At 63.5% G+C, this 57,671-nt stretch carries 45 protein-coding genes (2 of these 45 cut by a window edge); 34 read left to right on the top strand and 11 right to left on the bottom strand.

All coding sequences use genetic code 11. The features are described 5' to 3' along the window. Window positions 1–830 carry the 3' portion of a TRAP transporter substrate-binding protein gene (locus AC0969_RS09400; protein WP_479623874.1) on the top strand. Its footprint begins 145 nt before the window's first position, so 830 of the gene's 975 nt are visible here — the last part of the coding sequence; its start codon lies off the left edge, out of view; the stop codon is at window positions 828–830. 51 nt (window positions 831–881) lie between these two features. On the opposite strand, the gene AC0969_RS09395 is transcribed toward AC0969_RS09400, so the two are convergent. Further along, entirely contained in the window at window positions 882–1,073 is a 192-nt protein-coding gene (locus AC0969_RS09395; RefSeq protein ID WP_479623873.1) for a hypothetical protein, read from the bottom strand. 194 nt (window positions 1,074–1,267) lie between these two features. Between AC0969_RS09395 and AC0969_RS09390 the strand changes: the two genes are divergently transcribed. The 4 genes from AC0969_RS09390 (at window position 1,268) to AC0969_RS09375 (ending at window position 4,284) form a co-directional block, all read left to right on the top strand. Beyond that, on the top strand, window positions 1,268–3,073 hold the full coding sequence (locus tag AC0969_RS09390; protein WP_479623872.1) for a methyl-accepting chemotaxis protein: 1,806 nt from the start codon (window positions 1,268–1,270) through the stop codon (window positions 3,071–3,073). Window positions 3,074–3,192: 119 nt separating this feature from the next. Further along, the gene (locus AC0969_RS09385) at window positions 3,193–3,513 is read left to right on the top strand and encodes an ElaB/YgaM/YqjD family protein (protein WP_479623871.1); all 321 of its coding nucleotides are present in this window, start codon (window positions 3,193–3,195) and stop codon (window positions 3,511–3,513) included. 32 nt (window positions 3,514–3,545) lie between these two features. Beyond that, complete coding sequence (locus AC0969_RS09380) at window positions 3,546–3,947, top strand: phage holin family protein (RefSeq protein ID WP_479623870.1); 402 nt, start codon at window positions 3,546–3,548, stop codon at window positions 3,945–3,947. Further along, window positions 3,928–4,284 carry a YqjK family protein gene (locus AC0969_RS09375; RefSeq protein WP_479623869.1) on the top strand — a complete coding sequence of 119 codons (357 nt, stop codon included), beginning with the start codon at window positions 3,928–3,930 and terminating at the stop codon, window positions 4,282–4,284. The genes AC0969_RS09380 and AC0969_RS09375 overlap by 20 nt, the downstream gene beginning before the upstream one ends. 356 nt (window positions 4,285–4,640) lie before the next feature. Here AC0969_RS09375 and uvrA read toward each other — a convergent pair whose 3' ends face one another. Next, on the bottom strand, window positions 4,641–7,523 hold the full coding sequence (uvrA, locus tag AC0969_RS09370; protein WP_479623957.1) for an excinuclease ABC subunit UvrA: 2,883 nt from the start codon (window positions 7,521–7,523) through the stop codon (window positions 4,641–4,643). Between the two features lie 162 nt (window positions 7,524–7,685). Here uvrA and AC0969_RS09365 point away from each other — a divergent pair, with 162 nt between their 5' ends. From AC0969_RS09365 to AC0969_RS09335, 7 genes are all read left to right on the top strand, one after another. After that, window positions 7,686–8,855, top strand: coding sequence for an MFS transporter (locus AC0969_RS09365; RefSeq protein ID WP_479623956.1), 1,170 nt, complete (start codon window positions 7,686–7,688; stop codon window positions 8,853–8,855). Window positions 8,856–8,880: 25 nt separating this feature from the next. Next, on the top strand, window positions 8,881–9,456 hold the full coding sequence (ssb, locus tag AC0969_RS09360) for a single-stranded DNA-binding protein (RefSeq protein WP_479623868.1): 576 nt from the start codon (window positions 8,881–8,883) through the stop codon (window positions 9,454–9,456). A 173-nt stretch (window positions 9,457–9,629) separates the two neighbouring features. Continuing rightward, complete coding sequence (locus AC0969_RS09355) at window positions 9,630–14,027, top strand: response regulator (protein ID WP_479623867.1); 4,398 nt, start codon at window positions 9,630–9,632, stop codon at window positions 14,025–14,027. 3 nt (window positions 14,028–14,030) lie between these two features. Further along, window positions 14,031–15,035, top strand: coding sequence for a response regulator (locus tag AC0969_RS09350; RefSeq protein ID WP_479623866.1), 1,005 nt, complete (start codon window positions 14,031–14,033; stop codon window positions 15,033–15,035). A gap of 81 nt (window positions 15,036–15,116) precedes the next feature. Then, window positions 15,117–15,914 (top strand): outer membrane protein OmpK, encoded by a 798-nt coding sequence (locus AC0969_RS09345; protein ID WP_479623865.1) that lies wholly within the window; start codon window positions 15,117–15,119, stop codon window positions 15,912–15,914. Window positions 15,915–16,020: 106 nt separating this feature from the next. Then, on the top strand, window positions 16,021–17,010 hold the full coding sequence (locus tag AC0969_RS09340) for an MYG1 family protein (protein ID WP_479623864.1): 990 nt from the start codon (window positions 16,021–16,023) through the stop codon (window positions 17,008–17,010). 136 nt (window positions 17,011–17,146) lie between these two features. Continuing rightward, complete coding sequence (locus tag AC0969_RS09335) at window positions 17,147–20,872, top strand: PAS domain-containing hybrid sensor histidine kinase/response regulator (RefSeq protein ID WP_479623863.1); 3,726 nt, start codon at window positions 17,147–17,149, stop codon at window positions 20,870–20,872. Window positions 20,873–20,962: 90 nt separating this feature from the next. Here the strand turns inward: AC0969_RS09335 and AC0969_RS09330 are convergent, their stop codons facing one another. After that, window positions 20,963–21,436: an Lrp/AsnC family transcriptional regulator gene (locus AC0969_RS09330; RefSeq protein WP_479623955.1), complete on the bottom strand. Its 474-nt coding sequence runs from the start codon at window positions 21,434–21,436 to the stop codon at window positions 20,963–20,965. A gap of 119 nt (window positions 21,437–21,555) precedes the next feature. Here AC0969_RS09330 and AC0969_RS09325 point away from each other — a divergent pair, with 119 nt between their 5' ends. After that, window positions 21,556–25,065 (top strand): indolepyruvate ferredoxin oxidoreductase family protein, encoded by a 3,510-nt coding sequence (locus AC0969_RS09325; protein WP_479623862.1) that lies wholly within the window; start codon window positions 21,556–21,558, stop codon window positions 25,063–25,065. 82 nt (window positions 25,066–25,147) lie between these two features. Next, a complete protein-coding gene (locus tag AC0969_RS09320) occupies window positions 25,148–26,695 on the top strand; it encodes a methyl-accepting chemotaxis protein (protein WP_479623861.1) in 1,548 nt (515 codons plus the stop codon). 271 nt (window positions 26,696–26,966) lie between these two features. Here AC0969_RS09320 and mnmA read toward each other — a convergent pair whose 3' ends face one another. Both mnmA and AC0969_RS09310 read right to left on the bottom strand, forming a co-directional pair. Further along, window positions 26,967–28,094 (bottom strand): tRNA 2-thiouridine(34) synthase MnmA, encoded by a 1,128-nt coding sequence (mnmA, locus tag AC0969_RS09315; RefSeq protein WP_479623860.1) that lies wholly within the window; start codon window positions 28,092–28,094, stop codon window positions 26,967–26,969. A gap of 136 nt (window positions 28,095–28,230) precedes the next feature. Next, on the bottom strand, window positions 28,231–28,677 hold the full coding sequence (locus AC0969_RS09310; protein ID WP_479623859.1) for an NUDIX hydrolase: 447 nt from the start codon (window positions 28,675–28,677) through the stop codon (window positions 28,231–28,233). 156 nt (window positions 28,678–28,833) lie between these two features. Between AC0969_RS09310 and AC0969_RS09305 the strand changes: the two genes are divergently transcribed. The 6 genes from AC0969_RS09305 (at window position 28,834) to AC0969_RS09280 (ending at window position 36,557) form a co-directional block, all read left to right on the top strand. Beyond that, the gene (locus AC0969_RS09305; protein ID WP_479623858.1) at window positions 28,834–29,961 is read left to right on the top strand and encodes a Re/Si-specific NAD(P)(+) transhydrogenase subunit alpha; all 1,128 of its coding nucleotides are present in this window, start codon (window positions 28,834–28,836) and stop codon (window positions 29,959–29,961) included. Window positions 29,962–29,973: 12 nt separating this feature from the next. Then, the gene (locus tag AC0969_RS09300; protein WP_315210697.1) at window positions 29,974–30,291 is read left to right on the top strand and encodes a proton-translocating transhydrogenase family protein; all 318 of its coding nucleotides are present in this window, start codon (window positions 29,974–29,976) and stop codon (window positions 30,289–30,291) included. Then, a complete protein-coding gene (locus AC0969_RS09295; RefSeq protein ID WP_479623857.1) occupies window positions 30,288–31,724 on the top strand; it encodes an NAD(P)(+) transhydrogenase (Re/Si-specific) subunit beta in 1,437 nt (478 codons plus the stop codon). The genes AC0969_RS09300 and AC0969_RS09295 overlap by 4 nt, the downstream gene beginning before the upstream one ends. 169 nt (window positions 31,725–31,893) lie before the next feature. Further along, the gene (locus AC0969_RS09290; RefSeq protein WP_479623856.1) at window positions 31,894–33,561 is read left to right on the top strand and encodes a long-chain-fatty-acid--CoA ligase; all 1,668 of its coding nucleotides are present in this window, start codon (window positions 31,894–31,896) and stop codon (window positions 33,559–33,561) included. Beyond that, window positions 33,558–34,301: a 5'-methylthioadenosine/adenosylhomocysteine nucleosidase gene (locus tag AC0969_RS09285; RefSeq protein ID WP_479623855.1), complete on the top strand. Its 744-nt coding sequence runs from the start codon at window positions 33,558–33,560 to the stop codon at window positions 34,299–34,301. The genes AC0969_RS09290 and AC0969_RS09285 overlap by 4 nt, the downstream gene beginning before the upstream one ends. Window positions 34,302–34,394: 93 nt before the next feature. Then, the gene (locus AC0969_RS09280) at window positions 34,395–36,557 is read left to right on the top strand and encodes a PLL family lectin (RefSeq protein ID WP_479623854.1); all 2,163 of its coding nucleotides are present in this window, start codon (window positions 34,395–34,397) and stop codon (window positions 36,555–36,557) included. On the opposite strand, the gene AC0969_RS09275 is transcribed toward AC0969_RS09280, so the two are convergent. Together AC0969_RS09275 and corA are read right to left on the bottom strand one after the other, a co-directional pair. Beyond that, window positions 36,554–36,850 carry a hypothetical protein gene (locus tag AC0969_RS09275; protein ID WP_479623853.1) on the bottom strand — a complete coding sequence of 99 codons (297 nt, stop codon included), beginning with the start codon at window positions 36,848–36,850 and terminating at the stop codon, window positions 36,554–36,556. The genes AC0969_RS09280 and AC0969_RS09275 overlap by 4 nt on opposite strands. Window positions 36,851–36,858: 8 nt before the next feature. Further along, window positions 36,859–37,848, bottom strand: a complete 990-nt coding sequence (gene corA, locus AC0969_RS09270; RefSeq protein ID WP_479623852.1) for a magnesium/cobalt transporter CorA — start codon at window positions 37,846–37,848, stop codon at window positions 36,859–36,861. 287 nt (window positions 37,849–38,135) lie between these two features. Between corA and hpf the strand changes: the two genes are divergently transcribed. From hpf to hprK, 3 genes are all read left to right on the top strand, one after another. Further along, a complete protein-coding gene (gene hpf, locus AC0969_RS09265; RefSeq protein WP_315246780.1) occupies window positions 38,136–38,465 on the top strand; it encodes a ribosome hibernation-promoting factor, HPF/YfiA family in 330 nt (109 codons plus the stop codon). 99 nt (window positions 38,466–38,564) lie between these two features. Next, complete coding sequence (locus AC0969_RS09260) at window positions 38,565–39,032, top strand: PTS sugar transporter subunit IIA (RefSeq protein WP_479623851.1); 468 nt, start codon at window positions 38,565–38,567, stop codon at window positions 39,030–39,032. Window positions 39,033–39,045: 13 nt separating this feature from the next. After that, window positions 39,046–39,996: an HPr(Ser) kinase/phosphatase gene (gene hprK / locus AC0969_RS09255; RefSeq protein ID WP_479623850.1), complete on the top strand. Its 951-nt coding sequence runs from the start codon at window positions 39,046–39,048 to the stop codon at window positions 39,994–39,996. Window positions 39,997–40,195: 199 nt separating this feature from the next. Here the strand turns inward: hprK and fur are convergent, their stop codons facing one another. Continuing rightward, window positions 40,196–40,612, bottom strand: coding sequence for a ferric iron uptake transcriptional regulator (gene fur, locus AC0969_RS09250; RefSeq protein WP_479623849.1), 417 nt, complete (start codon window positions 40,610–40,612; stop codon window positions 40,196–40,198). An 82-nt stretch (window positions 40,613–40,694) separates the two neighbouring features. On the opposite strand from fur, the gene AC0969_RS09245 reads away from it, so the two are divergent. Genes AC0969_RS09245 through AC0969_RS09210 form a run of 8 tightly spaced genes read left to right on the top strand, consistent with a single transcriptional unit; the run spans window position 40,695 to window position 48,759 of the window. After that, window positions 40,695–41,246 (top strand): outer membrane protein assembly factor BamE, encoded by a 552-nt coding sequence (locus tag AC0969_RS09245; protein ID WP_479623848.1) that lies wholly within the window; start codon window positions 40,695–40,697, stop codon window positions 41,244–41,246. Window positions 41,247–41,255: 9 nt separating this feature from the next. After that, window positions 41,256–42,086 (top strand): 4-hydroxy-tetrahydrodipicolinate reductase, encoded by an 831-nt coding sequence (gene dapB / locus AC0969_RS09240; protein WP_479623847.1) that lies wholly within the window; start codon window positions 41,256–41,258, stop codon window positions 42,084–42,086. A gap of 4 nt (window positions 42,087–42,090) precedes the next feature. Then, entirely contained in the window at window positions 42,091–42,726 is a 636-nt protein-coding gene (locus AC0969_RS09235; RefSeq protein ID WP_479623846.1) for a MotA/TolQ/ExbB proton channel family protein, read from the top strand. A gap of 1 nt (window position 42,727) precedes the next feature. Continuing rightward, window positions 42,728–43,156: an ExbD/TolR family protein gene (locus AC0969_RS09230; protein WP_479623845.1), complete on the top strand. Its 429-nt coding sequence runs from the start codon at window positions 42,728–42,730 to the stop codon at window positions 43,154–43,156. Window positions 43,157–43,211: 55 nt separating this feature from the next. After that, complete coding sequence (leuS, locus tag AC0969_RS09225; protein WP_479623954.1) at window positions 43,212–45,887, top strand: leucine--tRNA ligase; 2,676 nt, start codon at window positions 43,212–43,214, stop codon at window positions 45,885–45,887. After that, entirely contained in the window at window positions 45,887–46,384 is a 498-nt protein-coding gene (locus tag AC0969_RS09220; RefSeq protein WP_479623844.1) for an LPS-assembly lipoprotein LptE, read from the top strand. Before leuS ends, AC0969_RS09220 begins: the two co-directional genes overlap by 1 nt. Beyond that, window positions 46,385–47,446 (top strand): DNA polymerase III subunit delta, encoded by a 1,062-nt coding sequence (gene holA / locus AC0969_RS09215; protein WP_479623843.1) that lies wholly within the window; start codon window positions 46,385–46,387, stop codon window positions 47,444–47,446. A 20-nt stretch (window positions 47,447–47,466) separates the two neighbouring features. Further along, window positions 47,467–48,759 carry a glutamate-5-semialdehyde dehydrogenase gene (locus AC0969_RS09210; RefSeq protein WP_479623842.1) on the top strand — a complete coding sequence of 431 codons (1,293 nt, stop codon included), beginning with the start codon at window positions 47,467–47,469 and terminating at the stop codon, window positions 48,757–48,759. An 8-nt stretch (window positions 48,760–48,767) separates the two neighbouring features. On the opposite strand, the gene AC0969_RS09205 is transcribed toward AC0969_RS09210, so the two are convergent. After that, window positions 48,768–49,646, bottom strand: coding sequence for an amino acid ABC transporter substrate-binding protein (locus AC0969_RS09205; RefSeq protein ID WP_479623841.1), 879 nt, complete (start codon window positions 49,644–49,646; stop codon window positions 48,768–48,770). Window positions 49,647–49,862: 216 nt separating this feature from the next. Between AC0969_RS09205 and gshA the strand changes: the two genes are divergently transcribed. The 3 genes from gshA (at window position 49,863) to nadB (ending at window position 54,935) form a co-directional block, all read left to right on the top strand. Continuing rightward, window positions 49,863–51,152, top strand: coding sequence for a glutamate--cysteine ligase (gshA, locus tag AC0969_RS09200; RefSeq protein ID WP_479623840.1), 1,290 nt, complete (start codon window positions 49,863–49,865; stop codon window positions 51,150–51,152). A gap of 168 nt (window positions 51,153–51,320) precedes the next feature. Further along, entirely contained in the window at window positions 51,321–53,189 is a 1,869-nt protein-coding gene (locus AC0969_RS09195; RefSeq protein ID WP_479623839.1) for a potassium transporter Kup, read from the top strand. 150 nt (window positions 53,190–53,339) lie between these two features. Further along, window positions 53,340–54,935, top strand: a complete 1,596-nt coding sequence (gene nadB / locus AC0969_RS09190) for an L-aspartate oxidase (protein WP_479623838.1) — start codon at window positions 53,340–53,342, stop codon at window positions 54,933–54,935. Between the two features lie 203 nt (window positions 54,936–55,138). Here the strand turns inward: nadB and pabB are convergent, their stop codons facing one another. Together pabB and nadA are read right to left on the bottom strand one after the other, a co-directional pair. Continuing rightward, window positions 55,139–56,857: an aminodeoxychorismate synthase component I gene (gene pabB, locus AC0969_RS09185; protein WP_479623837.1), complete on the bottom strand. Its 1,719-nt coding sequence runs from the start codon at window positions 56,855–56,857 to the stop codon at window positions 55,139–55,141. Next, a protein-coding gene (nadA, locus tag AC0969_RS09180) for a quinolinate synthase NadA (RefSeq protein ID WP_479623836.1) crosses the window boundary here: on the bottom strand, window positions 56,857–57,671 show its 3' portion. The gene runs 298 nt beyond the window's last position; the window shows 815 of its 1,113 coding nt (coding positions 299–1,113); its start codon lies off the right edge, out of view; it ends in the stop codon at window positions 56,857–56,859. The genes pabB and nadA overlap by 1 nt, the downstream gene beginning before the upstream one ends.

Genomic DNA, 57,671 nt, shown 5'->3' with positions numbered 1-57,671 from the left:
TAGACCGGGCCTCTGGCGGCAAATACAAAATCACCCTGCACTCCAACGGCAGCTTGGGAGACCAGCCCAAGGCCGTGCAGATGCTCAAGTCGGGTGAGCTAGACCTGGCCGAATTCAGCTCGGCACCGCTGTCTGACGTGGTGCCCGGACTCAAGGCCTTTACCCTGCCGTTTTTGTTCACTGACTCGGCGCACATGTTCCGCTACCTGGATGGCCCGCTGGGCACGCGCCTGGCCGCCAAGCTGGCCGATGCCGGTTTTGTGGTGCTGGGCTGGTACGACGGCGGTGCCCGCTCGTTCTACTGCACCAGTAAACCCGTCACCACCGGGGCCGACCTGGTGGGGCAAAAGATCCGGGTGCAACAGTCCGAGGTCTACTTCGACATGGTCAAGCTGCTGGGGGCCACGCCGGTGGCGCTGCCGTACAAAGACGTGTCCGCCGCCTTGCAGCAAAAAACCGTGGACTGCGCCGAAAACAACATGCCCTCGTACGAGTCCGCCGGGCATTACAAAGTGGCCAAGTACGTCTACCTGACCAACCACACCGTCTCGCCCGAGGCGCTGGTGGTGTCTGCCAAGCTCTGGGCCAAGCTCAGCAGTGCCGACCAGGCGGTGTTTCAAAAGGCTGGGCAGGCTTCGGCCCTGCTGATGCGCGATCTGTGGAGCAAGCGGGTGGCCCTGGCCCGTGCCAGCGTCACCAAAGAAGGTGCGCAGATTGCCACGGTGTCTGATTTCTCGCCATTTGTGCGCAAGATGGGCCCGCTGTATGCCAAGTACATGGCCGACCCCACCGTACGGGGCGAGCTGTTCACCATCATCGGCAACCAGTAGCCGCCATGAGCCGCTAGGTGCGAGGCGGGGCGCTAAGGGCTTGTTCTTAAGTCAGGGCACCGTCTCGAAGCTGATGTTGTTGACCAGCATCAGCCACATGATCAACGCCGGAATCAGCACCGGCAGTGCCAGGGCGCAAAACATCACTGCGGTTTTGACGAAGGTGGAAATATCGTTCCACCAGAGCACCAGCAGCGCGCCCAGGTCTACTTCCCAAAACCGTTCCGGCTGTTGTTTTTTCATGGTGTGCCTCGCATAGCTGTCAGTGTAGTGGCGGGGCGCTGGGTTTTCCAACCGGTCGGGGCCGCATGCCCTTGTGTGCACTAAATCACGCTGGCTATACCAACACTCTCCATTTACACTAATTTACACGTCCTGTCCCATTACAGGCCATTGCGTTTGTGCCCGGTCCATTTACCTATCTGTAGGAGTCACCCATGCGATTTTTAGAACACACCAAAGTCAGTTCCCGATTGTTGGCGATGGCCATCATCTCAGCTTGCATTGCCTTGGCCCTGGGCCTGCTGGGCATGGCGCGCACCGCCGAGGTCAACGGCATGCTCACCAGCCTGTACGAAGACAACCTGGTGCCGGTAGCCGACATCGGCAACGCCAACTTGCAGGCCATCAACCACAACCGTGGGCTCTACCACTACGTTATCGAGCCCGAAAAAGCCGGCATGGACAAAATCGGCGAAGAGATGAAGAAGCACGATGCGGAAATGAAGAAGCTGCTGGGGCAGTACCGCAAAAGCCATCTCACCCCCAAAGAAGTGGGGTTGCTGGATAAATTTGATGCCGCGTGGCCCACGTATCTGGCCAGCGCAGCCAAGGTGATGGCGTTCGGTTCCGAGAATAAAACCGACGAAGCCATGCGGGTGATGAAGGGCGAGGCGGTGGCCAGCTTCAAGGTGGCAGACGATTTGCTGTCTGAGCTGCTGAACGAAACGGTGGTCCAGGGCAAAGTCACCCATGACGCAAGCCACGCGCTGGTGGCGCACAGCCGCACAGTCACCATCGTGCTGGTGGTGCTGGCGGTACTGCTGATCTATGCCATTGGCGGCGTGCTGGCGCGCAGCATCATCCGGCCTTTGGGCGGTGAGCCCTTTGCCCTGGCCGCAGATGCCAGTGCCATTGCCGAGGGCGACCTGTCGCGCCACATCGTGGTTAAAGCGGGCGACCAGACCAGCGTGGTGGCGCGCATGGTGGTGATGCAGGCCAGCCTGGTCAAGCTGGTGTCGCATGTACGGCAAAGCTCAGAGAGCGTGGCCAGTGCCAGCCAGCAAATCGCCCTGGGCAACCACGACCTCAGCGCCCGCACCGAGAAGCAGGCCAGCGCACTGGAAGAAACCGCCGCCAGCATGGAGGAGCTGTCGGCCACCGTCAAACAAAACGCCGACAACTCCCGCCAGGCCAACCAACTGGCCATGAGCGCCAGCACCGTGGCCGTGCAAGGCGGTGACGTGGTGGCCGAGGTGGTCACCACCATGCAGGGCATCAACGAAAGCTCCAAAAAGATATCCGACATCATTGGCGTGATCGACGGCATCGCCTTCCAGACGAATATCCTGGCGCTGAATGCCGCCGTAGAAGCCGCCCGCGCGGGCGAGCAAGGCCGGGGCTTTGCCGTGGTGGCCAGTGAAGTGCGCAGTTTGGCCGGGCGTAGTGCCGAGGCCGCTAAAGAAATCAAGCTGCTGATCTCCGCCAGCGTGGCGCGGGTGGAGCAGGGCACCGTGCTGGTGGACAAGGCCGGCACCACGATGGCCGAGGTGGTGAGCTCCATCCGCCGGGTGACCGACATCGTGGGCGAGATCAGCGCCGCCAGCAGCGAGCAAAGTGCCGGTGTGTCGCAAATTGGTGACGCTATCACCCAGATCGACCAGGCCACCCAGCAAAACGCCGCCCTGGTCGAAGAAATGGCCGCCGCCGCCAGCAGCATGCAAAACCAGGCCGACGATCTGGTGGGGGCCGTGGCCGTGTTCAAGCTGGGCCAAAATCAAGCTACCAGCCAGGCCAACAGCCAAACCACCCGCCACGCCCCCGCCAAGCAGGCTGTGCCCGCGCGCCCGGTGGCCGCCCCTGCCCGCAAGATGGCGGTGCCGCCCAAGCAGGTTGCCGCGCCAGCCAGAGCCGCGCTCGGCAGCAAGACGGCCGCCCCCGTCGCCAAAAAACCCGCCGCCATCAGCGCCCCCAAGCGGGCCGCCCCCGGCCAGGGGGGTGACGACGATTGGTCTGCGTTTTAAACAGGATTTTCCCTTGGCGCCAAAGTGTTTCTAAATGTCAGTAAGTGAATGGGAAAGCAGAAAATGGCGAGGCCGATCTGCTAACCTTTATCCCATCCAAACCTAACCGAAAGACGCACATGTCCAAAGCCTTCCAAGCCGCCATTGACACCCAGGAACAACTGGTCAGCGACATCAAGTCAGTGATCTCCGAAGCCGAAGAAATGCTGAGCGACACCGCCGACCAGACCGGCGACAAAATCAGCCAGTTGCGCGCCCGCGTCAAGGCCCGCCTGAGCGATGCCCGCGAGCGTCTGGTCGATGCCGAAGCCGCGTTGCGCCACCACACCAAAAAGGCCGCCCGCGCCACCGACGACTACGTGCACGAATCCCCCTGGACGGCAGTCGGCGTGGCCGCAGCGGTGGGCCTGCTGGTCGGTCTGATCATTGGTCGCCGCTAAAACTGCCTTGCAGAACCCCCACCGGGTTCCGTATGCGTAGCGCATCTGGCGGCGGCCCTTTCGCCGCGTTAAAAAACATCCCCATCACCCTGCTGGCTATGGCGCACACGCGCCTACAGCTGCTGGGCAATGAGATCCTGACTGAGAAGCACCGCGCCCTGCGCGAGCTGACCCTGGTACTGGCGATGGTGGCCTGTGCGGGCTTGGGCGTGCTGCTGGTGGTGGGACTGGTGGTCATCTTGCTGTGGGACCAGCGGGTGCTGGTGCTGGCGGCGCTAATCGTACTGTTTTTGGGGGCTGCGGCCCTGTGCTTTGCCAAGCTGCGCCGCTCCACGCGGTCGTTCGATGGCATTTTTGCGGGCAGTCTGGCTGAGCTGCAAGAAGACCTGCGCCAACTCAAAGCCGCAAGCGAGCATGGCCAAGACCCGCGCTGAACTCGACCAGGAGCGCGCCCGCTTGACCGAGCGCATCCAGGCCCAGCGGGCCAACCTGGTCCGCGATCTAGCCCCGTTGCAGCGCGTGTCCAGGGCCGGTAGTACCCTGAGTGCACTGGTGGCCGAAGCCATCGCTTACGTGCGAGAGCGGCCCCTGGCCATGTCGGCGCTGGCGGCCGGCCTGCTGCTGCTCAAACCCAAAGGCGTATGGCGCTGGGCCAAGCGCGGCTTCTTCCTCTGGCGCGGCTGGCGTGCCGTACAGGTGTGGCAGCCGGGCACGGTGTTGGGCCTGCTGCGCCGGGTGCTGGCGGCGAAAAGCTTTTTTACTTCCAAATAGATAGCCCAGTGGGGTCAGATCACAATTGCGCGCTGGATGGTGGCTGAGACAGAGCCATCACCACCCGCATTTGTGCTCTGACCCCTCTGGGCGGTTCTCCGTGCCGCACCGCAAACCAACCGCCCGCGCCTCTATCCATCCCCTCTATGCCTGCTACGCCGAGCTCATCTTTGGAGTGTTCAACCGCCAATAGGGGTCAGAGCAAGCACGCGATTGAGCGGGTCTGCAAAACCAACTTTTCAGTGCGCGTGGATGATCTGACCCCCATTGGCTATCACCCGTACAACCCCTCCATCATTACTCCTAAATAGATAGCTGCCTGCGCAGGTTTTGTATGCGCTAGCAGCCTATTTGGTTTATAAAAGCCGGGCCAGGTATTTACCGGTATGGCTGGCCGGATTGGCCGCAATCTCTTCCGGCGTGCCCACGCCCACCACCATGCCGCCGCCTGCGCCGCCCTCGGGGCCCATGTCGATCAGCCAGTCGGCGGTTTTGATCACGTCCAGGTTGTGCTCGATCACCACGATGGTGTTGCCCGCGCTGCGCAGCTGGTGCAGCACCTTGAGCAGCAGGGCAATGTCGGCAAAGTGCAGGCCGGTGGTGGGTTCGTCCAGGATGTACAGCGTGCGGCCGGTGTCGCGCTTGCTAAGTTCCAGCGCCAGCTTGACCCGCTGCGCCTCGCCACCCGACAGCGTGGTGGCCGACTGGCCCAGCTTGATGTAGCTCAGGCCCACGTCCAGCAGGGTGTGCAGCTTGCGGGCGATGGTGGGCACGGCTTGCAAGAAGGTGTAGGCGGCCTCGACCGTCAGCTCCAAGATTTGCGCGATGTTTTTGCCCTTGTACAGCACCTCCAGCGTTTCGCGGTTGTAGCGCTGGCCCCGGCACACGTCGCAGGGTACGTACACATCGGGCAGAAAGTGCATTTCCACCTTGACCATGCCGTCGCCCTGGCAAGCCTCGCAGCGGCCCCCGGCCACGTTGAAGCTGAAGCGCCCCGGCCCGTAGCCGCGTTCGCGGGCCATCGGTACCTCGGCCATCAGCTCGCGGATGGGGGTGAACAGGCCCGTGTAGGTGGCCGGGTTGGAACGCGGCGTGCGGCCAATCGGCGACTGGTCTACGTTGATGACCTTGTCGAACTGCTCGATGCCGATGATCTCGCTGTGTTCGGCGGGCTCATCATGGGCGCGGTAGAGCTGGCGGGCCACGGCGGTGTACAGCGTGTCGTTGACCAGGGTGGACTTGCCGGAGCCCGACACGCCTGTCACGCAGGTGAACAGGCCCACCGGAAACTCGGCGTTGACACTTTTCAGGTTGTGGCCGGTGGCACCGACGATGGACAGCCAGCCGTGGCTGGGTTTTTGGCGCTCGGCGGGCACGTCGATCTTCAGGGTGCCCGCCAGATACTGGCCGGTAAGCGAGTTGGGATTCGCCTTGACCTCGTCAAACGTGCCCTGCGCCATGATGCGCCCGCCGTGCACGCCTGCGCCGGGGCCCAGGTCGATCACATGGTCGGCGGCGCGCATCATGTCTTCGTCGTGCTCCACCACCAGCACGCTGTTGCCAATGTCGCGCAGGTGTTGCAGGGTGGCGATCAGGCGGTCGTTGTCACGCTGGTGCAGGCCGATGCTGGGCTCGTCCAGCACATACATCACACCGGTCAGGCCGGAGCCGATTTGCGATGCCAGCCGGATGCGCTGGGATTCGCCGCCGCTCAGGGTTTCAGCGCTGCGGTCCAGGCTCAGGTAGTTCAGGCCCACGTCGTTCAAAAACTTCAGCCGCAGGCCGATTTCGCGCACGATTTTGTCGGCGATTTCGCCCTTGGCACCGCCCATTTTCAGGGTGCTGAAGTACGCAAAGCAGTCGCGCAGCGTGGTGTGGCTGATCTCGAAGATGGCGCGGGCCTGGCTGCCTTCGCCCACCTTCACATGCCGGGCTTCGCGTTTGAGCCGCGAGCCGCCGCAGGTGACGCAGGGCTGGGTGGTGCGGTAGCGGGCCAGGTCTTCGCGGACCAGGTTGGAATCGGTCTCGCGGTAGCGCCGCTGCATGTTGGGGATGATGCCCTCGAAGGGGTGCTTTTTGCGCAGCTTTTTGCCCGCCGTGGGGCCGGTGTCCATCAGGTAGTGGAAGGCAATGTCTTCCTCGCCCGAGCCGTGCAGCAGCGCTTGCTGCACCTCGGCGGGCAAGGTTTCAAAGGCTTGCTCAATGTCAAATTTGTAGTGCTTGGCCAGACTCTCCAGCAGGGCGAAGTAGTAGGCGTTGCGCCGGTCCCAGCCCTTGATGGCCCCGCTGGCCAGGCTGAGTGACGGAAAGGCCACCACCCGGGTCGGGTCGAACACTTCTTGCATGCCCAAGCCGTCGCAGGCCGGGCAGGCCCCCACGGGCGAGTTGAACGAGAACAGGCGCGGCTCCAGTTCGCTGATCGAATAGCTGCAAATCGGGCAGGCGAACTTGGCGTTGAATAAATGCTCTTGGCCCGAGGCCATCTCCACCACGATGGCCTTGCCCTCGGCCAGCCGCAGCGAGGCTTCAAAGCTTTCGGCCAGCCGCTGGCGCTGGGCGGCCATCGCTTGGGGTTCGGTGTCGCCATGCACTTTGACGCGGTCAATCACCACGTCGATGTTGTGCTTTTCGGTCTTTTTCAGCTTGGGCAGCGCGTCGAACTCGAAGGTTTCGCCGTCCACCCGAAAGCGCACGTAGCCCTGGGCCTGCATGTCGGCAAACACGTCGGCGTATTCGCCCTTGCGCTCGCGGGCAATGGGGGCCACCACCATCAGGCGGGAATCGACCGGCAGGGCCAGCACCGCGTCCACCATCTGGCTCACGGTTTGGGCTTGCAGGGGCAGGTCGTGGTCGGGGCAGTAGGGCGTGCCCGCGCGGGCGAACAGCAGGCGCAGGTAGTCGTGGATCTCGGTCACCGTGCCCACGGTGGAACGCGGGTTGTGGCTGGTGGCTTTTTGCTCGATGGAGATGGCCGGGCTCAGGCCTTCAATCAGGTCCACATCCGGCTTGTCCATCAGCTGCAAGAACTGCCGGGCGTAGGTGCTCAGGCTCTCCACATAACGGCGCTGGCCCTCGGCGTACAGGGTGTCAAACGCCAAGCTGGACTTGCCCGAGCCGCTCAGCCCGGTGATCACCACCAGCTGGTTGCGCGGGATGTCCAGGTCGATGTTCTTCAGGTTGTGGGTACGTGCGCCACGGATGCTGATGCGTTGTAACTGCAAGGCATTGCGGAGGTACATGCCGTCAGAAGCGGTGTCGGGGAGGGCAGAGTTCAAGGTGGAGCCACTTAGGGGGTAACCCGCGATGATAGACAATCGCAAACTGTCTGTCTGCCCACACTTATGGTGCTTTGCGTGTCCCACCCCTCTGCCACTTTTTCTCCCCCATCCGCACCGGCGGCCATGACTCGGCTGGAGTTGCGTTCCAGTCTGTCGTTGGCCAGTATTTTTGCGCTGCGCATGCTCGGCTTGTTCCTTGTTTTGCCCGTGTTTGCATTGGAGGCGGCCAAGTTCCCCGGTGGCGACGACCCGGCCCGCGTGGGCTTGGCGATGGGCATTTACGGACTGACGCAGGGTGTGTTGCAACTGCCGTTTGGCATGGCATCTGACCGCTTTGGCCGCAAACGGGTGATTATTTTGGGTCTTCTGCTGTTTGCGGCGGGCAGCTTTTTGGCCGCAATGGCGAGCAGTTTGAATGGGCTGATGCTGGGCCGCGCGGTGCAAGGCGCGGGGGCCATTTCCGCCGCAGTCACCGCGCTGCTGGCGGACCAAACCCGGGACGCGGTGCGCACCAAGGCGATGGCGCTGGTGGGCAGCAGCATCGCGCTGATGTTTGCTCTGTCGCTGGTGTTGGCCCCGGCGTTGACGGCGCTGGTGGGGTTGACGGGCTTGTTCGCACTCACGGGCTGCTTGGCGCTGATCGGCACCACCGTGGTGCTGTGGGTGGTGCCGCCCGAGCCGCTGGAACACAAAAACCAGCCGCGCGGCAAGTTGGTCGAGGTGCTTGCCCATGCCGGGCTGATGCGGCTGAACCTGGGCGTGTTTATTCTGCACGCCGTGCAACTGGCGATGTGGATAGCCATACCCGCGCTGCTGGTGCAGGCCGGGCTGGACAAAGCCCACCACTGGTGGGTGTACCTGCCCGCCGTGCTGGGCTCGTTTTTGGTGATGGGCGGCAGCCTGTTCCCGTTGGAGCGCCGTGGCCATTTGCGGGCGGTGTTTTTGGCGGCGATTGGGCTGATCGCGCTGGTGCAGGTCGGCTTGTGGTGGGTTGCGGATGTGCCGCAGGTCAGCACGCTTTCCACGCTGCTGTTTTTGTTCTTTTGCGGTTTCAACGTGCTGGAGGCCAGCCAGCCCAGCCTGGCTTCCCGCCTGGCCCCGGCCCCTGTGCGCGGCGCTGCGCTGGGGGTGTACAACACGCTGCAATCGCTAGGCTTTTTTATCGGCGGCTTGGGCGGTGGTGCGCTGCTGAAATGGGGCGGCACACACAGCCTGTTCACTGCATGCGGGCTGGCCATGCTGGTGTGGCTTGCTGTTGCATGGCCCATGCAAGCGCCGATTAAGAACGCATAATCCATCCCCTCTAGAGGAATTCAACATGGCATCCGTCAACAAAGTCATCATCGTCGGCAACCTGGGCCGCGACCCCGAGGTGCGCACCTTCCCCAGCGGCGACCGGGTGGCCAACGTCACCATCGCCACCACCGAGAATTGGAAAGACAAGCAAACCGGCGAACGCCGCGAGCTGACCGAATGGCACCGCGTGGTGTTTCGCGGCGGGCTGGCAGGCATCGTCGAGCAGTACCTGCGTAAGGGCTCTCAGGTGTATGTGGAAGGCTCGATCCGCAGCCGCAAGTACAACGACGCCACCGGCGCAGAGCGCTCGATCACCGAAATCATGGCCAGCGAAATGACCATGCTGGGTGCCCGCCAAGGTGCGGGTGGCCCGCAAGGCGGCAATGACGGGTATGACAACGGCGGTGGCGCTGGTTACGACAACGGCGGCGGCTACGACAACAGCCCGGCCCCCGCGCCCGCCCGCCGCCCGATGGCCGCTCCGGCCCCCGCCAGTCGTCCGCCGATGGCTGCGCCCGCACCCCGCCAAGCACCGCCTCCGCCAGCGGCCCGGGCCTCTAGCGGGTTTGACGATATGGACGACGATATTCCGTTCTAGGTCGGCGTTCACCGCATCCAACCGCCCCAAGGCCTTGTGCTTTCGGGCGGTTTTTTATGTGCTCGGGAGAGGGTCAAGATTTTATGCACATGGAGGATATGAATACCCGATGGGGGGCTTGAAAACATGCAAATTCAGCACCGTATCCGGTAAATTGGACTAGCATGGACCTGATGCCCAACCACTCCACGCGTTTTGTCGCACAGCGCAAATTACTTGAATGGCTGCTGCTGTTGGTGGTCCTTGCATTGGTTGGTGCCTTCATTGCCTACGTGTACTTCGGCGAGGTGGACCGCATCCTGGCGACCGAGGAAGACCGTTTGCAGGGGCAAGCGCATGTGATTGCCAATGACATCCAGGGCAATTTGGCCGTGACCAGTTTGGCGCTGGAAGATGTCATCCAGGACTATCTGCTGGATCCGGCGGGGGTGAATACCGTGGACGTGTCCCGCCGATTACGCGCTTTGACCAATGCCATGCCGGGAATCCGTGCCATGGTGGTGATGGACGTGCGGGGCGTGGTTCTTGCTGCGCACAGCCCCGATCTGGTCGGCGTAGATTTTAGCCAGCGCGACTATTTCAAGACGGTGCAGTTGCGGCCGAATCGGGCCACCCTGTATGTGTCCGCTCCCTATAAATCCTTGCGCAACGATTTGGTCGTCAGCGTTGGCCGGATGGTGCCCGGTGCCGCAGGGGAGTTTGCGGGCTTGGCGATCGCCGTCCTTGACCCCGAGTATTTCACCAGTATTTTTCGCCCGGTGATCTATGCCCCGGATGTGTGGGGTTTTATGCTCCATAGCGATGGCCTGCAGTTGTTGAATTTTCCGTCCCGTGCCAACATGGACGGCCTGAGCTTCAACCGACCCGGGACGTTTTTCAACCGGCATCTGGCGACTGGAAAAGCCAGTAATGTGTTGACGGGCAGGCTCCCCGGTACCGCAGAACTGCGGGTGATGGCCCTGCGCACCATCCAGCCGCCAGCCCTGCAAATGGACAAAGGGCTGGTGATAGGCATCGGCCGTGATCTAAAGGCTATCTACGCGCCTCTTCAAAGGCAGACGATCACCAATGGGGCGTTCTATGCCATGTTGGTTTTGTTGTGTGCGGGCGGTCTGTGGTGGGGGCAAAAGCGGCGATCGCACATGGAGGACCAGGCGTTTGAGCGTGACCGCGACCGGTTGGATGCCGCCGATCGGCTGAAACTGGCACTGCGGGGTGCCAGCCTGGGACTATGGAGCTACCACGCAGTCACCGGTACATGGTCCTTTGATGAAAACTCATTGGCCATGCTGGGCTTTGCCGGGGCGGACATACACAGTGACCCGGAATTTTGGTGCCGCCGCGTCCATCTTGAGGATGTATCCGCGTACCACGCGGCGCGAGAAGCTTGCATGGATGGCAGCGTGCCGTTCTACGATGTGACGTACCGGATTCAGCACCGCTTGGGCCATTGGGTGTGGATTCTGGGGCGGGCCCAGGCCATTGAGCGCGACAGCCAGGGCCGGGGCATCACCATCATGGGCACGCACATGGACATCACGGCCGCGAAAATCGCGGAGCAAGAAGTGGTGCGCGCGCGCAATGGCTTGCAAGCGGTTTTCGACAACATGACGGAAGGCGTTTTTGTCTTTGACCGCCAGCAGAAGATTGTTCGTGTCAACCGGGCTGCACGCAGTATCCACGGCCTTTTTGATGCCGCAACGCCGATGGACGAGGTGCGCTCGAAGATTGAAGTCACGCTACCGACCGGGGAGCTCGCGCCGCCCGAAAGCTGGGTGAGCTTGCGTGGCGGAGGGGCACAGTTTGTGCGCGACTTTGAGGTGCGGGTGCGCCGAAAAGACACCGGCCAGTCGGTGGTTCTGGAGTACAGCACGGCCCCCATTTTGGATGCCGATGGGCAGTTAGACCAGGTGGTTTTGACCTTCCGGGACGTGACCGAGCGCCGCCTGACCCACATCCTGCGCGAAAGCGAGGCCCGGTTTCGCACGCTGATTGAAGACGCGCCGCTGGCCATCGCCATTTTTCGGGCCGGGCACTTTGTGTACTCCAACCCCCGCTACCGTGCGCTGCACGGGTATTCGGCCACGGACGATCTGTCTGGTTTGCCGTGGAGCGCCATGATTTCGGAGGAATCCCGGGTGCTGCTGCAAACCCAGGTCCGCATGATGGGCGAGGACTCGCCGCTGGAGCAAATGTTTGAAGCCGTGGGTCTGGATAAAAACGGCGCCCAAATCCCCGTATTCAAAACCACCGCCCGTGTAGTACTGGCAGATGGGCCTGCCACCTTGCTGTTTGTGCAGGATATTTCGGCCCAGAAGCAGGCCGAGGCGGCCATGTTGCAGGCCCGCGATGTGGCCGAGGCCGCCAACCGCAGCAAGGCCGAGTTTCTGGCCAATATGAGCCACGAAATCCGTTCGCCTCTGAATGCCATTTTGGGCCTGGCCTATCTGCTGGAGCAAGCGCAGATGGACCCAACCGCCCACGACCTGGTGCGCAAGATAAGGGCCTCGGGCCGCTCGCTGCTGGGCATCATCAATGACGTATTGGATGTCTCCAAAATCGAAGCCGGCCACATGGTGATAGAGCGCACACCGTTTCGCATGGGCGATGTGATGGACAACCTGGCCAGCGCTATGGGCATCGCCGCCGGTAATAAAAATATTGAACTCATCATCCAGCCGCTGCCTGCGGGCATTAGCGCGTTGCAGGGCGATGCTTTGCGGCTGGAGCAGGTGCTAACCAACCTGACCAGCAACGCCATCAAATTTACCCATGCGGGCCGGGTGGAGCTGCGCACCGAGCTACTCACTGAGCACGAAGATGCCGTCCTCCTGCGCTTTAGTGTGGTGGATACCGGCATCGGGATTGCCCCGGCGCTGCAAAACGAGGTGTTCTCGGCCTTTACCCAGGCCGACAGTTCCACCACCCGCCGCTTTGGCGGAACCGGGCTGGGGCTGGCCATCAGCCGCCAGTTGGTGGACTTGATGGGGGGCGAGATTGGCTTGACCAGCACCCCGGGGGAGGGCAGCGAATTCTGGTTCACCGTGCCCTTGCAGCAAATCCCCAACAGTGATTTTTCTTCGCCCGACATGGTCCGCATTGATGCCTTGTTTGCCGACGACAGCCAGATTGCCCTGCGGGCCGTGGTGGAGATTGCCCAAGGCCTGGGCTGGCATGTCAGCTCTGTGGATTCCGGCGAGGCGGTGCTGGCCCAGGTGCGGGAGCGCAAGGGCGGCAAGCTGCCCAACGTGGTGGTACTGGATTGGAAAATGCTCGGCATGGATGGTCTTGCTACCGCGCAGGCCATCCGTGACAGCGTGCCGCAGGACGAGTGCCCCATCGTCATCATGGCTACTGCTTATTCGGTGGCCAGCTTGGCCAGCCAGCCGGGGGCCGATATGGTGGATGCGATTCTGAACAAACCCGTCACCACCTCCACGCTCTACAACGCGGTCATGCACGCACAGCGCAGGCGCGCCCATACCGTGGGCGTGCCCCGGACTGTGCCGCCGATGGTGGGCCAGGGCCTGGTGGGCGTGCGGGTGCTGGTGGTGGATGACAGTGAAATCAACCGCGAAGTGGCGCGCCGCATCCTGCAACAGCAAGGGGCCGATGTGACCCTGGCTGTGGACGGCCAAGCCGCGCTGGATTGGTTGCTGGCCCACCCTGGCGATGTGGACCTGGTTTTGATGGACGTGCAAATGCCGGTCCTGGACGGCATCGAGGCCACCCGCCAATTGCGGCGCATGCCGCAGTTCAACGACCTGCCGATCGTGGCGCTGACCGCCGGAGCCTTCAAATCGCAGCAGGAAGCCGCGCAGGCCGTGGGTATGACCGACTTCATCAGCAAGCCGTTTGATGTGCCCTCTACCGTGGCGCTGATCCAGCGGCTGCGGCGCAGGCCGGGGGTGGCTGTGCGCCCGGTGCCAGGCCTGCCCGAGGTGTCGTCCTCGGAGGCGTTGCCGCTCCTGGATACCTCGGTTGTCGATGTCGCGCAGGGCTTGCGGATCTGGTCGAATGTGCAGACGTACCGTGACTACTTGCGGCGTTTCGCCAGCAGCTACGGCCAGGCCGTGGCCGAGGTGCATGCCTGTCTGGCGGCCGACGACCACCCGGCTGCGGCCGCCTTGCTCCACAAGCTGGCGGGTGTGGCCGCCAATATGGCCTTGCCCGATACCTACCGCCAGGCTAGCGAGGCCGAACGGGTGCTGTCCATGGGCTACGACCCGATACCGGTGCTGGAGCGCCTGGACGATGCGATACAGCTGGCCGTGGGGGTGATTGCGCGCTTTGCCCCGGCGGCGGCCCCCGAGGGGCAAGGCCTTGCGACCGCCCCGCTGGATTCCCCGCAAAGCCAGGGCCTAGTGGAGGCGCACATGCAGGCATTGCTGGAGGCCTTGCATACCGACAACCCTGCACCGGTGGAGCCGCTGTTGGCCGCACTGGCGCAGCATCTTCCGGCGCACGACCTGGCCAGTCTGCGGGCCTGCGTGCTAGCGTATGACTTTCGGGGGGCTGAGGACTGTAGCCGCCAACTGGCCCGGCAATACCGCATTCCGCTCAAGGAGTAGGCCATGTACGTACCCACCATTCTGGTTGTTGACGATGAGCCCGCCAATCTGGCCATCATGCGCGAGATCTTGGAGAAGACCTATGTGCTGGCATTTGCCCGCAACGGCACCGAGGCGCTGGCGGCGGTGCTCAAGCACCGCCCGGCCCTGGTGTTGCTCGACATTGGACTGCCCGACATCCACGGCTACGAGCTGTGCCGCCAGATCAAGCAACTGGATGCCACCCAGAGCGTACAGGTGATCTTTGTTACCTGCTATGCCGACATGGCGCACGAGACGGCGGGCTTTGCGGCGGGCGCGGTGGACTACATCACCAAGCCGGTATCGCCGCCCATCGTGTTGGCGCGGGTCGCCGCCCATTTATCGCTGGTACTGCTGACGGTGTTGGAGCAAAGCTACCGCGATGCGATTTTGATGCTGGGCCATGCCGGGCATTACAACGACACCGACACCGGTGCCCACATCTGGCGCATGGCTGCCTACGCCCGCGTGCTGGCCCAGGCGTGTGGCTGGGATGTCGCGAGCAGCGCCCGGCTGGAGCTGGCCGCGCCCATGCACGACACCGGCAAGCTGGGCATCCCGCAGTCGATTCTGCGCAAACCGGGGGCGCTGGATGAATCGGAATGGGCGGTGATGCGCACCCATCCGCAAATTGGCCACGACATTCTGGGTAAGAGCGATGCCCCGGTGTTCCAGCTGGCCGCCGAAGTGGCGCTGCGACACCACGAGAAGTGGGACGGCAGCGGCTACCCGGGTGGCTTGCGCGGGCAAGAGATCCCCAAGTCGGCCCGCATCGTGGCCTTGGCCGATGTGTTCGATGCCCTCAGCATGCGGCGCCCCTACAAGGAGCCGTGGCCGACGGAGAAAATCCTGGATTACATCCATGCCGGTGTTGAAGTGCACTTTGACCCGATGGTGGTCCATGCCTTTTTGGGCATCCTGCCCGAGCTGCTCAACATCCGCCAGCAGTGGGCCAAAGTCGAAGAAGAGCAGATGCGAGACATCTAGGGTAAGGCACGCGTCCCGCCGCCCAGTATTTGGCACGGCCTTTGCGTAAGAGGTGGTCCCCTCTTTATCTGGACTTCCAAGATGCACGCTTTCAGAATTTTGGCCGCCGCAGCCACTGTCGCCGTCTTCGTTCCTGCTGCCCATGCTGACGACAATTGGTCGTTCAAGAACGTCAGCGTCAACCATCTGGCCTGGAGCGACCACACGCTGAACCAAACCGGCAAAGGCCCGTTCGGCGTGAAAAAAGACTTCAACTTCCTGGAGCTGGAAGGCGGCATGGGCGGCAAGTGGGGCGATGTGTACGGCTTTTTTGACCTGGAAAACCCCAGCAAGGATTCCCACAACGCCGCCGACTCCGCGATGGACCGGCGTTACGCGATGAAGGTCGTGGGCCACTACAACCTCACCGAAGCCGGTGGTCTGCCGGTGCAGCTGTACGGCCATATCTATAACTTCATGGACGACGGCTTTCGCGACCAAAACAACGTGTTCGGCCTGAGCACCGCCATCTTCAACGGCGGCTTCTGGATCAAACCTTTTCTGGGCGCGCACTATGAAACCAAGACCGACTTGGGCACCCAGTACAACGGCCTGATGGGCGGCTGGGTGCTGGGCTACAGCTTCAAGGCGATGGACCAATCCTTCATGGTCACCAATTGGCACGAAACCGAAATGGGCCGCAAGTCCGACTACCTGGTCATGGCCCGCGACGGTGGCGTGGTCACCGCCAACAAAACGGCCCAAAACGGTGCCGTGTCGTTCTGGTGGAACGCCACCCCCACTTTCACCACCGGCATCACCTACCGCTATGCCAAGAACAAACTGGGTTCGGCCACCTACCAAGACGGCTTCATCTACACCGCCAAGATCAACTTCTGATCGGCACGGGCTGCTATTTATTAAATAGCTGTCTGCGCAGGTGTTATATGCGCCAGGGGTGGTTTTGGCTACTTATTTGCCGTGGGATAACCCGTAAAATCCCCGCATGACCGATACCGCTTCTCTCCACACCCCCACCATCGCCACCCACAGTGGCACCTTCCACGCCGACGACGTTTTTGGCGTCGGCGTTTTGATGGGCGTTTTCCCATCGCACACCCTGCTGCGCACCCGCAACAAAGACCTCATCGCCAGCGCCGACTACGTGGTCGATGTGGGCGGCATCTGGGACGCGGCCAGCGGCCGTTTTGACCACCACCAGCGCGGCTTTGAAGGTGCGCGCCCAGAGCGCCTGGTGGATGGCCACACCGTGCCCGGCGTGGGTTACGCCAGCGCCGGATTGGTGTGGTCGGCCTTCGGTGCGGCCTACGTCAGCGCCTGGGCCGCCAGCCATAGCCAAACGCTGGACGCGGCGGCGGTAGCCAGCGTGGTGGGCACCATCGACCACTCCTTGGTGCAGTACCTCGACATCGTGGACACCGGCCAGGGCGACGTGGCCCCCGGCATCTTCGGCCTGTCGGCCCTGGTCGCCCAGCTCAACACCCACTGGCTGGAAGAGCAGGGCCTGGACCTGGCGGCCAAAGCCCAGTTGCTGGAAATCCGCTTCCGCGAGGCCATCGCCATCACCCGCAAGTTTCTGGACCACGCCATCGGTAAAAAAGTCGCCCAGATCCGCGCTATGGACACCGTGCGCCTGGCCCCGCGCCTGCTCGGCGGCCGCCTGCTGCATTTGAAAGAGGGCGGCATGCCCTGGACCCGCGTAGTGGTGGACGAAATGCCCGAGGTGCTGTTCGTCATCTACCCCGATTCCGACGGCAACCAGTACCAGATCAAGACCGTGCCGGTAGAACCCGGCTCCTTCGACACCCGCAAAGACCTGCCCGCCAGCTGGGCCGGGCTGCGCGACCAGGAGCTGGCGGCGGTGACCGGCGTGGAAGACAGCGTCTTCTGCCACCTGAACCTGTTCATTGGCGGAGCGCGGAGTTTTGCCGGGGCGGTGCAGCTGGCGGAGCTGGCGCTGGCCGAGCCGGTGTGATGGTTCGCTAGGTATAGGGGGGTAAAACCGCACTGCTTGCGTAAGCGCACGCCTCAGTTTGGGGAGTGGCATAGCCGATTTAAATGCGCCACAATGTTTAAATTTGTAAGCATGTCGATGCCATTAACGCCCTCCTATGACCCGCAGTAGCAAACTTCTGGCCTTGCTGGTGGTGGTGTTAGTGGCGGTGTATGCCGCGATTGCGGTGTTCCAGTTCAGCCAGCAAGAGGGGCTGAACCAGGTCAGTCGCCGCACCGACCGTGACGTGGTGTGGAACGTGTCGCAACTGGAGGTGGAGTACTTTCGCTTTGCCGGTGCGCTGGACCGCCGCTTGCTGGACCCCGCGCACCAGAGCGCCGAAGACCTGCAACTGCGCTACGACCTGTTCTACAGCCGCGCCGCGCCGCTCGACCTGGCGCAAACCGCCGACTTGCTCGGTAACCGTGACCTGCTCAAGGCGGCCCGCATGGCGCTGAAAGAGTTCCAGGTGGTGGCCGATCCGGTGTTCGACCCCGCCGCCGCCCACCCGCCCACGCAGGCCCAGTTGCAGATGCTGCACGCCCGGCTGGCCGATCTGCGTGATGTGGTGCGCGGCCTGTCGCTGGAGTCCAGCGAATCGTCGGCCGCCGTGGTGGCCCGGCGCACCGTGGAGGTGCAGTGGCAAATCACCACCACCCGCTTGTTGACCCTGTTCCAGGGGCTGTTGACCCTGGGCCTGGTGGTGGCCCTGTACCGGCAATACCGCCAGCGCGAAGCCGCCGGAGCCGAGGCCCAGGCCCAGCAACTGCGCTTGCTGGAGGCCGGGGCGCGGCTGGAAACCGAGGCCGTGCAGCGCGCCGCGCAAGCCGAGCTGTTTGAAATCACCGCTGCCTTGCCGCTGGTGGTGTACCGCCTGCAACGCTTTCCCGATGGCCGTAGCCGCTATACCTACCTGAGCGAGCGGGCACATGAAGTGCTGGGCATTGACACCGCTGCCGCTTTGCAAGACCCGCAGGTGCTGTACGGCACGGTGCACGAGGACGATATTGCCGAGATGCTGCGCACCTCCACCGAGGCCTTGCAGGCCATGCAGCCGTTTGCGTGTGACTTTCGGGTGCGCAGCGCCGACGGTCAACTGCACTGGGTGCATTGCGCGTCGATGCCGCGTGCGCTGGACGATGGGTCGGTGCTGTCCACCGGCTACATCCAGGCGATTGATGCCATCAAGGAGCGGGAGGCGCAGCTGCGCGAGGTGATGGCGCGGCAGCGGCTGATTTTTGACAATATTCCCTCCGGGCTGGCGTTTGCGGCTGACGGTTTGATCCGGGAGTGCAACCCGGGCTTTTCCCACATCATTGGCCAGCCCTGTGCCGATTTTGTGGGCAAAAACCTGCGCATTTTGTTTGCCACAGACCCGGCGCACGCTGCGTTCCAGGCCGAGGTGCAGCCCCAGCTGGAGCAGGGTGTGCGGGTGGAGCTGGAGCGCAGTTTTTGCCGTGCCGATGGCTCAGTTTTTGAGGGCCGCTTGATTGCCTTGCGCGTGGGGGTGCAGGTGGTGGGCTGCGCCCAGGCCACCATCTGGGGGCTGGAGGATATCAGCGAGCGTCGGCGGGTCGCGCTGGAAATGCAGCATGCCAAAGAGCAGGCCGAAGAAGCCAGCCGTTTCAAAACCGACTTTCTGGCCAACATGAGCCATGAGATCCGCACCCCGATGAACGCCATCATCGGCATGTCCTACCTGGCCCTGAAGACCGATCTGAACCCCCGCCAGCGCGACTATCTGGGCAAAATCCGCCAGTCGGGCCAGCACCTGCTGGGCGTGATCAACGACATCCTCGACTTCTCCAAGGTCGAAGCGGGCAAGCTGTCGATTGAAAACCTGCCCTTTGCACTAGACAAGCTGCTGGAAAACGTGGCCAACGTGATCGCCGAAAAGGCCGAGGCCAAGGGCCTGGAGCTGGTCTGCGACGTGGCCCCCGAAGTGCCGCAAAGCCTGTGCGGCGATGCGCTGCGGCTAGGCCAGGTGCTGATCAACTTTGCCAACAACGCCATCAAATTCACCGAGCGCGGCGAGATCAGCATGGCCGTGCGCCTACAGGCCGGGGCCGACGACTCCGCCCTGCTGCGCTTTGAAGTGCGCGACACCGGCATCGGCCTGACCGAAGAGCAAATCGGCCGCCTGTTCCAAAGCTTCAGCCAGGCCGACAGCTCCATCACCCGCAAATACGGCGGCACCGGCCTGGGTCTGGCCATCAGCAAGGCCCTGGCCGAGGCAATGGGCGGCAGCGTGGGTGTAGAGAGCACCTTTGGCCAGGGCTCCACCTTCTGGTTCACCGCGCTCTTGGGCCTGGGCGAAGAGGCCGCGCGCCCGGTGTTGGCCGACCTGGACCTGCGCGGCCGCCGCGTGCTGGTGGTAGACGACAACGCCCACGCCGCCCTGGTGCTGGTGGATATGCTGCGCAGCATGGGCTTTGAGGTGGCCTCGGTCGATTCCGGGGCCAAGGCCGTAGCCGCCGTGCGCGATGCCGCCGCCGGGGGCTACCCGTTCGACATCACTATGCTGGACTGGCAAATGCCTGGCATGGACGGCCTGCAAACCGCCCACGCCATTGCTGCGCTACAGCTCCAGCCCAGCCCCAAACCCATCATCGTCACCGCCTACGGCCGCGAAGAAGTGGTGCAGGGCGCGCAGGCGGCGGGCATCGAAGATTTGCTGGTCAAACCGGTCAATGCCTCGGTACTGTTCAACACCATGCTGCGGGCGATGGGCCGGGGCCACGCGACAGTCGGCGTGGCCGATGCGGGGGGCTCGGCCTTCGCGGCGCTGGCCCCGCTCAGCGGTGCCCGCATCCTGCTGGTGGAAGACAACGAACTGAACCAGCAAGTGGCCTGCGAGCTGCTGCATGACGCCGGGTTTGTGGTCGATATTGCCGACAACGGCCAGATCGCCGTGGACATGCTGGCCCAGGCCCATCTCGGCACGGCACCGCGCTACGACCTGGTGCTGATGGACATGCAAATGCCGGTGATGGACGGCGTGACCGCTACCCGGCACATCCGCCAGGATGGCCGCAACGAGGTGCTGCCCATCGTCGCCATGACCGCCAACGCGATGGCCGCCGACCGCCAGCGCTGCCTGGATGCAGGCATGAACGACTTCGTCACCAAACCCATCGAACCCGATGACCTGTGGCGCGCCCTGGCCCAGTGGATCCACCCGCGCAGCGGTCTGGGCCAGGTGCAGCGCGCCGATGCCGCGCCCATGCCGGTCGGCACTCCGCACACCGAAACCAGCATGGACGGCCTGCGCCGCATCCCCGGGCTGGACGTGGCCCAGGGCCTGCGCCGCATCATGGGCAAGCAGCCGCTGTACCAGGACATGCTGCGCAAGTTTGCCGCCGGGCAGGCCGGGGCCGTGGCCGAAGTGTTGCGCAGCCTGGAGGCGGGCGACTCCAGCACCGCCGAGCGCACCGCCCATACCCTGAAAGGCGTGGCGGGCAACATCGGCGCCAGCCTGCTGCAAGCCAGCGCGGCCCAGCTAGAGCGCGCTCTGCACCAGCAGGCCCCCGCCGCCGAGATCCATGCATTGGCGGCCCACACGGCCGAGTTGTTGGCCCCGCTGGTCGCCGCCATCACCCAGCAACTGCCCGCGCCCGTGGTGGCCGCCGAGTCCAGCAGCCCCTTCGACCCGGCCCAGGCCGATGCCGTCTGCACCCGGCTGGCCCAGCTGCTGGCCGAGGACGATGCCGAATCCATCGAGCTACTGCAAACCCACGCCGTGCTGCTCAAACAGCGGCTGCAAACCGACTACGCCCCGATCGAAGCGGCGGTGGCCGGGTTCGACTTCGAGGCCGCCTTGGCGTTGTTGACGCGGGGGCGGTAGGGGGCACACATCTGCATCCAAAAATGCAAGCCAAAATGGGCTCTGACGCAAGTGCTGCCTGCGCAAGTTGCTATCAAAAAGTGAGATTCCTCACCCCAAATGCCCCAGCGGCAGCACCCCATTCCCCTTCACCTCGCCCAGTGAAAAGCTGGTGTGCAAATCCTTCACGTTGGGCAGGTTCACCAGCACCTGCCGGGCAAATTGGCTGAAGGTATTCAAGTCGCGTGACACCACTTGCAGCTCAAACGTGCCGGTGCCGCTGATGTAGTGGCAGGACACCACTTCGGGGATCAGGCGGATCGCGTCCTCCAGGCCTTGCAGGGCGGGGCCGCTGTTTTGCACTGCGTCGATGCGCACAAACGCCAATACATCCAGCCCAATCTTGTGCCGGTCGATCTCGGCCCGGTAGCCCCGGATGTAGCCCGCCTCCTCCAGCGCCCGCACGCGCCGCCAGCAGGGAGCGGCGGACAGGCCAACGCGCTGGGCCAGTTCGGCGTTGGTCAGGCGGGCGTTGGCTTGCAGTGCATCCAGAATGGTGAGGTCAAATTTATCGAGCATGGTGATTTTTAAGCAAGGTTCTTGCGCATAGTAGGTGAATGCGGGCAAAGAACGCAAAGACTTTTCCGGGGTGCAGGCATACACTTTTCTCACAAATGCAGCCCACTGCATAGGAGACAGACACGATGAATGCACCTCTTCCCGACTCGGTCCGCCTGGCACTAAAAGCCGCCTCGCTGGACGACAAATACAGCCTGGACTTTGGCCCGGCCTTCATGAGCGGGGTGCAGGCCCTGGTCAAGCTGCCGATGCTGCAACGCCAGCGCGATGCGCGGCAGGGCCGCAATACGGCGGGCTTTATCAGCGGCTACCGGGGCTCGCCGCTGGGCACCTACGACCAGGCGCTGTGGAAGGCCGCCCCGTTCCTCAAGGCGCAGCACATCGTGTTCCAGCCGGGCGTGAACGAAGAGCTGGCCGCCACGGCGGTGTGGGGTACGCAGCAGCTGGGCTTTGCGCCACCGGGCAGCAATAAGTTCGACGGCGTGTTCGGCATCTGGTACGGCAAGGGGCCGGGGGTGGACCGCTGCTCCGACGTGTTCAAGCACGCCAACATGGCCGGGACGACGGAGTTTGGCGGCGTAATCGCGGTGGCGGGCGACGACCACATCAGCAAAAGCTCCACCGCCGCGCACCAGAGTGACCACATCTTCAAGGCTTGCGGGCTGCCAGTGTTCTTTCCGGCCAATGTCCAGGAGATTCTGGACCTGGGGCTGCACGCCTTTGCCATGAGCCGCTTTTCGGGCGTGTGGGCGGGCATGAAGACCATCCAGGAAATCGTGGAGTCCAGCGCCACGGTGGTGGTGGACCCGGAGCGGGTCGCGATCAAAATCCCCACCGACTTTGTGATGCCTGCGGGTGGCCTGCACATCCGCTGGCCCGACCACGCGCTGGAGCAAGAGGCGCGGCTGATGCACTACAAGTGGTATGCCGCGCTGGCCTACATCCGCGCGAACCGGCTGAACTACAACGCCATTGAGGGCCCGAACGATAGATTCGGCGTGATCGCCAGCGGCAAGGCCTACAACGACACCCGCCAGGCGCTGCTGGACCTGGGGCTGGAGGACGCCACCTGCCGCCGCATTGGCCTGCGCCTGCACAAGGTGGGCGTGGTCTGGCCGCTAGAGGCGCAGCTCACCCGCGCATTCGCCACCGGCCTGCAAGAGATTTTGGTGGTGGAAGAAAAGCGCCAGGTCATCGAATACCAGCTCAAAGAAGAGCTGTACAACTGGCGCGCCGACGTGCGGCCCAACGTGCTGGGCAAGTTCAACGAGCCCGAGGGCGACTTCAGCGGCGGCGAATGGTCGATGGCCAACCCCACGGCCAACACCTTGCTGCGTGCCAACGCCGACCTGTCGCCCGCGCTGATTGCCCGGGCCATCGCCCAGCGCCTGCACAAACTGGGCCTGCCCGAGGACGTGGCCGCCCGCATCGACGCGCACATCGCCCTGCTGGATGCCACCGACCGCGCCATGCAGGTGCTGGAAGCAGGCCCGGTGCGGGCACCCTGGTTTTGCAGCGGCTGCCCGCACAACACGTCTACCGTGGTGCCCGAGGGCTCGCGCGCGATGGGCGGCATTGGCTGCCACTTCATGGCCACCTGGATGGACCGCAGCACGGTGGGCTTTACCCAGATGGGCGGCGAGGGCGTGCCCTGGGTGGGCCAGCAGCCCTTCACCACCGACCAGCACATCTTTGCGAATCTGGGCGACGGCACCTACTTCCACAGCGGTCTGCTGGCCATCCGCCAGGCGATCGCGGCGGGGGTCAACATCACCTACAAAATTTTGTACAACGACGCGGTGGCCATGACCGGCGGCCAGCCGATCGGCGAACGCCCGGAAGGGCACTCGGTTATGCAGATAGCCCAATCGGTACGGGCGGAAGGTGCTATTAAAACTGTAGTGGTGACGGACGAGCCCGAGAAGTACCAGGGCGTGCTGCTGCCCGACGGCGTGGAGGTGAAGCACCGCGACCTGCTGGACGACATCCAGCGCGAATTTCGCGAAATAAAAGGCACCACCATCCTCATCTACGACCAGACCTGCGCCACCGAAAAGCGCCGCCGCCGCAAGCGCGGCACCGCAGTGGACCCGGCCGCCCGGGTGGTCATCAACCCGCTGGTCTGCGAAGGCTGTGGCGACTGCGGCGTGCAAAGCAACTGCCTGAGCGTGGAGCCGCTGGAGACGCCCTTCGGCCGCAAGCGCCAGATCAACCAGTCCAGCTGCAACAAGGACATGTCCTGCGTGAAAGGCTTTTGCCCCAGCTTTGTGACGGTGCAGGGCGGGCAACTGCGCAAGCAAAAGCCTGCGCAGACGCTGTCGCCCTTCACCGGCAGCCCGCTGCCCGAACCGGTGCTGCCCAGCACCGCTGGTGTCTGGGGCATTGTGGTGGCGGGCGTGGGTGGCACCGGCGTCATCACCCTGGGCCAGCTGCTGGGCGTGGCCGCGCACCTGGAAGGCCGGGGCATCGTCACGCAAGATGCGGCGGGCCTGGCACAAAAGGGCGGGGCTACCTGGAGCCACGTGCTGCTGGCCCCGGTGGACGCGGGGCAGGACGCGATCCGCACCACCCGGGTTGGCGCGGGCGCGGCAGATTTGATTTTGGGCTGCGACCCGGTCGTTACGGCCAGCAAAGAGACGCTGGTGCGCATGCGCCCCGGCCGCACGCACGTGGCGCTGAACACCCACACCGCACCCACGGCGGCCTTTGTGCACAACGCCGACTGGCAAAACCCTACAGCAGCCTGCACCGCCGAGATCGTGCGTGCAGCAGGCCTGGATGGCATTGCCAGCTTCGATGCCGATGCGGCAGCCAATCGCCTGATGGGCGACAGCCTGTACGCCAACCCCATGCTGCTGGGCTACGCCTGGCAAAAAGGCTGGGTGCCGCTGCGGCTGGACTCGCTGCTGCGCGCCATCGAACTCAACAACATGGCGGTCGAGGCCAACAAGACCGCCTTCGCCTGGGGCCGCCGCGCTGCGGTCGATCCAGTGAGCGTGGCCGCCCCGCCGCAAACCATCCAGTGGCACACCCGCGAACCGCTGGACGCGATGGTCCAGCGCCGCGTGGCGTTTTTGACCAACTACCAAAACGCCGCCTATGCCGCCACCTACAGCGCCTTTGTGGCCCAGGTGCGCCAGGCCGAGCAGCCGCTGGATGCCCACCTGCCACTGACCGAGGCCGTGGCCCGCTACCTGTTCAAGCTGATGGCCTACAAGGACGAATACGAGGTGGCGCGACTGCACACCGACCCGGTATTTCTGGCCGCCATTGCGGCGCAGTTTGAGGGCGACTACCGGCTGCACTACCACCTGGCCCCGCCCTGGCTGGCTAAAAAGAATGCCCAAGGGGAGGTGCAAAAGCAGCAGTTTGGCCCTGGCGTGCGCTTTGCCTTCCGCTTGCTGGCCCGGCTCAAAGGCCTGCGCGGCACGGCCTTCGATCCGTTTGGTTACCAGCACGAGCGGTGCACCGAACGGGCGCTGGTGGCCGCGTACCGCGCCAGCATCGTAGCCTTGCTGCCGGGGCTGACGGCGGCCAACCAGCCTGCGGCCCTGGCCATAGCCCGCAGGCCCGAGCAGATTCGCGGCTACGGCCATGTCAAGGCACGGTCGCTGGCTGCCATGAAAACTACATAGGGGCTGGGTGTATTCCTGCTTGTCTGCTAATGCCCAGAAGCGATACAACGTAGTCCGCACTACCCCCAGGAGCCTTTCACCCATGTCTGCCTACCAATCCAATTTGTCTATCACCCAGCGCCTTGGCATCGGCTTTGCGCTGATCTTGCTGCTGTGCTGCATCTCTATGCTGGTGGGCATCTCCAAGCTCAATGCTTCGGCCGAGGCCACCCAGTACATCCTGGGTGGCCCCATCCAGACCGAGCGGCTGGTCAGCGACTGGTACCGCGACATCCACACCAGCGTACGCCGCACCACCGCCATCGCCAAAAGCAGCGACCCCTCGCTGGCCAGCTACTTTGCGCAAGACACAGCAGCCGCCGGCGAGCGCTCCAGCAAAGCCCAGAAAACCCTGGAGCCGCTGATGCAAACCGCTGCCGAAAAAGCCTTGTTTGCCGCCATCGGCGTGGCCCGCAAAAACTATATAACGGCCCGCGATGCCGTGTCGGCTCTCAAAAAAGAGGGCAAGTCTGATGAGGCCAACCAACTGCTGGATGCACAGTTCACCCCCGCAGGCAAGGCCTATATGGACGCACTCGATGCCTTGATGCAAGCCCAGCGGCAAGACATTGACCAGCAAGCCAAAAGCATGGCCGATACCACCACCCAGGGCCGCAACCTGTTGATTGCCGTGGGCACCTTCAGCCTGCTGTTTGGCGCGGGCAGCGCCTGGCGGCTGGCGGGCTCCATCACCCTGCCGCTGGCCGAGGCCAATAAGGCGGCACGGCAGGTGGCCGCAGGCGACCTGAGCGCCCACTTTGCGCCACAGCGCCAGGACGAAGTAGGCCAACTCATCACCAGCCTGCAAGACATGCAGGCCAACCTGGTGCGGGTGGTGAGCAGCGTGCGCCAAGGCTCCGAGAGCGTATCCACTGCCAGCGCCGAAATCGCCGAGGGCAACCACGACCTGAGCGCGCGCACCGAAAACCAGGCCGCTGCCTTGCAGCAAACCGCCGCCTCGATGCAGGAATTGAGCAGCACCGTGCAGCAAAACGCCGACAACGCCCGCCAGGCCAACCAGCTGGCCCTGCGCGCGTCCACCGTGGCGGTACAGGGGGGCGAGGTGGTCAGCCAGGTGGTGCAGACCATGAAGGGCATCAACGACAGTTCGCAAAAAATCGCCGACATCATCGGCGTGATCGACGGCATTGCCTTCCAGACCAACATCCTGGCGCTGAACGCTGCCGTCGAAGCCGCCCGTGCCGGTGAGCAGGGCCGGGGCTTTGCGGTGGTGGCCAGCGAGGTACGCTCCCTGGCCGGGCGCAGCGCCGATGCCGCCAAAGAAATCAAAGTCCTCATCAGCGCCAGTGTGGAGCGGGTCGCCCAGGGCACCACGCTGGTGGACCGGGCTGGCACCACCATGGCCGAAGTGGTCAGCGCCATCCGCCAGGTGAGTGACATCGTGGGCGAGATCAGCGCCGCCAGCACCGAGCAAAGTGCCGGTGTCAGCCAGATCGGCGAAGCCGTGACCCAGATGGACCAGGCCACCCAGCAAAACGCCGCCCTGGTCGAAGAAATGGCCGCCGCCGCCAGCAGCCTGCAAAACCAGGCCAGCGACCTGGTGCAGGTGGTTGCGCAATTCAAAGTTTAGGCACCCCCCCAGGCTACACACTGCGTGTTTCCGCCACCCCCCTTGTCAGGGCAACAGCAGCAGTCTGGCGGAGCCAGCCCTGCGCTGTTCGCGAGGGGGCTTCGCTGCGCTTGCCTTGGGGCGGGCTGGGTCAGGGTCAGGGACCGGGGTGTTTATTTCGTCCCGGTTTTGCTCCCTCCCCTCCCGGGGGAGGGTTGGGGTGGGGGCTTTCTTTGCTACCTAATAAATAGCTTGTTGTGCAGGTAGCGTCTGCGCTGGAGGCCTATTTCTCTTAAACCTCTGGGGCATGGGCGGTAATCACCCCACCGCCCAAACACACATCCCCGTCGTACACCACGGCCGACTGCCCCGGGGTTACGGCCCATTGGGCATCTGGGAAGTCCAGCCTAAACCCAGCTCCCGCCTCGGCCAGCGTGCACGCCGCATCCGCCTGCCGATACCGGCTCTTGGCCGCATAGGTTCCGGGCGTGGGAGCAAAGCCAGCCACCCAGCTCGCGTCATTCGCCACCAGGCTGTACGACTGCAACCAGGGGTGGTCGTGGCCTTGCACCACCCACAGGGTGTTGCGTTCCATGTCTTTGCGGGCCACAAACCAGGGCGCGTGCTCGCCGCCGCCGCGCTGTGCGCCTTTGTCCTTGATGCCGCCGATGCCCAGGCCCTGGCGCTGGCCCAGGGTGTAGAAGCTCAAGCCCACGTGCTGGCCCAGCACCCGGCCTTTTTCGTCCTTGATGGGGCCGGGTTCTTTGGCGATGTAGCGGTTCAAAAAGTCGCGGAACGGCCGCTCGCCGATGAAGCAGATGCCGGTCGAATCTTTCTTGGTGGCGTTGGGTAGCGCCATCTCGGCGGCGATGCGGCGCACCTCGGTCTTGTGCAGCTCGCCCACCGGGAACAGGGTTTTGCTGAGCTGCGCTTGGTTCAGACGGTGCAGAAAGTAGCTTTGGTCTTTGGACGGGTCCAGCCCTTTGAGTAACTGGAACTGGCCGCCCACCTCACCCACTTCACGGACGCGGGCGTAGTGGCCGGTGGCGATTTTCTCGGCGCCCAGGCGCAGGGCGTGGTCTAGAAACGCCTTGAACTTGATTTCGGCGTTGCACAGAATGTCGGGATTCGGCGTGCGGCCCGCCTGGTATTCGCGCAGAAATTCGGCAAACACCCGGTCTTTGTATTCGGCGGCAAAGTTGACGTGCTCGATCTCGATGCCGATCACGTCGGCGACTGCCGCTGCATCCACGAAGTCGATGTTGGACGAGCAGAACTCGCTGTCGTCATCGTCCTCCCAGTTTTTCATGAAGATGCCGATGACCTCGTAGCCTTGTTGCTTGAGCAGATAGGCGCTGACGGCCGAATCCACCCCGCCGCTCAAACCGACCACGACCCGTTGTTTGCTGTGTGTTCCCATGCCCCGATTGTAAAAACCTGGCCGCCTGCGCGCAGTTGCTCCTATTTTTAACTATAAAAATAGGAGCTGTTAGCGCATGTTAAATATGCGCTAAAGGCCATTTTCATGCCTGAAAAATGGCCTTAAAACCCAAAGTTTATGGCTGGGTGTACACCACATCCAGCGGGAAGCGCCGTCCGGCCAGATAGTCCTCCACGCAGCGCAGCAGCAGGGGGCTGCGGTGGCGGGGGGCGCTGGCGCGGATCTCGTCGATGGTCATCCACAGGGTGCGCACAATGCCGTGGTCTAGCGTGCGGCCCGCTTGCAAAGCGCCCAGCGTGCCGCAGTAGGCAAAGCGCAGATAGGTGGTGTCGCCCAGCGCGGCTTGGTAGATGCCGACCAGCGCGGTGGGGGCAAAGGCGTAGGCTGTTTCCTCCAGCGTTTCGCGGGCGCAGGCCTCGGCCAGGGATTCGCCGGGCTCTAGGTGTCCCGCCGGGTTGTTCAGCCGCAGGCCCTCGGGCGTGTGTTCTTCGACCAGCAAGAACCGGCCCTCGTGTTCCACCACGGCGGCCACCGTGACGCTGGGTTTCCATCGGTTTTGCATGCCGCCATTATGGGCAGGGCCTGTCGCCCAAGCGTGCACAGGCGGCGGTTCGGTAGGCAAAGTCAGTTAAGCTTGGCTGCAAAGACAACCCCTTTTCCGCCCATAGCGTGAAAAGTTGTGCATTTCCAGAATACTTAAACTCCCTAGGAGACGTTCATGCTGATTGGTGTGCCGCTAGAGACCGCGACCGGTGAAACCCGCGTCGCCGTCACCCCCGAAACCGCCAAAAAGCTGGCCGCCCAGGGCCACACGGTCCGCATCCAGTCCGGCGCAGGCAGTGCCGCCAGCGTGACCGATGCGGCCTACACGGCGGCCGGGGCCGAGATCACCGATGCGGTGGGCGCATTCGGTTGCGACCTGGTGCTCAAGGTGCGCAGCCCGTCGGAGACAGAAGCCGCGCAGATGCGCCCCGGCACCACCCTGGTCGGCATGCTCAACCCCTTCGATGCCGAGGGCCTGCAACGCCTGGCCACGGCGGGCCTGACCAGCTTTGCGCTGGAAGCCGCCCCCCGCACCAGCCGCGCCCAAAGCATGGACGTGCTCTCCAGCCAGGCCAATATTGCGGGCTACAAGGCCGTGATGCTGGCCGCCGACACCTACCAGCGCTTCTTCCCCATGCTGATGACCGCTGCCGGCACCGTCAAGGCGGCGCGCGTGGTGATTTTGGGCGTGGGCGTGGCGGGCCTGCAGGCCATCGCCACTGCCAAGCGCCTGGGCGCGGTGATCGAAGCCTCGGACGTGCGCCCCAGCGTCAAGGAGCAGGTCGAATCGCTGGGCGGCAAGTTCATCGAGGTGTCGTACGACACGCCGGAAGAAAAGGAGGCCGCCGTGGGCGTGGGCGGCTACGCCAAGCCCATGCCACCGAGCTGGCTGGCCCGCCAGCAGATTGAAGTGGCCAAGCGCGTGGCCCAGGCCGATGTGGTGATCTCCACCGCCCTGATCCCCGGCCGCGCCGCGCCGACCTTGATTTCTGAGGAGATGGTGAAAAGCATGAAGCCCGGCTCGGTGATCGTGGACATCGCCGCAGGCAAGGGGCCGAACGGTGGCGGCAACTGCCCGCTGTCCGAGGCCGACAAGACTGTGGTCAAGTTTGGCGTAACGCTCATCGGCGAAACCAACCTGCCCGCCCGCGTGGCCGCCGATGCATCCGCCCTGTACGCCCGCAACATCCTCGACTTTTTGAAGCTGGTGCTGACCAAAGAAGGCACGCTGAATGTAGACATGGCCGACGACATCGTGGCCGCCTGCCTCGTCACCCAGGCCGGCGTGGTCACGCGTAAATAAGGAGCACACAGCATGGACATTCTTTCCCCCACGGTCACCAATCTGATCATCTTTGTGCTGGCCATCTACGTGGGCTACCACGTGGTCTGGACCGTCACGCCCGCACTGCACACGCCGCTGATGGCGGTGACCAACGCCATCTCGGCCATCGTCATCATCGGTGCCATGCTGGCCGCCGCGCTGACTGAAACCACCCTGGGTAAAACGATGGGCGTGCTGGCCGTGGCGCTGGCGGCGGTGAACGTATTTGGCGGCTTCATGGTCACCCGGCGCATGCTGGAGATGTTCAAGAAGAAAGACAAAAAGACGCCTGCGAAGGAAGCCAAATGAGCATGAACCTCGTCACCCTGCTGTACCTGTTCGCCAGCGTTTGCTTCATCCAGGCGCTCAAGGGCTTGTCGCACCCCACCACCTCGATCCGGGGCAACTTCTTCGGCATGCTGGGCATGGGCGTGGCGGTGGTCACCACCATCGCGCTGATCTTCAAATTAGCCGGGCAAATGGGGCAGAACGGCATGGAGGGCATGGCCTGGGTGCTGGGCGCGTTACTGGTGGGCGGCAGTGTCGGCACGCTGATGGCCAAGCGCGTCGAGATGACCAAGATGCCCGAGCTGGTGGCCTTCATGCACAGCATGATCGGCCTGGCGGCGGTGTTCATCGCCGTGGCCGCCGTGGCCGAGCCCTGGGCGTTTGCGATATCGGCCAAGGGCATGGAGATTCCCGGCGGCAACCGTATCGAGCTGGCACTGGGGGCCTTCATCGGCGCGGTCACGTTCAGCGGCTCGGTGATTGCGTTTGGCAAGCTCAGCGGCAAGTACAAATTCCGCCTGTTCCAGGGCACGCCGGTGAGCTTTCCGGGCCAGCACAAGTTGAACCTGGTGCTGGGCTTGGCGGCGGTGTTTTTCATCTTCGGCTTTTGGCATTCGCAAAGCTGGATCGACATAGGTTTGGTGATCGCCCTGGGCTTTGCCCTGGGTGTGCTGCTGATCATCCCGATCGGCGGGGCCGACATGCCGGTGGTGGTGTCCATGCTGAACAGCTATTCCGGCTGGGCGGCGGCGGGCATCGGCTTTAGCCTGAATAACAGCATGCTGATCATTGCGGGCTCACTCGTGGGTAGCTCGGGTGCCATCCTGAGCTACATCATGTGCAAGGCCATGAACCGCTCGTTCTTCAACGTGATCGGTGGCGGCTTTGGTGGCGATGCCACGGCCGCAGCGGCGGGCTCCGCAGTGCAGCGCGCGGTCAAAAGTGGCAGCGCCGACGACGCGGCCTTCGTGCTGGGCAATGCCGAAACCGTGGTCATCGTGCCCGGCTACGGCTTGGCCGTGGCCCGCGCCCAGCATGCGGTGAAAGAGCTGGCGCAAAAGCTCACCGACAAGGGCATCATCGTCAAATACGCCATCCATCCCGTGGCCGGGCGCATGCCGGGCCACATGAACGTGCTGCTGGCCGAGGCCGAAGTGCCCTACGACCAGGTGTTTGAAATGGAAGACATCAATGGCGAGTTCGGCCAGGTGGACGTGGCCATTATTTTAGGTGCCAACGACGTGGTGAACCCCGCCGCGCACGTCAAGGGCAGCCCCATCTACGGCATGCCGATTTTGGAGGCTTACAAGGCCAAAACCATCATCGTCAACAAGCGCAGCATGGCCGCAGGCTACGCCGGGTTGGACAACGAGTTGTTCTACATGGACAAGACCATGATGGTCTTCGGCGATGCAAAGAAGGTCGTTGAAGACATGGGTAAAGCCATCGAATAGCTTGAGCGGATGCAAGCGGTGTTGGTGACCGCCCGCCCCCACCCCAACCCTCCCCCGATGGGGGAGGGAGCAAAGCAGGGGCCCGTATTACTCCCTCCCCTCCCGGGGGAGGGTTGGGGTGGGGGCAGGATGTCCTGCCTTCCTTTTTAAGAATTTGGAGAATCTCGTTATGACCGAGCGCATTTGGCTCACCAGCTATCCCCCGGGCGTACCCGCCGACATTGATCCGTCGCGCTACGCTTCCTTGCTCGCTTTGCTGGAGGAAAGCTTCCAGAAGTACGCCGACCGCCCGGCCTACAGTTTTATGGGCAAAGACCTGAGCTATGGTGAAACCGACACCTTGAGCCGCCAGTTTGCCGCCTATTTGCAGGGCCTGGGCCTGGCCAAGGGCGACCGCGTGGCGGTGATGATGCCCAACGTGCCGCAGTACCCCATTGCCGTGGCCGCCTTGCTGCGTGCCGGGCTGGTGCTGGTCAACGTGAACCCGCTGTATACCCCGCGCGAGCTGGAGCACCAGCTGAAAGATTCCGGGGCCAAGGCCATCGTGATTCTGGAGAACTTCTGTGCCACTTTGCAGCACTGCCTGGGCAGCACGCCGATCAAAAATATCGTTCTGTGTACGATGGGCGACCAGCTCGGGCTGCTCAAGGGCGCGCTGGTCAACTACGTGGTGCGGAATGTCAAAAAGCTGGTGCCGCCGTTTGCGTTGCCCGGTGCGGTGCGCTTCAATGCGGCGCTGGCGCAGGGTCGGCGCAGCGTGTTCACGCCGGTGCCGGTGCAGCCGGACGACATTGCGGTGTTGCAGTACACCGGCGGCACCACCGGTGTCTCCAAAGGGGCCGTGCTGTTGCACCGCAACGTGATTGCCAACGTGTTGCAATCCGAAGCCTGGAACCAGCCGGTGATGGACAAAGTGCCCCAGGGCGAGCAGCCCACCAGCGTCTGTGCGCTGCCGCTGTACCACATCTTCGCGTTTACCGTGGGCATGATGCTGTCGATGCGCACCGGCGGCAAGCTGATCCTGATCCCCAATCCGCGTGACCTGAAGGCGGTGCTCAAAGAGCTCTCGAAGCACCGCATCCACAGCCTGCCAGCGGTCAACACCCTGTTCAACGGACTGGCCAACCACCCCGACTTCAATACCGTGGACTGGAGCCACTTGAAGGTGTCCATTGGCGGCGGCATGGCCGTGCAGGCGGAGGTGGCCAAGCTGTGGCTGGAGAAAACCGGCTGCCCCATCACCGAAGGCTATGGCCTGAGCGAAACCTCGCCCACCGCCAGCTGCAACCCGCCCACCAGCACGTCCTACACCGGCACCATCGGCGTGCCGCTGCCCAGCACCTATTTCAAATTGCTGGACGATGCCGGCCAGGGCGTACCGATGGGCCAGCCCGGCGAAATTGCCATCCTGGGCCCGCAGGTGATGGCTGGGTACTGGCAGCGCCCCGAGGAAACCGCCCAGTCCATGACCGCCGACGGCTACTTCAAAACCGGCGACATCGGAACGATGGACGCACGCGGCTATTTCAAAATTGTGGACCGCAAGAAAGACATGGTGCTGGTCAGCGGCTTCAACGTCTACCCGAATGAAATCGAAGACGTGGTGGCCGCCATGCCCGGCGTGCTGGAATGCGCCTGCGTGGGCGTGCCCGACGAGAAAACCGGCGAGGCCGTGAAGGTGGTGATCGTCAAAAAGAACCCGGCCCTGACCGAGGCCGACGTGCGCGCCTATTGCAAGGTCAACCTCACCGGCTACAAGCAGCCCCGCGTGGTGGAGTTCCGTACCGATCTGCCGAAGACGCCCGTCGGCAAAATTCTCCGCCGCGAACTGCGTTGACCCTCGCCATCCTCAGCGCCCTGGCGGAAGAACAGCAGGGCATTTTTGAGCAGTTGGCGCAGCCCCAACGCGTGCAGCACGCCGGGCGCAGCTTCGGTCTGGGGCAGTGGCATGGCCAACCGGTGGTGCTGGCGCTGTCGCGCATCGGCAAGGTGGCAGCGGCCACTACCGCCACGGCCCTGATCGAAAAGTTTGGGGCCACCCGCATCGTCTTTACCGGCGTGGCCGGTGGGGTGGGCGAGGGCGTGCAGGTCGGCGACGTGGTGGTGGCGGCCGACTTCATCCAGCACGACATGAACGCCGCGCCGCTGTTCCCACCCTTTGAAGTGCCCCTGTACGGCCAAGCCCGCTTCGCCTGTGATGCCTCGCTGACAACTATGCTTTTAATAGCTGCTCGTGCAAGTGGAATATGCGCTGGAGGCCCATTTGGCTTAAATTCTGCGCCGCCACGCATCCACCACGGCTTGGTGGCCAGCGGCGACCGTTTTGTGTCTGCCGCTGCCGAAGTGCATGCCTTGCAAGCCGCCCTGCGCGCCCACGGCCACGCACCCCTGGCGGTGGAGATGGAAGGCGCTGCCGTGGCCCAGGTGTGCCATGACTACGGCGTGCCCTTCGCCGCCATGCGCAGCATCTCCGACCGGGCCGACGACACCGCGCACACCGACTTCGCGGAGTTTGTGCGCACGGTGGCCAGCCGGTACGCGCAGGCTGTTCTTGCGGAATTTGTGCGGGGCCTGTAGCTTCTCCCCCTTTTCGATGATGCGGTCTGCGGGCCGGGCACCTATTGTGAAGTGCGCTCCGCAGGTGTGGAGTGCGCCACAGGAGCCCCTTCCATGACCGAAATCAACACCGCGTACGAACGTCTGGCCATGCCGGGAACGCGTAGCATCACCAAGTCCGGCAGCACATCCAAGGCCCGCAGCGCCGATCAGCCGCCCGACAACGACGGCGGTCTGCTGCACGACTACGGGCCGAATGTGCAAATCCGCCGCGCCCAGCCTGCCGAGATCGGGGGGCAACCGTTTGCCGCCACGCCCTTATCCAAAGCCAGCATCGCCAGCCTCAATGTGACCGAAAAGCTCGGTCTGTCGGCCTTCACCCTGCGCCGCAGCGCCAAGTACCGCGCCGCCAAAGCCAAACGCCCGCGCGACGGCGAAGACTGGGACATGCACGGCTGCGCACCCGAGGCCCCCGTCAACCGCGAGGCCCTGCGCGCCATAGGTGCCGCCGAGCCGGATGCCAAAGCCGCGCCGGGTGAGCGTGGCGCGGGCGACCCGTTTCTGGCGGGCTCGGTGGCGGTGGGCATCATCATCGTCAACGGCCCCACGGCGGCCACCCGGTTCAGCGCGGCAGAGCGGGTCAAGGTGGTGGCCGAGGTGCAGGCCGGGCTGACCTGGCTGGGCAACCAGGACCCATCCTCCGGGGTTAGCTGGCACTACGACATCAACAACGTCAGCATCACCACCGCCACCAATGCCCCTGCGGCAGATGACGAATCCCGTTGGCGCAACCCGGCGATGGGCGCACTCGGTCAGACGCAAAACTGGCAGGGCGTGCTGAACTACGTGAGCGCCCTGCGCACCCGGCTGGGCACGCGCTGGGCCTACTGCGTGTTTTTCGTTAAAGGCTATCCGCTGTGGCACTTTGGCTACGCCAGCGCGCCGCGCATCGTGATGGACTATGCCAACGACGGCTGGGGGCCGGACAACATCGACCGCGTGTTTGCCCACGAAACCGGCCACATTTTTTCGTGTCCCGACGAATACGCCGCCGCCAGCTGCAACTGCACCAGCACCCACGGCATTTACAACGAGCCCAACCGCAACTGCGCCACCTGCGCACCCGGTGGCGGCATTGCCTGCCTGATGAAGGCCAACGACTGGGCCATGTGCGCGTCCACCCGCCGCCACCTAGGCTGGGGGCTCACCAGCACCCGCGTGCCGCAGGGCGCACCGATCCACGCCGTATCGCGCGCCGCCAACAAGCTGGACATCTTTTTTACCGACCGAGATGGCCGGGTGATGTCCGCCGCCTGGGAGCCCAGCATGCCCAACTGGTGGCAGGGCTTCTGGCACATCCAGGGCGGCATGGCCGCAGCGGGCGCACCGGTCACGGCGGTCAGCCGGGGGCCGAACAAGCTGGACATTTTTTTGGTGGGCACCGACAACCACGTCTACACCGCCGCCTGGCGGCCCGACACCGGCTGGCAGGGCTGGTGGCGCATCGGCAACATCAGCGTGCCGCACCGCAGCCAGATCAGCGTGGTGTCGCGCAGTGCCGACCATCTGGACATTTTTGCCACCGATGTGTCGGGCCGGGTGATGTCCGCCGCCTGGCAGCCCAGTTTTGCCGATGGCTGGCACGGCTGGTGGCATATCCAGGGGGGCATGGCGGCCCCCGGCGCGCCTGTGGGGGCGGCGGTGCGTGGGCCGAACCAGCTGGATATTTTTGTGGTCGGTACCGATGGCCACGCCTACACAGCCGCCTGGCAACCCTCGTTTGCCGACGGTTGGCACGGCTGGTGGCGGGTGGGCGCGGTGCGCTTTCCGGCGGGCGGCCATATCAACGCGGTATCGCGTAGCGCCAACAAGCTGGATATTTTTGCCATCGCCAACGGCGGCGAGACGGTTACCGCCGCCTGGGAACCGGCGTTTACCGACGGCTGGCACGGCTGGTGGCACATCAACGGGGGCCGGGGCCGCCCCGGTGCGCCGCTCCACGCGGTGTCGCGCTCGGCCAACAAGCTGGATGTGTTTGTGACCGGCACCGACCGGGGTATCTTCACCGCCGCCTGGGAGCCTGCGTTTACCGGCTGGCATGGCTGGTGGCGGCTCAACGGCGGGTCGGCAGCCTTGGGCGCAGCGGTGACATCGGTGTCGCGCGCACCGAACAAGCTGGATACCTTTGTGGTGGGCGACGACAGCCGCATCTTCACCGCCGCCTGGGAGCCTGCGTTCACCGACTGGTGGCACGGCTGGTGGCCAATGGGCGTTTAGCCTGGAGGTGTGAAGCCTGGCGTGTCCCAGTCCGCCTTATCGCCAGGGCGGGGTGCGGATTTGTGCCCTTGCGCGGCCCAGGCGGCGGCAAAAAGCTGCTCGCTCTCGGTCAGCGGTGGATCGGCCTGTGCCAGCGGCGCCGTGCCCGGCGGATGGGTCGCATCGGGCAGCCGCAGCACCAGCAGGCGCGGGGGCAGGGCGGCCACCACTGGCCACTGGGTGCGCAGCTGCTGGGCGGCCCCGGTCAGCTGGCCGTCTGCCGTCGTTTCCAAAAGTACCAGCGTATCGGCCATGGACGTGCTCAGGACAGCCAGCCGCGTTTGTAGAAGTACCACATCGGTACCAGCGCGCTGGCGGCCATCATGGCCACTACATACGGGTACGACCAGCTGCCCAGAAATTCCAGCTCGGGGAATTTCATGTTCATGCCGTAAATGCTGGCCACCAGGGTGGGCGGCAGCAGGGCCACGCTAGCCACCGAGAATATCTTGATGATCTTGTTCTGGTTGATGTTGATGAAACCCACCGTGGCATCCATCAAAAAGTTGATCTTGTCGAACAAAAACGCGGTGTGCGAATCCAGCGAGTCGATGTCGCGGTGGATCTGCCGGGCCTCTTCGAACTGCTCGGCGTTGAGCATCTTGCTGCGCATCATGAAGCTCAGGGCGCGCCGGGTGTCCATCATGTTGCGGCGGATGCGGCCGTTCAAATCCTCGTGCCGGGCGATGGAGCCCAGCACCTCCCCGGCCAGCGCGTCGGTCATGTTGCCGGCCAGTACCCGGCGGCTGACCTTTTCTAGGTCCACGTAAATGTCTTCCAGCGTGTCAGCGGAGTATTCGGCATCGGCATCGAAAAGTTTGAGTAAAACTTCCTTGGCATCTTCGATCAACCCCGGAGCCCGGCGTGCGCGCATGCGCAGCAGGCGGAACACCGGCACGTCTTCGTCGTGGATGGAGAACAGCACGCCTTTGCTCTTGAGCTCGGCGTTGTGCTGGTTCAGGATGAACGCCACGCGCACGGTGCGCGGGTCAGATTCGTCGGCCACCAAAAAGTCACTGCGGATGTGCAGCTCACCGTTGTCTTCTTCGTAAAACCGGGCCGACTCTTCAATGTCTTCGTCCATCGCGTCTTCGGGGATGGACAGGCCGTAGTACTGCTTGATCCAGCGCTTCTCTTCCAGCGTGGGCGATTCCAGATCGACCCAGATCGGTTGGAATTTGGACAATTCCTCCAGCGACTCGATCTCTTCTTGGAACAATCGACCGTTGGCGAGCGAAAAAATATTGAGCATGGGGCTCTCCCTGGGGTAGATGGGCTTGAACGGGGGTATGGGGCTTGGCTTTCAGCCCCCGTGCGGCGCAGGGAGGTGAAAGCTAGCGACTAGGGGCGCTTTCCATGGGGGGGGGGCTCTAGGGTGTTACAGAGGTGCGAATTATGGCATCGCAGTGCCACGCTCTACAGGGCTTGCGGTGTGTCATCAAGACGTAACAAATATCGAATTCGGGTTGCATTTCGCCCTTAACGGGCGCATAGTGAAATCACTTTCAACAGTGAAAGTAATGCTCTAGGAGGCTATACATGAACTTGACGATCAGCGGACACCATCTGGATGTGACCCCCGCCCTGCGCACCTATGTGACCACCAAACTGGACCGAATAACCCGCCATTTCGACCAGTTGGTAGATGTCAAGGTGCTACTGACGATTGAAAAGCAAAAGGAAAAGCAAGGCCGACAACGCGCTGAGTGCAACATCCATGTCAAAGGCAATGACATGTTCGCCGAAAGCTCCCACGCAGATTTGTACGCCGCCGTAGACGAATTGGTCGATAAACTCGACCGCCAAGTGGTGCGCCACAAAGACCGTGTGCAAGACCACCACCACGAAGCGCCCAAGCGCCTGATGTAAGCCCTGAAAGCGCGTACCGCGCCCACTGCAAAAGCCGCCTACTGAACTTGGCGGCTTTTTTGTTGGGGCCGCATGCGCAAGTGCATAATTCGCCTCTCTATGAACCGCCTCGCCTCCATCCTGCCCTCCGCTCAAGTGCTCGTGAGCGTCGATGCGTCCAGTAAAAAACGTGCTTTTGAAGAAGCCGGTTTGCTGTTTGAAAATCTGCATGGCCTGAGCCGGGCCTTGATTACCGACAGCCTGTTCGCCCGCGAACGCCTGGGCTCCACCGGTTTGGGCCACGGGGTGGCGATTCCGCATGGCCGCATCAAGGGTCTGAAAGCGCCTATGGCTGCGGTGGTGCAACTGGCGCAGCCGATTGGCTTTGACGCGCCCGACGAGCTGCCCGTGGGGTTGCTGATATTTTTGCTGGTGCCCGAGGCGGCGACCCAAAAGCACCTGGAAATTCTGTCCGAAATCGCCGAGCTGCTCAGCGATGCGCCACTGCGCGAAAAAATCAAAACCGCCGCCGATGCCGAGGCTCTGCATGGCCTGATCTGCGGCTGGCAGTCGGCCCAGCTGGCCTGAATCGACGTAGCCCTTGAAACCCACCGTCGTCAGTGCCGACGTTCTGTTTGAAGCCTTTCGCGCCCTGCTGCGCTGGGAGTGGGTGGCGGGCTTGGGCGCATCCGAGCGGCGGTTTGATGAGGTGGCGGTGCGTGCCGCACGTTCTGGCGCCGATCTGGTCGGCTACCTGAACTACATCCATCCCTACCGGGTGCAAATCATGGGCGAGCGCGAAGTCGCCTACCTGACCAGTGCCTCGACAGAAGATTGCGCCCGCCGCATTGCCCGCATCGTCACGCTAGAGCCGCCGGTGCTGATCATGGCCGACGGCCAGACTGCCCCGGACGCGCTGCTGTCGATGTGTGAACGGGCGCAGATTCCGATGTTCGCCACCCAAGACTCGTCGGCCTTTGTGATCGACGTGCTGCGCGCCTACCTGTCCAAGCACTTTGCCGATCGCACCTCGATGCACGGCGTGTTCATGGATATTTTGGGCCTGGGCGTGATGATTACCGGTGAATCCGGCCTGGGCAAAAGCGAGCTGGGCCTGGAGCTGATTTCACGCGGCAACGGCCTGGTGGCCGACGACGCGGTGGATTTGTTCCGCATCAACCAGACCACCATCGAAGGCCGTTGTCCCGAGCTGCTGCAAAACCTGCTGGAAGTGCGTGGCATTGGCCTGCTGGACATTCGCGGCATCTTTGGCGAAACCGCCGTGCGCCGCAAGATGCGCCTCAAGCTGATCGTCCACCTGGTGCGCAAGGAAACGATGGAGCGCGAATACGAGCGCCTGCCTTACGAGCCCCTGACCCAAGACGTGTTGGGCGTAGCAGTGCGCAAAGTCATCATCCAGGTGGTGGCCGGCCGCAACATCGCCGTGCTGGTGGAGGCCGCCGTGCGCAACACCATCCTGCAACTGCGCGGGATTGACACCTACCAAGAATTCGTAGAACGCCACCGCAAAGCGATGGAAGCCGCTGAATAGGCTCACCCCCAGGCTACAGTGCTTCGCATCTTGCGCCTACCCCCCCCCCTTGCAGGGGGCGATACCTGTGGCCCGGCAAAGCCGGTTCCACGGTATCTCTGGAAGGGGCGTTTATAGCGTTTGGGTTGAGTCTGATCGGCTGTTTTCGCTTATTTCGTGCGCAGAGGGCGCTATTCAATGCATAGCGCTGAGAGTTGGCCTATTTAGCGGAGCAGGCCGCGCACATGCCGTACAAAGACATCGCGTGGTCGTGTACTGTCCAGCCCATAGTTTTGGCCACAATCTGCTGGCGCTGCTCTATTTCTGCATCGTAAAACTCTTCCACCTTGCCGCAGGACGTGCAGACAAAGTGGTCATGGTGGCGGCCTTCGTTCAGCTCGTAGACCGACTTGCCGGATTCAAAGTGGCTGCGCGACAGAATGCCTGCTTGCTCAAACTGCATCAGCACCCGGTACACCGTGGCCAGGCCAATGTCGGAGTGCTCCAGCAGCAGCACCCGGAACACGTCTTCCGCCGTCATATGGCGTAGTTCGCCTTTCTGGAAAATCTCCAGAATTTTGAGGCGGGGCAGGGTAGCTTTCAGGCCGGTATTTTTGAGTTCGTCGATATTGGCCATGGTGGCAGGTCTTTCTGGAATTGGGGGGCGGCGCGAGGGCTGCCAGTACAATGGTTGGATCATATCGCTTGAGTCTCCACCTATGTTTGAACCCTCTTTGCGCGGCACTTTGACCGCCCTGACCCTTGCGGTTTGCGCGGCCCTTGGAGCCTGTAGCAGCATCGACAACAGCACGCGTAATGTTGTCGGTTCGCTGGCTCCGTACAAGATGGAAGTGGTACAGGGTAACTTTGTCTCCAAAGAGCAGGTCGAGGCTCTCAAGCCCGGCATGGCCCGCGAGCAGGTGAAAGACATCCTGGGCACCTCGCTGCTGCAAGACGTGTTCCACGCCGACCGCTGGGACTACGTGTTCACCATGCGCCGCCAGGGCACCGAGCCACAGGCGCGCCAGTTCACCGTGTTCTTCAAGGGCGACGTGATGGACCGCGTTGCGGGCGATGCCATGCCCAGCGAGAGCGAGTTCGTCGGCCTGCTGGCCAAGTCGCGCCCAGTCAAGTCGGTCCCCCTGCTGGAGGCCAGCGAAGCCCGCCTGAAATCATTCGCCTCTCCGGTGGCTCCCGCTGCCACAGCGGCTGCAACCGCCGCTGTGCCGGTCACGGCCTATCCCCCGCTTGAAGCGTCTTCCGCTCTGTAAATTTTGGTTATGACAGATACATTGACCCCTTTGGCTGCTCCGCACGCCGTTGCTGTTGCCGGCGCCTCTGGCCGTATGGGCCGCATGCTGATTGAAGCCATCCGCGATGCCGATGACTGCGTGCTGGCCGGTGCGCTGGACCTTCCCAGCAGCCCCAACATCGGTGCCGATGCCGCTGCCTTCCTGGGTTACAGCGCAGGCGTTGCCATCACCGCCGATCTGCCAGCCGGCCTGCAAAACGCCCGCGTCCTCATCGACTTCACCCGCCCCGAAGGCACGCTGGCGCATCTGCACGCTTGCCGCAGCCTGGGGGTGAACGCGGTGGTCGGCACCACCGGCTTCAGCGACACACAAAAGGCCGAGATCGCCGAGATCGCCCAGCACATTGCCATCGTCATGGCCCCCAATATGAGCGTGGGCGTGAACGTCACCCTCAAGCTGCTGGAGATGGCCGCCAAAGCCCTGTCCACCGGTTACGACATCGAAATCATTGAGGCCCACCACCGCCACAAGGTGGATGCGCCGTCTGGCACCGCGCTGAAGATGGGCGAAGTTATCGCCGACGCGCTGGGCCGCGACCTGAAAGACTGCGCCGTTTACGAGCGTTACGGCGTGACCGGCGAACGCGACCCGTCCAGCATCGGCTTTGCCACCATCCGGGGCGGCGACATTGTGGGCGACCACACCGTTCTGTTTGCGGGCACCGGCGAGCGCATCGAGATCAGCCACAAGTCGTCCAGCCGCGCCACCTACGCCCAGGGCAGCCTGCGCGCCGTGCGCTTCCTGGCCGACAAGCGCACCGGCCTCTACGACATGTTCGACGTACTGGGCTTGAAGTAAGCCGATGGACGCGCTGCCGCTGTTGAGCCAGGGCGATTTTGTCAGCCGCGCGGTGGCGCTGGTGCTGCTGGCGATGTCGGTGGCCAGCTGGGTGGTGATACTGTGGAAGGGTTGGATGCTGCGCCGCGCCCGCACCGACGTGGCCCGCAGTACGGCGGCGTTCTGGCAGTCACCCAGCGTGGCCGAAGCCCAGCAGCGTTTGGAGTCTTTTGACCCGCTAGCGCTTATCCTGCCTTTGGTTCTAGCTACTAAAACAGAAGCAAGCGGCACCTTGGCCGCAGCGGGCGACCGCTCCCAGCAACTCACCCGCGTGCTGCGCAACGCTCTGCACGCCGTGCTACACAAGCTGCAATTCGGCCAGGTACTGCTGGCCACCGTGGGTTCTACCGCGCCATTCGTCGGCCTGCTGGGCACGGTATGGGGCATTTACCACGCGCTGGGGGCGATTGCGCTGTCGGGCCAGATCAGCATCGACAAAGTGGCGGGCCCGGTGGGTGAGTCGCTGGTAATGACCGCCGCAGGCTTGGCGGTAGCCATCCCTGCCGTGCTGGCCTACAACGTCTATGGCCGCCTGATTGGCAGCATCGAAGCCGACCTCGAAGGCTTTGCCCGCGACCTGCGCGAACTGCTGGCCAACTAGCATGGCCTTCGGCCGTCTTGAGCGCACCAAGGCCTCCGAGCCGATGAGCGACATCAACATGACCCCGTTGGTGGATGTGATGTTGGTGCTGGTGGTGATCTTCATCCTCACCGCGCCGCTGCTGTCCAGCACGATTCCACTCGACCTGCCCAAAGCCGATGCGGCCCCGTCTACCGGCGCGGTACAGTTTGTGAGCTTGGTGGTCGATAAAGACGGGCGTACATTTTTGAACGACAAGCCGGTCACCGCCACGGCGTTGGCCACCCAGCTGGCCCAGGCCGCCGCCCAAAATCCCGACACCGAACTGCAATTGCGGGCCGACACCTCCGTGCCCTACGGCCGCGTGGTCGAGGTGATGGGCGTGGCCCAGAAGGCCGGACTGCACAAGATCGGTTTTGTGGCCGAGGCCAAGGCTGCGACTGCCCCCTAAAATCCGTCTGTTGCGGCCCCTGCGCCGCCCTGTGTCTTTGCCTCTGAAGTCCGCCATGCTCGAAAAATACAACCATCTCGAAATTGAAGCCGCTGCCCAAACCCATTGGACCGCTGCCGATGCCTACCGCGTAACCGAAGACTCGCGTGATGCGCAGGGCCACCTGAAAAAGAAGTTCTACGCCTGCTCCATGCTGCCCTACCCCAGCGGCAAGCTGCACATGGGCCATGTGCGCAACTACACCATCAACGACATGCTGGCGCGCCAGCTGCGCATGCAGGGCTACAACGTACTTATGCCGATGGGCTGGGATGCGTTTGGCCTGCCCGCCGAAAACGCTGCGTTGAAAAACGGCGTACCGCCCGCGCAGTGGACTTTCGACAACATCGCCTACATGAAGACGCAGATGCAGGCGATGGGCTTGGCCATCGACTGGAGCCGCGAAATCGCCACCTGCACGCCCGAGTACTACAAGTGGAACCAGTGGCTGTTCCTGAAGATGCTGGACAAGGGCATTGCCTACCGCAAGACCCAGGTGGTCAACTGGGACCCGGTGGACATGACCGTGCTGGCCAACGAGCAGGTGATCGACGGCAAGGGCTGGCGCACCGGTGCGGTGGTCGAAAAGCGCGAAATCCCCGGCTACTACCTGAAGATCACCGACTACGCCGAAGAGCTATTGGGCCAGGTCAAAGACGCACTGCCCGGCTGGCCCGAGCGCGTCAAGCTGATGCAAGAGAACTGGATCGGCAAGAGCGAAGGCGTGCGCTTTGCTTTTCCGCACACGATTGCAGATAGCACCGGCCAGCTGATTGGCGACGGCAAGATGTATGTCTTCACCACCCGTGCCGACACCATCATGGGCGTGACCTTCTGCGCCGTGGCCCCCGAGCACCCGCTGGCCACCCACGCCGCGCAGACCAACCCCGCGCTGGCCGCCTTTATTGAGACCTGCAAGCAGGGCGGCACTACCGAGGCCGAGCTGGCGGTGCGTGAAAAAGAGGGCATGCCCACCGGTCTGCAAGTCATCCACCCTTTAAACGGCCACCTGATCGACGTGTGGGTTGGCAACTACGTGCTGATGGGCTATGGCGACGGCGCAGTGATGGGCGTACCCGCCCACGACGAGCGCGACTTCGCCTTTGCCCTGAAATACGACCTGCCCATCGTCCAGGTGGTGCATGTAGACCATCTGCACTACGACTACCACCACTGGAACGACTGGTACGGTGACAAACAGCGCGGTGTGACTATCAACTCCGACAGCTTCAGCGGCCTGGCCTTCAAAGACGCGGTGAACGCCGTGGCCCACGCGCTGCAAGTCAAAGGCCTGGGCGAAAAAAAGACCACCTGGCGCCTGCGCGACTGGGGCGTGAGCCGCCAGCGCTACTGGGGCACGCCGATTCCCATCATCCATTGCGAAGAGCATGGTGCGGTGCCGGTGCCCGAGAAAGATTTGCCCGTGGTGTTGCCGCTGGACTGCATCCCCGATGGCTCGGGTAACCCGCTGCACAAGCATGAAGGCTTCCATGCGGGCGTGGTCTGCCCGATCTGCGGTGCCAAGGCCCGGCGCGAAACCGACACGATGGATACTTTTGTCGATTCCAGCTGGTACTTCATGCGCTACTGCGACCCGCACAACGCCGACAAGATGGTGGCCGAGGGCGCGGACTACTGGATGCCGATGGACCAGTACATCGGCGGCATCGAACACGCCATCCTGCACCTGCTGTACGCCCGCTTCTGGACCAAGGTGATGCGCGATCTGGACCTGGTGAAGTGCGATGAGCCCTTTAGCAAGCTGCTGACCCAGGGCATGGTGCTCAACGGCGCGTTCTCGCACAAACCGGCGGGCGCAGGCATCCACTACCACTGGGAAAAAGACGTAGACGTACAGCGCAACGAGCGCGACCAGATCGTTGGCGGCACGCTCAAGAGCGACGGCACGGTGCTTAATTACGAGCTCACCACCATGAGCAAGAGCAAGAGCAACGGTGTCGATCCGCAAGACCTGATCGAAAAATACGGTGCCGACACCGCCCGCCTGTACACCATGTTCACCGCGCCGCCCGAGGCCACGCTGGAGTGGAACGACGCGTCGGTCGAGGGCAGCTACCGCTTTCTGCGCCGGGTGTGGAACTTTGGGGCCAAGTTGGCTGCTACAGATTTCGCAGCTGCCCACGCAAGTGCTATAAGCGCCAGAAGCCTAAATGACTTGGATTTTGGCAAAGAGTCCAAGGCCTTGCGCTTTGAGGTCCACACCGTGCTCAAGCAGGTGGACTATGACTACCAGCGTATGCAATACAACACCGTGGTGTCGGGCGGCATGAAGCTGCTCAACGCCCTGGAGGACTTCAAGGCGCTGGACACCGCTGGTGCCCAGGTGGCGCTGATCGAAAGCTTCGGCATCCTGCTGCGCTGCCTGTACCCGGCCACGCCGCACATCACCCACGCGCTGTGGACCGAGCTGGGCTACGCCGACCGCTTTGGCGACCTGCTGGACGCGCCTTGGCCGGTGGTGGACCCGCTGGCCCTGGTGCAAGATGAAATCGAGTTGATGCTGCAAGTCAACGGCAAATTGCGCGGCTCCATCCTGGTGCCCGCCGCCGCAGATAAAGCCGAGATCGAAGCCGCCGCCCTGGCCAGCGAAGCTTTCACCAAGGCGGCCGCCGGTGCTGCGCCCAAAAAGATCATCGTGGTGCCTGGGCGCCTGGTGAACCTGGTGCTGTGATGCTGCGCCGCACACTCCTGCTCTCTGCGGCCACCCTGGGCTTGTCGGCCTGCGGCTTTGCCCTGCGCGGTGCGCCCAGCTACCCATTTACCACCATCTTTGTGCGCGTGGCCGAAGCCTCGGCCCTGGGCAACGAACTCAAGCGCAACTTGGCTGCCGGGGGCGCGCTGGAGGTGGTCACAGAACCGAAACGCCTGGACAGCGTGGAGGTGGTGCTGGATATCACCACCGACCAGCGCGAGAAAAGCGTGGCATCCAGCACGTCCTCGGGCCAGGTGCGCGAATTCCAGCTGCGCGTGCGCGTCAAGTTCCGCCTGCGCACGCCGCAGGGCAAGGAGCTGATCCCCGAGGTGGAGCTGTTACAGCAGCGCGACATCAGCTACAGCGAAACCCAGGCCCTGTCCAAAGAGGCCGAAGAGCAGCTGCTGTACCGCAGCATGCAAACCGACATCGTGCAGCAGATCATGCGGCGTATCGCTGCTGTGCAAGCCTTGTAGATGCAACTCGCCCCCGGCCAACTCGCCGCGCAGCTTTCCAAAGGCCTGCGCTCGCTCTACACCCTGCACGGCGACGAGCCGCTGCTGGTGCAAGAGGCGCTAGATGCCATCCGCGCCACGGCCCGCGCCCAGGGCTTTACCGAGCGTACGGTGCATGTCGCGACCGGCGCGCATTTTGACTGGAGCGAGGTGCTGGCAGCGGGCGGATCGCTCAGCCTGTTTGCCGACAAGCAAATTCTGGAAGTACGCATTCCGTCTGGAAAACCCGGCAAGGAAGGCAGTCCGGCCCTGCAACACCTGGCCCAGCAGGCCGAGGGCAATACCGATACCCTGACCCTGGTGGTGCTGCCCCGGCTCGACAAAGTGGCCAAATCCGCCGCCTGGTTTATGGCGCTGGAGAAGTTTGGCGTGACTACCCAGGTGGAACCGGTGGAGCGCGGCGCGCTGCCGCAGTGGATCGCCCAGCGCCTGCAAGCCCAGGGCCAGCGCGTGCAGGCCGGGGTGGAAGGCCAGCAAACCCTGCAATTTTTTGCCGACCGGGTCGAAGGCAATCTGCTGGCCGCCCACCAAGAAATCCAAAAATTGGCCCTGCTGTACCCGGCGGGCGAGCTGCAGTGGGCGCAGGTCGAATCCGCCGTGTTGAATGTGGCCCGTTATGACGTGTTCAAGCTGTCCGAGGCCGTGCTGGGCGGCCAGCGGCTGCGGGTGCAGCGCATGCTCGACGGCCTGCAGGCCGAGGGCGAGGCCGAGGTGCTGGTGCACTGGGCCTTGGCCGAAGACATCCGCGCCCTGCAACGCGTGAAAACCGCGATGGATGCGGGCAAGCCATTGCCAATGGCGCTGCGCGAAAACCGTGTCTGGGGTGCCAAGGAGCGCCTGTTTGAGCGCGTGTTGCCGCGCATGCCCAGCGCCTTGATCGCCCAGCTCTTGCAGTCGGCCCACCAGGTGGACGGTATTGTCAAAGGGTTGAAGCAGCCCGACTGGCCCGCCGACCCCTGGCAGGCGTTGCACCGGCTGGCGGGCATGCTGTGCGCGGCCTGCGCTGTTCCGGCCGGGCGTTAGCGTCGTGACAAAATACCGGCATGAATGCCCTGAACATCGCCGAATACACCCAATCGCTAGGTTTACAAGCAAAAGTGGCCTCTGCGCTTATGGCGCGTGCGCCAGCAGCTATCAAAAATAGAGCGTTGCGCAGCCTGGCCCGTTTGCTGCGCGAGAGCACCGCCGCGCTGCAAACCGAGAACGCCAAAGACCTGGACCGCGCCCGCGCCGCCGGGCTGGCCGGGCCGATGGTGGACCGCCTCAAACTCAGCCCGCAGACGCTGGAAACCTGCGCCCAGGGCTGCGAGCAATTGGCGGCTATGGCCGACTCGATTGGCGAAATCATCGGCTTGCAGCAGCAGCCCAGCGGCATCCGTGTGGGCCAGATGCGCGTCCCGATTGGTGTGTTCGGCATGATTTTTGAAAGCCGTCCCAACGTGACCATCGAGGCCGCCAGCCTGTCCATCAAGAGCGGCAACGCCTGCATTTTGCGCGGCGGCTCTGAGGCGATCGACTCCAACAAGGCGCTGGCGCTGTTGGTGCAGCAGGCATTGTTGGAGGCAGGCCTGCCTGCCGATGCCGTGCAACTGGTGCAAACCACCGACCGCGAAGTGGTGGGCCAGCTCATCACCATGCCGCAGTATGTGGATGTGATCATTCCGCGCGGCGGCAAGGGCCTGATCGAGCGCATCAGTCGGGATGCCAAGGTGCCGGTGATCAAGCACCTGGACGGCAACTGCCACGTGTATGTAGACGACCCCTGCGATATGGCGATGGCCGTGGCCGTGGCCGACAACGCCAAGACCAGCAAGTACAGCCCCTGCAACGCCACCGAGGGCCTGCTGGTGGCGCGCGCGGTGGCGGCTGAGTTCTTGCCGCTGATCGCTGCAATTTATGCAAAAAAGGGCATCGAGATGCGCTGTGATCCGGCTGCAGCGCAAATACTACGTGCGCATGCTGCTATAGAAATAAATTCAAAAATCATAGCGGCCACCGAGCAGGACTGGTACGAGGAATACCTGGCCCCCATCATCAGTATCAAGGTGGTGGAGGGCGTAGACGCGGCCATCGCCCACATCAACAAATACAGCAGCCACCACACCGATGCCATCATCACCCGCGACCACATGCACGCCCAAGCGTTCCTGCGCGACGTGGATTCGGCCAGCGTGATGGTCAACACCAGCACCCGCTTTGCCGACGGCTTCGAGTACGGGCTGGGGGCCGAAATCGGCATCAGCACCGACAAGTTCCACGCCCGGGGCCCGGTGGGGCTGGCCGGACTGACGTCGCTGAAATACGTGGTGCTGGGCCAGGGCGAAGTGCGCGGCTAAGCCACTCTTTACAGGTCGCCCACCTTGTCGCTGGGGTACTTGAACGAGTCCTTGAGCATGTGCTGCATGGGCAAGCCCAGGTTGATGTTCTTCGGCGGAATTGGCTGGGTAAACCATTTGCTGTAGAGGGTGTTGATTTCGCCGCTCTGGATGATGCGCCGCATCTCCTGGTCCACCACTTTCTTGAATGCCGCATCGCCCTTGGGCAGCATGATGGCGTAGGGCTCGATGGTCATCGGTTTGCCGATCACCGCGAAGTCCTCGGGCTTGGGCGCGTTGGCGCGCAGCCCGAACAGCAGCACATCGTCCATCGCAAAGGCTGCGGCCTGGCCGCCGGCCACCATCGCAAAAGCCTGGGCATGGTCTTGGGTTTCGACAATCTTCATGTTGAGGCTGTTGTCGCTGTTGGTACGCCGCAGCCGGTCTAGCGGCGTGGTGCCCTTGGTCGAGACCACGGTGCGGCCGGCCAGCTCGGGCAGGGTGGCAATGTGGGCATCGGTGCGTACCAGCAGCCGGACCGTGGAGATGAAGTGCGGAATCGTGAAGTCCACCACTTTGCGGCGTTCGGCATTGTTGGTGGTGGAGCCGCATTCCATAGCCGCCTGGCCTTCAGCAATTACGCTTAGCCGCTTGTCCGGCGTGACCAGCAGGTATTTGACGCTCAGCTTGGGTAGCTTCAGCTCGCGCTTGATCGCGTCGGCCAGCTTTAGGCATAGCTCTACCGCATAGCCCATAGGGCGGCCATCGGCATCTACGTACGAGAAGGGAATCGAGGCATTGCGGTGCGCCAGGGTGATCTCGCCGGTGCTGCGGATGGTGTCCAGGGTATCGGCTCCGGCCGACATGGCGGTGAGGCAGGCGCATAACAACAGGCTGGTAGATTTCATGGTCTGGAACTTGATGGCAAATGGGGTGTGAATCGGTACGCGATGATCCGCCGATGCGGCGGAGCCCGGTCGCGTTATTGCGCACATTCCATGCCAATTTCTTTGGGTCGGACTGCAATTTCGGCATGACACCCTCTTTCCGGGCCCGGCGGCTGTGCCTGTCTGGGTCCGCAGCCAGGTTCCTACAATGCGGTTATATCTTTTAAAGAAAACGCCATGGTTCCCCATCTCATCACTGCGCTCACCGGCCCGATCAACGAACTGGAGCAGCGCATCCTCGATTCCATGCCGGCCATCGAGCGCTGGTTTCGGCTGGAATGGATGGAGCACACGCCGCCGTTCTACAGCGCGGTGGACATCCGCAACGCGGGCTTCAAGCTGGCCCCGGTGGACACCAACCTGTTCCCTGGTGCCTGGAATAATTTAACGCCGCAAATGCTGCCGCTGGCCGTGCAGTCTGCGATGGCTGCTATCGAAAAAATCTGTCCCGAGGCCAAAAACCTGCTGCTGATTTCCGAGAACGACACCCGCAGTACCTTCTACCTGTCGAATTTGGCGCAGTTGCAGCGCATCTTCCACATGGCTGGGTTGAATGTGCGGATTGGCTCGGTCAACCCAGACATCAAGGACACCACCGTCATCAACCTGCCCAACGGTGAACAGGTGACGCTGGAGCCGGTGATCCGCAGCAAGCGCCGGTTGGGGCTGAAAGACTTCGACCCCTGCACCATCCTGCTGAACAACGACCTGACCGCCGGGCCGCCGGGCATTCTGGAAGAGCTGCACGAGCAGTACCTGCTGCCGCCGCTGCACGCCGGGGGCTCGGTGCGCCGCAAGAGCACGCATTTCCGCAGCTACGAAGAGCTGGCCAAGCGCCTGGGTAAGCTGCTGGGCATCGACCCCTGGCTGATCAACCCGATGTTCAACCAGTGCGGCGCGGTGGACATGGCGCAAGGCCAGGGCATGGACTGCCTGACCACCAATGTGGATGCGCTGCTGGGCAAGATCCGCCGCAAGTACAAGGAATACGGCATCAACGAAAAGCCGTTCGTGATCGTCAAGTCCGACAGCGGTGCGCCCGGCATGGGCATCATGACGGTGCGCGACGTGAAAGACCTGGCGGTGCTGCACCACCGCGCCAAAACCACGTCGGCCAAGGGTGCGCCGCAGGTGGTGGATGCCATCATCCAGGAAGGCGTGCTGACCAACGAGCGCATCAACGACGCGGTGGCCGAGCCGGTGGTCTACATGATGGACCGCTACGTGGTGGGCGGCTTCTACCGCATCCACGCCGAGCGCGGGGTGGACGAGAGCCTCAACGCCCCCGGCTCCAGCTACGTGCCACTGGCCTTTGCGGAAAATGCCCACCTGCCGCAGGTGGGACAGCGCCCCGGTGCCAGCGCGCCGAACCGTTTCTACATGTACGGCGTGGTGGCCCGGCTGGCCATGGCGGCGGCCAGCTATGAACTGGAAGCCACCGACCCGGATGCGGAAACTTACGACTAAATTAACAGCTAACTAACACATTTTTATGGGTTGCTGCACTGCAACATAAATAATTTCTAGAGGCTCCACCCCGCATATACGTAGGGTTCTGGGGCGCAAAATACGCATCCCCCAGTTTATGGAACCCCGCCGACCCTTTTTGGGGGTCATCCAGGCGGGGCCTCATTAGTGCAAAGTTCAAAATCTTCGCTTTCGGCCCTCACACTCGGCGCATTGGGTGTGGTCTACGGCGATATCGGTACCTCTCCCCTCTACGCTTTCAAAGAAGTCTTTGCCCACGGCCATGTCCAGGTTAATGAGGGCAATGTGCTGGGCGTGCTGTCGCTGTTCTTCTGGGCGCTGATGGTGGTGGTGTCGCTTAAATATGTGGTGCTCATCATGCGCGCCGACAACGCGGGCGAGGGCGGGCTGATGGCCTTGCTGGCGCTGGCGGCCGAATCGGTCAAAGACAGCCCCCGGCTGCGGCGCGGCCTGCTGATGCTGGGCATTTTTGGGCTGGCGCTGTTTTTTGGCGATGGGGTGATTACCCCGGCCATTTCGGTGCTGTCGGCGATTGAAGGCGTGGCCATCATCACCCCGGCGGCCGAGCCCTATATCCGCCCGATATCGCTGGTGATTCTGGTGCTGCTGTTCATGGTGCAGCGCCGGGGTACGGCGGACATCGGTAAATTCTTCGGCCCGGTGACGCTGCTCTGGTTTGCCCTGCTGGCCGGGGCCGGGGTGTACCAGATTGCGCAGAACCCGGTGGTGCTGTGGGCCCTGTCGCCGTATTACGCGCTGGAGTTCGCCTTTGCCCATATCCATATCGCGTTTATCACCTTGGGCGCGGTGTTTTTGTGCCTGACCGGGGCCGAGGCGCTGTATGCCGATATGGGGCACTTTGGCAAAAAACCGATCCGCCTGGCGTGGTTTTTGGTGGTCATGCCCGCGCTGGTGCTGAACTACTTTGGCCAGGGTGCGCTGGTCTTGATGGACCCTACGGCTGCTGAAAATCCGTTCTTCCTGATGCTGCCCGACTGGGCGCTGATCCCCACCGTGGCCTTGGCTACCGCCGCCACCGTGATTGCCTCGCAGGCCTTGATCACCGGGGCCTTCTCGGCCACCAAGCAAACCATCCAGATGGGTTACCTGCCCCGGCTGACGATTTTGCACACCTCGGTGCGCCATGCCGGGCAAATCTATGTGCCCGCCGTCAACTGGCTGCTGCTGGCCGGGGTGGTGGTGGCGGTGCTGATGTTTGGGTCGTCCAGCGCGCTGGCGGCGGCATATGGCATCTCGGTTAGTTTGTTGATGGTGATCACCACCGTGCTCACCTTTTACGTGGTGCGCTACGGCTGGGGCTATTCGCTGCCCTTGTGCATTGCGGCCACTGGCTTCTTTTTGCTGGTGGATGCGGTGTTTTTGTCCTCCAACATGCTCAAGATTTTCAACGGGGGCTGGTTCCCGTTGGTGATGGCCCTGCTGCTGTACACCATCATGTCTACCTGGAAGGACGGTCGCCGCCTGCTGGCCGCCAAGCAGCGCGAGAGCGCGATGGACCTGAAAGACTTTCTGGACTCGGTGTTCATCAGCCCACCGGTGCGCGTGGAAGGCACGGCCGTGTTTCTGACCGCCGAAGCCTCCACCGTGCCCAACGCCTTGCTGCACAACCTCAAGCACAACAAGGTGCTGCACGCGCACAACCTGTTTGTCACCGTCATCAACCACCCCATCCCCTGGATCGGGATGGACAAGCGCATCGAAGTCGAAGCCCTGGGCCACAAGTGCTGGCAGGTCACCATCCACTACGGCTTCAAAAACACCCCTGACGTGCCCAAGGCGCTAGAGAACATCCGGGGCCGGGGCTGCGAGCTGGAGGTGATGACCACCAGCTATTTCTTGTCCCGCGACACCGTCATCCCCACCCTGGGCGGTGGCATGGCTCCTTGGCGTGAAAAGCTGTTTGCGCAAATGCACCACAATGCCAGCGCCGCAGCCGACTTTTTGCGACTACCCAATAACGCGGTAGTAGAGCTGGGTTCCAAAATCGAGATTTAGAACACCCCCAGGCTACACACTGCGTGTTTTCGCCAACCCCCTTGCAGGGGGCGAACCTGGTGGCCCGGCGAAGCCGGTTCCACGGGTTCCTGGTGGAGGAACCGTGGTGCCCATCGACGGGCCTGTGAAACCAACGATAAGAGACTTCAATTGAGTGCCAAAACTGCGCCTTCCTCCCTGAATTTTGATGTTTTGATTGTGGGGAGCGGCTTGGCAGGCTTGAGCGCCGCACTGCTGCTGGCCCCCACCCACCGGGTGGCCGTGATCACCAAGCGCGGCATGGCCGATGGGGCCAGTGCCTGGGCCCAGGGCGGTATTGCCGCTGTGTTGGGCGAGGGCGACAGCTTTGCCGCGCATGTGGACGACACCCTGGTGGCGGGCGGCGGCCTGTGCGATGTGGCGGCCACCCGCTTTGTGGTCGAAAACGCACCCGAATGCATTGCCTGGTTGCAGTCGCTGGGTGTGCCGTTCTCGCAAGAAGACGGCGCGCTGCACCTGACCCGCGAGGGCGGCCACAGCCACCGCCGCATCGTCCACGCCACCGATGCCACCGGCGCGGCGGTGCAAACCACCATGATGGCCCAGGTGCGCAGCCACCCGCAGATCACCCTGTTTGAAAACCACACCCTGGTCGATCTGGTCATCGGCAGCAAGCTCGGCCTGCCCCAGCAGGGCTGCGTGGGCCTGTACGCGCTGGACGCGGACACCGACACCGTGCTCACCTTCAGCGCCCCCAACACCATCCTGGCCACCGGCGGTGCAGGCAAGGTCTACCTGTACACCACGAACCCGGATACGGCGACGGGTGACGGCATTGCCGCCGCCTGGCGCGCCGGTTGCCGGGCCGCGAACATGGAATTCATCCAGTTCCACCCCACCTGCCTGTACCACCCGCACGCCAAGTCGTTTTTGATCTCCGAGGCCGTGCGCGGCGAAGGCGGCCGCCTGCTGCGCCCCGACGGCAGCCGCTTCATGCCCGAGCACGATGTGCGGGCCGAACTGGCCCCGCGCGACGTGGTGGCCCGCGCCATCGATTTCGAGATGAAAAAGGGCGGCTTCGACTGCGTGTATCTGGACATCTCGCACCAGCCCAAGGCCTTTTTGCTGGAGCACTTCCCCAACATCTATGCCCGCTGCCTGGAGCTCGGCATTGACATCGCCACCCAGCCCATCCCGGTGGTGCCCGCCGCCCACTACACCTGCGGCGGCGTGCTGACCGACCTGGAAGGCCGCACCGACGTGCCCGGCCTGTACGCCCTGGGCGAAGCCGCTTGCACCGGCCTGCACGGCGCGAACCGGCTGGCCAGCAACTCGCTGCTGGAATGCATGGTGTTTGCCCGTGCCGCCGCAAAGGCTATGGCCGCCGTAGACCGCGCCCCGGCGCCCCAGCTCCCCGTCTGGGACGACAGCCAGGTGATCGATAGCGACGAGCTGGTGGTGCTGTCGCACAACTGGGACGAACTGCGCCGCTTCATGTGGGACTACGTGGGCATCGTGCGCACCAACAAGCGGCTAGACCGCGCCGCCCACCGCATCGCCCTGTTGCAAAGCGAGATCGATGAGTTCTACGCCCGCCACCACGTCACCCGCGACCTGCTGGAGCTGCGCAATCTGGTGCAGGTAGCCGACCTGATCGTGCGCAGCGCCCGCGCCCGGCAAGAAAGCCGGGGCCTGCACTTCAGCCGCGACTACCCCGAGCTGGCGGCCACGGCCGAGGCCACCGTGCTGGTGCCGGAAAACGTGTAACTGCACACCCCCAGGCTACAGCGCAAGCGCTTTTCGCCACCCCCCTTGCAGGGGGCAACACCAGCAGCCGGGCAAAGCCCGTTCTGCGGTGTTTCTGGAAGGCTTCTTCATTACGCTGCGTTTGACCTGAGTGGGTGAGTAATTCGTACTAAATTGGCCGCTGGCGCATATTCCACCTGCGCCAGTAGCTGCTAAAAAAGTAGCTAAATAAGATCGGCATCTATCCAGCCACGCAGGCTGTTGACGAAGGCCAGGGCTTCGACACGCGGCAAGTCGGCTAGCTGCACCACCGCCTCCACCACACGCCCTGTTTGCAGGGCGTTGTCACGTCCAATGCCGCCCAGTAGCCCGCAGGCCAGCGGTGGCGTGACCCAGCGGCCGCCCAAAAGCAGGGCGATGTTGCCGCGCGTGCACTCTGTGATTTCACCGGCGGCGTTCCACAGCAGGGTGTCGAACACGCCGGGCTGGGTGGGCGTGAAGGCGTCGTAATGGGCCCGGCGGGTGGTTTTGAATCGGACGAACTCGCTGTGCGCATCCAGCAGCGGGCGGTCGGCGAGTTGCAGTCGCACGCGCTCGGGGTTGGCTTCCAGCGCATAGGCCTCGGCCGTGGCCTGGCCCTGCGCATCCAGCAGCAGGCGCACGCGCCATGCGCCTTGGGGGCGGAGGATGGCTTGCAGGGTTTGGGTTACATGATCAGCATTCCACGGCGTGCCGAAATGCGCGGCAGCGGCTTGCATGCGGGCCAGATGGGCCTCGCGGTGGCGCAGTTGCCCATCTACCAGCGCCAGCGTTTCCAGCAGTGCAAACGGCGCACTGGCGCGCTGCACAAAGGCCTGCTTGGCGGCCCATTCCTGCCACTCGCCTTCGGCCTGGGCGTCGGACGTGATGCCGCTGCCGATACCGCAGCGGGCCTCTGTGCCCCGCAGCGTCACGGTGCGGATAGGCACGTTGAAGGTGGTGGCCCCACCGGGCTGCACCACGCCAATGGCGCCGCAGTACACGCCGCGCGGGGCGGGCTCCAATTCGGTAACCATGCGCATGGCCTGCACCTTGGGTGCGCCCGTCACCGAGCCGCAGGGGAACAGCGCGGTAAACACCTCGGCCAGCGTGCAGCCGGGCCGGGTGCGGGCGGTCACGTCGGAGGTCATTTGCCAGACGGTGGCCAGCGCCTCGGTGTGGAACAGGCGCGGCACCTGCACGCTGAAAGGTTCGGCGATGCGCGAGATGTCGTTGCGCAGTAAATCGACCACCATCACGTTCTCGGCGCGTTCCTTGGGCGACGTGCGCAGGGATTCGGCCAGTGCTGCATCCTCCTGTGCATCCGCGCCGCGTCGGGCCGTGCCTTTCATCGGGCGGGCCAGGATGTGGCCACCGCGCCAGTCGAAAAACAGCTCGGGCGAGACGGACAGAATCTGTGCGTCTCCGGTATCCAGCAGCGCCGCATAGCCCCCCGGCTGGGCGCGTTGCAGGGCGGCGAACAGGGCCATCGGGTCGCCGCTGAACGTGCCCGCCATTTGCGCCGTCAGGTTGACCTGGTACAGCTCACCCGCACTGATCGCTTGGTGCAGCTGGTCCATCGCCAAGTCGAAATCGGGCCGGGGGATGAAGCTGTGCCAGTCGATTTGCGCGCTGGCGGTGGCGGGCGCGGGCCAAGGCAGGGGGGCATCAAACACCGCGAACCAGGCGAGAGGGCCGTCCGGCGTATGGACTTTCAAAGCCGCGTCAAACGCGGGCGCGGCCTCATAGCGCACGTAGCCCACACACCAAAAACCTTGCGCCGACGCGGCCTGCACGGCATCCAGCAGCGGCTTGACTTGCGCCAAGGTGTTGGCCACCAGCGTCTGCTGCGGCGTGCCAAACGCATGCCGCACCCGGGGACCGCCGCGCGGGTCGGCAAAGTCGATCAGCGCGGTGATCTTCATCAGGCCGCGCCGATGTACGGCACCAGCCCGCTGGTGGCTTGGCCGTTTTTGAGCGCCGCCGTGAAGGCCAGCATGCGGTCGATCGGCAGGCGGGCGCGCAGACCCAGGGCGGGTTCGATGTGAACCTCGTTGCGGCCATGCTCCAACACGTCGGCCAGCCCGGCCAGGCCGTTCATCGCCATCCAGGGGCAGTGCGCGCAGCTCTTGCAGGTGGCACTAACGCCCGCTGTGGGCGCTTCGATGAACAGTTTGCCGGGGTTTTGCGTGCGCAGCTTGTGCAGCATGCCGTTGTCGGTGGCGACGATGAAGGTGGTGGCATCCATCGTGCGGGCTGCCGCCAGGATGGCCGAGGTGGAGCCCACGGCATCGGCCAGCGCGATCACGTCGGCGGGCGACTCGGGGTGTACCAGCACCTTGGCTGCGGGGTGTTCGGCCATCAAGGCCTCCAGCTCGAAGGCCTTGAACTCATCGTGGACGATGCAGGCCCCGTTCCAGAACACCATGTCGGCCCCAGTTTCCTTCTGGATGTAGTTGCCCAGATGCTTGTCGGGGGCCCACAGGATCTTGTGGCCCTGGTCTTTCAGGGCGCGCACCACGTCGAGTGCGCAGCCGGAGGTGACCAGCCAGTCGGCGCGGGCCTTCACCTCGGCGCTGGTGTTGGCGTAGACCACTACGGTGCGGTCCGGGTGGGCATCGCAAAAGGCGTTGAATTCGGCGCTGGGGCAGCCCAGGTCGAGCGAGCAGGTGGCCTCCAGATCGGGCATCAGGATGCGCTTTTCGGGCGACAAAATCTTCGCGGTTTCGCCCATGAAGC

Source organism: Rhodoferax sp. LB1P47, from assembly GCF_056521445.1.
This window is presented reverse-complemented; position numbering and strand designations above follow the sequence as displayed.

Coding starts and splice junctions, on each gene's coding strand:
- AC0969_RS09395 (WP_479623873.1), bottom strand. CDS start 1,073: ATGAAAAAACAACAGCCGGAACGGTTTTGGGAAGTAGACCTGGGCGCG.
- AC0969_RS09390 (WP_479623872.1), top strand. CDS start 1,268: ATGCGATTTTTAGAACACACCAAAGTCAGTTCCCGATTGTTGGCGATG.
- AC0969_RS09385 (WP_479623871.1), top strand. CDS start 3,193: ATGTCCAAAGCCTTCCAAGCCGCCATTGACACCCAGGAACAACTGGTC.
- AC0969_RS09380 (WP_479623870.1), top strand. CDS start 3,546: ATGCGTAGCGCATCTGGCGGCGGCCCTTTCGCCGCGTTAAAAAACATC.
- AC0969_RS09375 (WP_479623869.1), top strand. CDS start 3,928: ATGGCCAAGACCCGCGCTGAACTCGACCAGGAGCGCGCCCGCTTGACC.
- uvrA (WP_479623957.1), bottom strand. CDS start 7,523: ATGTACCTCCGCAATGCCTTGCAGTTACAACGCATCAGCATCCGTGGC.
- AC0969_RS09365 (WP_479623956.1), top strand. CDS start 7,686: ATGACTCGGCTGGAGTTGCGTTCCAGTCTGTCGTTGGCCAGTATTTTT.
- ssb (WP_479623868.1), top strand. CDS start 8,881: ATGGCATCCGTCAACAAAGTCATCATCGTCGGCAACCTGGGCCGCGAC.
- AC0969_RS09355 (WP_479623867.1), top strand. CDS start 9,630: ATGCCCAACCACTCCACGCGTTTTGTCGCACAGCGCAAATTACTTGAA.
- AC0969_RS09350 (WP_479623866.1), top strand. CDS start 14,031: ATGTACGTACCCACCATTCTGGTTGTTGACGATGAGCCCGCCAATCTG.
- AC0969_RS09345 (WP_479623865.1), top strand. CDS start 15,117: ATGCACGCTTTCAGAATTTTGGCCGCCGCAGCCACTGTCGCCGTCTTC.
- AC0969_RS09340 (WP_479623864.1), top strand. CDS start 16,021: ATGACCGATACCGCTTCTCTCCACACCCCCACCATCGCCACCCACAGT.
- AC0969_RS09335 (WP_479623863.1), top strand. CDS start 17,147: ATGACCCGCAGTAGCAAACTTCTGGCCTTGCTGGTGGTGGTGTTAGTG.
- AC0969_RS09325 (WP_479623862.1), top strand. CDS start 21,556: ATGAATGCACCTCTTCCCGACTCGGTCCGCCTGGCACTAAAAGCCGCC.
- AC0969_RS09320 (WP_479623861.1), top strand. CDS start 25,148: ATGTCTGCCTACCAATCCAATTTGTCTATCACCCAGCGCCTTGGCATC.
- mnmA (WP_479623860.1), bottom strand. CDS start 28,094: ATGGGAACACACAGCAAACAACGGGTCGTGGTCGGTTTGAGCGGCGGG.
- AC0969_RS09310 (WP_479623859.1), bottom strand. CDS start 28,677: ATGCAAAACCGATGGAAACCCAGCGTCACGGTGGCCGCCGTGGTGGAA.
- AC0969_RS09305 (WP_479623858.1), top strand. CDS start 28,834: ATGCTGATTGGTGTGCCGCTAGAGACCGCGACCGGTGAAACCCGCGTC.
- AC0969_RS09300 (WP_315210697.1), top strand. CDS start 29,974: ATGGACATTCTTTCCCCCACGGTCACCAATCTGATCATCTTTGTGCTG.
- AC0969_RS09295 (WP_479623857.1), top strand. CDS start 30,288: ATGAGCATGAACCTCGTCACCCTGCTGTACCTGTTCGCCAGCGTTTGC.
- AC0969_RS09290 (WP_479623856.1), top strand. CDS start 31,894: ATGACCGAGCGCATTTGGCTCACCAGCTATCCCCCGGGCGTACCCGCC.
- AC0969_RS09280 (WP_479623854.1), top strand. CDS start 34,395: ATGACCGAAATCAACACCGCGTACGAACGTCTGGCCATGCCGGGAACG.
- AC0969_RS09275 (WP_479623853.1), bottom strand. CDS start 36,850: ATGGCCGATACGCTGGTACTTTTGGAAACGACGGCAGACGGCCAGCTG.
- corA (WP_479623852.1), bottom strand. CDS start 37,848: ATGCTCAATATTTTTTCGCTCGCCAACGGTCGATTGTTCCAAGAAGAG.
- hpf (WP_315246780.1), top strand. CDS start 38,136: ATGAACTTGACGATCAGCGGACACCATCTGGATGTGACCCCCGCCCTG.
- AC0969_RS09260 (WP_479623851.1), top strand. CDS start 38,565: ATGAACCGCCTCGCCTCCATCCTGCCCTCCGCTCAAGTGCTCGTGAGC.
- fur (WP_479623849.1), bottom strand. CDS start 40,612: ATGGCCAATATCGACGAACTCAAAAATACCGGCCTGAAAGCTACCCTG.
- AC0969_RS09245 (WP_479623848.1), top strand. CDS start 40,695: ATGTTTGAACCCTCTTTGCGCGGCACTTTGACCGCCCTGACCCTTGCG.
- dapB (WP_479623847.1), top strand. CDS start 41,256: ATGACAGATACATTGACCCCTTTGGCTGCTCCGCACGCCGTTGCTGTT.
- AC0969_RS09235 (WP_479623846.1), top strand. CDS start 42,091: ATGGACGCGCTGCCGCTGTTGAGCCAGGGCGATTTTGTCAGCCGCGCG.
- AC0969_RS09230 (WP_479623845.1), top strand. CDS start 42,728: ATGGCCTTCGGCCGTCTTGAGCGCACCAAGGCCTCCGAGCCGATGAGC.
- leuS (WP_479623954.1), top strand. CDS start 43,212: ATGCTCGAAAAATACAACCATCTCGAAATTGAAGCCGCTGCCCAAACC.
- AC0969_RS09220 (WP_479623844.1), top strand. CDS start 45,887: ATGCTGCGCCGCACACTCCTGCTCTCTGCGGCCACCCTGGGCTTGTCG.
- holA (WP_479623843.1), top strand. CDS start 46,385: ATGCAACTCGCCCCCGGCCAACTCGCCGCGCAGCTTTCCAAAGGCCTG.
- AC0969_RS09210 (WP_479623842.1), top strand. CDS start 47,467: ATGAATGCCCTGAACATCGCCGAATACACCCAATCGCTAGGTTTACAA.
- AC0969_RS09205 (WP_479623841.1), bottom strand. CDS start 49,646: ATGAAATCTACCAGCCTGTTGTTATGCGCCTGCCTCACCGCCATGTCG.
- gshA (WP_479623840.1), top strand. CDS start 49,863: ATGGTTCCCCATCTCATCACTGCGCTCACCGGCCCGATCAACGAACTG.
- pabB (WP_479623837.1), bottom strand. CDS start 56,857: ATGAAGATCACCGCGCTGATCGACTTTGCCGACCCGCGCGGCGGTCCC.